At 60.2% G+C, this 51,642-nt stretch carries 54 protein-coding genes, 1 pseudogene and 1 riboswitch; of the genes and pseudogenes, 28 read left to right on the plus strand and 27 right to left on the minus strand.

Annotation, left to right across the window (positions count from 1 at the left end):
• Positions 1–160: pseudogene (locus tag AC1DSG_RS05405) on the plus strand (acyl-CoA thioesterase); the annotation flags it as partial.
• A 125-nt stretch (positions 161–285) separates the two neighbouring features.
• On the opposite strand, the gene AC1DSG_RS05410 reads toward AC1DSG_RS05405, so the two are convergent.
• A complete protein-coding gene (locus AC1DSG_RS05410; protein WP_477789940.1) occupies positions 286–690 on the minus strand; it encodes an acyl-CoA thioesterase in 405 nt (134 codons plus the stop codon).
• A 192-nt stretch (positions 691–882) separates the two neighbouring features.
• Positions 883–985, plus strand: a riboswitch (S-adenosyl-L-homocysteine riboswitch).
• Between the two features lie 23 nt (positions 986–1,008).
• Here AC1DSG_RS05410 and ahcY point away from each other — a divergent pair.
• From ahcY to AC1DSG_RS05430, 4 genes are all read left to right on the plus strand, one after another.
• Entirely contained in the window at positions 1,009–2,418 is a 1,410-nt protein-coding gene (gene ahcY, locus AC1DSG_RS05415; protein WP_477789941.1) for an adenosylhomocysteinase, read from the plus strand.
• A gap of 185 nt (positions 2,419–2,603) precedes the next feature.
• Positions 2,604–3,449 carry a methylenetetrahydrofolate reductase [NAD(P)H] gene (gene metF / locus AC1DSG_RS05420; protein ID WP_477789942.1) on the plus strand — a complete coding sequence of 282 codons (846 nt, stop codon included), beginning with the start codon at positions 2,604–2,606 and terminating at the stop codon, positions 3,447–3,449.
• Positions 3,450–3,573: 124 nt separating this feature from the next.
• Entirely contained in the window at positions 3,574–4,389 is an 816-nt protein-coding gene (locus tag AC1DSG_RS05425; protein ID WP_477789943.1) for a substrate-binding periplasmic protein, read from the plus strand.
• Between the two features lie 223 nt (positions 4,390–4,612).
• Entirely contained in the window at positions 4,613–6,487 is a 1,875-nt protein-coding gene (locus tag AC1DSG_RS05430; protein ID WP_477789944.1) for a DEAD/DEAH box helicase, read from the plus strand.
• A 65-nt stretch (positions 6,488–6,552) separates the two neighbouring features.
• Here AC1DSG_RS05430 and AC1DSG_RS05435 read toward each other — a convergent pair whose 3' ends face one another.
• The 3 genes from AC1DSG_RS05435 to AC1DSG_RS05445 form a co-directional block, all read right to left on the minus strand.
• The gene (locus AC1DSG_RS05435) at positions 6,553–7,140 is read right to left on the minus strand and encodes a YceI family protein (RefSeq protein ID WP_477789945.1); all 588 of its coding nucleotides are present in this window, start codon (positions 7,138–7,140) and stop codon (positions 6,553–6,555) included.
• A 32-nt stretch (positions 7,141–7,172) separates the two neighbouring features.
• On the minus strand, positions 7,173–7,724 hold the full coding sequence (locus tag AC1DSG_RS05440; RefSeq protein WP_477789946.1) for a cytochrome b: 552 nt from the start codon (positions 7,722–7,724) through the stop codon (positions 7,173–7,175).
• Positions 7,725–7,986: 262 nt separating this feature from the next.
• A complete protein-coding gene (locus AC1DSG_RS05445) occupies positions 7,987–9,717 on the minus strand; it encodes a flavin monoamine oxidase family protein (protein ID WP_477789947.1) in 1,731 nt (576 codons plus the stop codon).
• A gap of 223 nt (positions 9,718–9,940) precedes the next feature.
• On the opposite strand from AC1DSG_RS05445, the gene AC1DSG_RS05450 reads away from it, so the two are divergent.
• Both AC1DSG_RS05450 and AC1DSG_RS05455 read left to right on the plus strand, forming a co-directional pair.
• Positions 9,941–11,347, plus strand: a complete 1,407-nt coding sequence (locus AC1DSG_RS05450) for an adenosylmethionine--8-amino-7-oxononanoate transaminase (RefSeq protein ID WP_477789948.1) — start codon at positions 9,941–9,943, stop codon at positions 11,345–11,347.
• A 129-nt stretch (positions 11,348–11,476) separates the two neighbouring features.
• The gene (locus AC1DSG_RS05455; protein WP_477789949.1) at positions 11,477–12,196 is read left to right on the plus strand and encodes a 16S rRNA (uracil(1498)-N(3))-methyltransferase; all 720 of its coding nucleotides are present in this window, start codon (positions 11,477–11,479) and stop codon (positions 12,194–12,196) included.
• Between the two features lie 96 nt (positions 12,197–12,292).
• On the opposite strand, the gene trhA is transcribed toward AC1DSG_RS05455, so the two are convergent.
• Positions 12,293–12,910 carry a PAQR family membrane homeostasis protein TrhA gene (trhA, locus tag AC1DSG_RS05460; RefSeq protein ID WP_223518097.1) on the minus strand — a complete coding sequence of 206 codons (618 nt, stop codon included), beginning with the start codon at positions 12,908–12,910 and terminating at the stop codon, positions 12,293–12,295.
• A gap of 48 nt (positions 12,911–12,958) precedes the next feature.
• On the opposite strand from trhA, the gene AC1DSG_RS05465 reads away from it, so the two are divergent.
• On the plus strand, positions 12,959–13,888 hold the full coding sequence (locus AC1DSG_RS05465) for a LysR family transcriptional regulator (RefSeq protein WP_477789985.1): 930 nt from the start codon (positions 12,959–12,961) through the stop codon (positions 13,886–13,888).
• Between the two features lie 111 nt (positions 13,889–13,999).
• Here the strand turns inward: AC1DSG_RS05465 and madM are convergent, their stop codons facing one another.
• From madM to AC1DSG_RS05515, 10 genes are all read right to left on the minus strand, one after another.
• Complete coding sequence (madM, locus tag AC1DSG_RS05470) at positions 14,000–14,764, minus strand: malonate transporter subunit MadM (protein WP_007945463.1); 765 nt, start codon at positions 14,762–14,764, stop codon at positions 14,000–14,002.
• A 1-nt stretch (position 14,765) separates the two neighbouring features.
• Positions 14,766–15,182: a malonate transporter subunit MadL gene (gene madL, locus AC1DSG_RS05475; RefSeq protein WP_007945464.1), complete on the minus strand. Its 417-nt coding sequence runs from the start codon at positions 15,180–15,182 to the stop codon at positions 14,766–14,768.
• Between the two features lie 64 nt (positions 15,183–15,246).
• On the minus strand, positions 15,247–16,158 hold the full coding sequence (gene mdcH / locus AC1DSG_RS05480) for a malonate decarboxylase subunit epsilon (protein WP_477789950.1): 912 nt from the start codon (positions 16,156–16,158) through the stop codon (positions 15,247–15,249).
• Positions 16,155–16,775, minus strand: a complete 621-nt coding sequence (locus AC1DSG_RS05485; protein WP_477789951.1) for a malonate decarboxylase holo-ACP synthase — start codon at positions 16,773–16,775, stop codon at positions 16,155–16,157. Before AC1DSG_RS05485 ends, mdcH begins: the two co-directional genes overlap by 4 nt.
• Positions 16,769–17,572: a biotin-independent malonate decarboxylase subunit gamma gene (gene mdcE, locus AC1DSG_RS05490; RefSeq protein ID WP_477789952.1), complete on the minus strand. Its 804-nt coding sequence runs from the start codon at positions 17,570–17,572 to the stop codon at positions 16,769–16,771. The genes AC1DSG_RS05485 and mdcE overlap by 7 nt, the downstream gene beginning before the upstream one ends.
• A complete protein-coding gene (locus AC1DSG_RS05495) occupies positions 17,569–18,432 on the minus strand; it encodes a biotin-independent malonate decarboxylase subunit beta (RefSeq protein ID WP_477789953.1) in 864 nt (287 codons plus the stop codon). The genes mdcE and AC1DSG_RS05495 overlap by 4 nt, the downstream gene beginning before the upstream one ends.
• Positions 18,425–18,724 carry a malonate decarboxylase subunit delta gene (locus AC1DSG_RS05500; RefSeq protein WP_477789954.1) on the minus strand — a complete coding sequence of 100 codons (300 nt, stop codon included), beginning with the start codon at positions 18,722–18,724 and terminating at the stop codon, positions 18,425–18,427. The genes AC1DSG_RS05495 and AC1DSG_RS05500 overlap by 8 nt, the downstream gene beginning before the upstream one ends.
• On the minus strand, positions 18,724–19,587 hold the full coding sequence (locus AC1DSG_RS05505; protein ID WP_477789955.1) for a triphosphoribosyl-dephospho-CoA synthase: 864 nt from the start codon (positions 19,585–19,587) through the stop codon (positions 18,724–18,726). The genes AC1DSG_RS05500 and AC1DSG_RS05505 overlap by 1 nt, the downstream gene beginning before the upstream one ends.
• Entirely contained in the window at positions 19,587–21,257 is a 1,671-nt protein-coding gene (gene mdcA, locus AC1DSG_RS05510; RefSeq protein ID WP_477789956.1) for a malonate decarboxylase subunit alpha, read from the minus strand. Before mdcA ends, AC1DSG_RS05505 begins: the two co-directional genes overlap by 1 nt.
• Positions 21,258–21,583: 326 nt before the next feature.
• Positions 21,584–22,168 carry a nucleotidyltransferase domain-containing protein gene (locus AC1DSG_RS05515; RefSeq protein WP_477789957.1) on the minus strand — a complete coding sequence of 195 codons (585 nt, stop codon included), beginning with the start codon at positions 22,166–22,168 and terminating at the stop codon, positions 21,584–21,586.
• Between the two features lie 433 nt (positions 22,169–22,601).
• On the opposite strand from AC1DSG_RS05515, the gene AC1DSG_RS05520 reads away from it, so the two are divergent.
• The gene (locus AC1DSG_RS05520; protein ID WP_477789958.1) at positions 22,602–22,988 is read left to right on the plus strand and encodes a DUF6124 family protein; all 387 of its coding nucleotides are present in this window, start codon (positions 22,602–22,604) and stop codon (positions 22,986–22,988) included.
• A 112-nt stretch (positions 22,989–23,100) separates the two neighbouring features.
• On the opposite strand, the gene AC1DSG_RS05525 is transcribed toward AC1DSG_RS05520, so the two are convergent.
• From AC1DSG_RS05525 to pilG, 6 genes are all read right to left on the minus strand, one after another.
• Positions 23,101–23,556, minus strand: coding sequence for a chemotaxis protein CheW (locus AC1DSG_RS05525; RefSeq protein WP_477789959.1), 456 nt, complete (start codon positions 23,554–23,556; stop codon positions 23,101–23,103).
• Positions 23,549–29,446 (minus strand): Hpt domain-containing protein, encoded by a 5,898-nt coding sequence (locus AC1DSG_RS05530; RefSeq protein ID WP_477789960.1) that lies wholly within the window; start codon positions 29,444–29,446, stop codon positions 23,549–23,551. The genes AC1DSG_RS05525 and AC1DSG_RS05530 overlap by 8 nt, the downstream gene beginning before the upstream one ends.
• A gap of 49 nt (positions 29,447–29,495) precedes the next feature.
• Positions 29,496–31,553 (minus strand): methyl-accepting chemotaxis protein, encoded by a 2,058-nt coding sequence (locus AC1DSG_RS05535; RefSeq protein WP_477789961.1) that lies wholly within the window; start codon positions 31,551–31,553, stop codon positions 29,496–29,498.
• 147 nt (positions 31,554–31,700) lie between these two features.
• Positions 31,701–32,234 carry a chemotaxis protein CheW gene (locus AC1DSG_RS05540; protein WP_477789962.1) on the minus strand — a complete coding sequence of 178 codons (534 nt, stop codon included), beginning with the start codon at positions 32,232–32,234 and terminating at the stop codon, positions 31,701–31,703.
• 10 nt (positions 32,235–32,244) lie between these two features.
• Positions 32,245–32,610: a twitching motility response regulator PilH gene (gene pilH, locus AC1DSG_RS05545; RefSeq protein WP_060542929.1), complete on the minus strand. Its 366-nt coding sequence runs from the start codon at positions 32,608–32,610 to the stop codon at positions 32,245–32,247.
• A 57-nt stretch (positions 32,611–32,667) separates the two neighbouring features.
• Positions 32,668–33,072 carry a twitching motility response regulator PilG gene (gene pilG, locus AC1DSG_RS05550; protein WP_477789963.1) on the minus strand — a complete coding sequence of 135 codons (405 nt, stop codon included), beginning with the start codon at positions 33,070–33,072 and terminating at the stop codon, positions 32,668–32,670.
• 235 nt (positions 33,073–33,307) lie between these two features.
• Between pilG and gshB the strand changes: the two genes are divergently transcribed.
• The 7 genes from gshB to AC1DSG_RS05585 all read left to right on the plus strand — a co-directional run bounded on the left by gshB (position 33,308) and on the right by AC1DSG_RS05585 (position 39,442).
• Positions 33,308–34,279 carry a glutathione synthase gene (gene gshB / locus AC1DSG_RS05555; protein ID WP_477789964.1) on the plus strand — a complete coding sequence of 324 codons (972 nt, stop codon included), beginning with the start codon at positions 33,308–33,310 and terminating at the stop codon, positions 34,277–34,279.
• Between the two features lie 105 nt (positions 34,280–34,384).
• Complete coding sequence (locus AC1DSG_RS05560) at positions 34,385–35,284, plus strand: TonB family protein (protein ID WP_477789965.1); 900 nt, start codon at positions 34,385–34,387, stop codon at positions 35,282–35,284.
• A 232-nt stretch (positions 35,285–35,516) separates the two neighbouring features.
• Positions 35,517–36,089 (plus strand): YqgE/AlgH family protein, encoded by a 573-nt coding sequence (locus tag AC1DSG_RS05565; RefSeq protein ID WP_477789966.1) that lies wholly within the window; start codon positions 35,517–35,519, stop codon positions 36,087–36,089.
• Complete coding sequence (gene ruvX / locus AC1DSG_RS05570; RefSeq protein ID WP_003195067.1) at positions 36,089–36,526, plus strand: Holliday junction resolvase RuvX; 438 nt, start codon at positions 36,089–36,091, stop codon at positions 36,524–36,526. Before AC1DSG_RS05565 ends, ruvX begins: the two co-directional genes overlap by 1 nt.
• A 98-nt stretch (positions 36,527–36,624) precedes the next feature.
• A complete protein-coding gene (gene pyrR / locus AC1DSG_RS05575; protein ID WP_477789967.1) occupies positions 36,625–37,128 on the plus strand; it encodes a bifunctional pyr operon transcriptional regulator/uracil phosphoribosyltransferase PyrR in 504 nt (167 codons plus the stop codon).
• Positions 37,129–37,154: 26 nt separating this feature from the next.
• Positions 37,155–38,174, plus strand: a complete 1,020-nt coding sequence (locus tag AC1DSG_RS05580; protein WP_477789968.1) for an aspartate carbamoyltransferase catalytic subunit — start codon at positions 37,155–37,157, stop codon at positions 38,172–38,174.
• A complete protein-coding gene (locus tag AC1DSG_RS05585; protein ID WP_477789969.1) occupies positions 38,171–39,442 on the plus strand; it encodes a dihydroorotase in 1,272 nt (423 codons plus the stop codon). The genes AC1DSG_RS05580 and AC1DSG_RS05585 overlap by 4 nt, the downstream gene beginning before the upstream one ends.
• Positions 39,443–39,483: 41 nt before the next feature.
• Here the strand turns inward: AC1DSG_RS05585 and AC1DSG_RS05590 are convergent, their stop codons facing one another.
• The gene (locus tag AC1DSG_RS05590) at positions 39,484–39,903 is read right to left on the minus strand and encodes an NINE protein (RefSeq protein ID WP_477789970.1); all 420 of its coding nucleotides are present in this window, start codon (positions 39,901–39,903) and stop codon (positions 39,484–39,486) included.
• Between the two features lie 250 nt (positions 39,904–40,153).
• On the opposite strand from AC1DSG_RS05590, the gene AC1DSG_RS05595 reads away from it, so the two are divergent.
• Entirely contained in the window at positions 40,154–40,771 is a 618-nt protein-coding gene (locus AC1DSG_RS05595; protein ID WP_477789986.1) for a C40 family peptidase, read from the plus strand.
• Between the two features lie 49 nt (positions 40,772–40,820).
• Here AC1DSG_RS05595 and AC1DSG_RS05600 read toward each other — a convergent pair whose 3' ends face one another.
• Entirely contained in the window at positions 40,821–41,855 is a 1,035-nt protein-coding gene (locus AC1DSG_RS05600; protein ID WP_477789971.1) for a type IV pilus twitching motility protein PilT, read from the minus strand.
• A 57-nt stretch (positions 41,856–41,912) separates the two neighbouring features.
• On the opposite strand from AC1DSG_RS05600, the gene AC1DSG_RS05605 reads away from it, so the two are divergent.
• From AC1DSG_RS05605 to AC1DSG_RS05650, 10 genes are all read left to right on the plus strand, one after another.
• A complete protein-coding gene (locus AC1DSG_RS05605; RefSeq protein ID WP_477789972.1) occupies positions 41,913–42,599 on the plus strand; it encodes a YggS family pyridoxal phosphate-dependent enzyme in 687 nt (228 codons plus the stop codon).
• 24 nt (positions 42,600–42,623) lie between these two features.
• A complete protein-coding gene (proC, locus tag AC1DSG_RS05610; protein WP_477789973.1) occupies positions 42,624–43,442 on the plus strand; it encodes a pyrroline-5-carboxylate reductase in 819 nt (272 codons plus the stop codon).
• A gap of 24 nt (positions 43,443–43,466) precedes the next feature.
• Positions 43,467–44,054: a YggT family protein gene (locus AC1DSG_RS05615; protein WP_477789974.1), complete on the plus strand. Its 588-nt coding sequence runs from the start codon at positions 43,467–43,469 to the stop codon at positions 44,052–44,054.
• Positions 44,054–44,344 (plus strand): DUF167 domain-containing protein, encoded by a 291-nt coding sequence (locus AC1DSG_RS05620; protein WP_477789975.1) that lies wholly within the window; start codon positions 44,054–44,056, stop codon positions 44,342–44,344. Before AC1DSG_RS05615 ends, AC1DSG_RS05620 begins: the two co-directional genes overlap by 1 nt.
• A gap of 178 nt (positions 44,345–44,522) precedes the next feature.
• Positions 44,523–45,665 carry a homoserine O-succinyltransferase MetX gene (metX, locus tag AC1DSG_RS05625; RefSeq protein ID WP_477789976.1) on the plus strand — a complete coding sequence of 381 codons (1,143 nt, stop codon included), beginning with the start codon at positions 44,523–44,525 and terminating at the stop codon, positions 45,663–45,665.
• Between the two features lie 7 nt (positions 45,666–45,672).
• Positions 45,673–46,293, plus strand: a complete 621-nt coding sequence (gene metW, locus AC1DSG_RS05630) for a methionine biosynthesis protein MetW (protein WP_477789977.1) — start codon at positions 45,673–45,675, stop codon at positions 46,291–46,293.
• Between the two features lie 26 nt (positions 46,294–46,319).
• A complete protein-coding gene (locus AC1DSG_RS05635) occupies positions 46,320–46,754 on the plus strand; it encodes a DUF4426 domain-containing protein (RefSeq protein ID WP_477789978.1) in 435 nt (144 codons plus the stop codon).
• Complete coding sequence (gene rdgB, locus AC1DSG_RS05640; RefSeq protein WP_477789979.1) at positions 46,751–47,347, plus strand: RdgB/HAM1 family non-canonical purine NTP pyrophosphatase; 597 nt, start codon at positions 46,751–46,753, stop codon at positions 47,345–47,347. Before AC1DSG_RS05635 ends, rdgB begins: the two co-directional genes overlap by 4 nt.
• Positions 47,344–48,549, plus strand: coding sequence for a radical SAM family heme chaperone HemW (gene hemW / locus AC1DSG_RS05645; protein ID WP_477789980.1), 1,206 nt, complete (start codon positions 47,344–47,346; stop codon positions 48,547–48,549). The genes rdgB and hemW overlap by 4 nt, the downstream gene beginning before the upstream one ends.
• Positions 48,550–48,571: 22 nt before the next feature.
• The gene (locus tag AC1DSG_RS05650) at positions 48,572–48,895 is read left to right on the plus strand and encodes a DUF3392 domain-containing protein (RefSeq protein WP_477789981.1); all 324 of its coding nucleotides are present in this window, start codon (positions 48,572–48,574) and stop codon (positions 48,893–48,895) included.
• 132 nt (positions 48,896–49,027) lie between these two features.
• On the opposite strand, the gene trmB is transcribed toward AC1DSG_RS05650, so the two are convergent.
• From trmB to AC1DSG_RS05670, 4 genes are all read right to left on the minus strand, one after another.
• Positions 49,028–49,753 (minus strand): tRNA (guanosine(46)-N7)-methyltransferase TrmB, encoded by a 726-nt coding sequence (gene trmB / locus AC1DSG_RS05655; RefSeq protein ID WP_007945510.1) that lies wholly within the window; start codon positions 49,751–49,753, stop codon positions 49,028–49,030.
• 9 nt (positions 49,754–49,762) lie between these two features.
• Positions 49,763–50,557 (minus strand): thiazole synthase, encoded by a 795-nt coding sequence (locus AC1DSG_RS05660; protein WP_477789982.1) that lies wholly within the window; start codon positions 50,555–50,557, stop codon positions 49,763–49,765.
• Between the two features lie 60 nt (positions 50,558–50,617).
• Entirely contained in the window at positions 50,618–50,818 is a 201-nt protein-coding gene (gene thiS, locus AC1DSG_RS05665) for a sulfur carrier protein ThiS (protein WP_008026157.1), read from the minus strand.
• 90 nt (positions 50,819–50,908) lie between these two features.
• Positions 50,909–51,280 (minus strand): DUF423 domain-containing protein, encoded by a 372-nt coding sequence (locus AC1DSG_RS05670; RefSeq protein ID WP_477789983.1) that lies wholly within the window; start codon positions 51,278–51,280, stop codon positions 50,909–50,911.
• A 74-nt stretch (positions 51,281–51,354) separates the two neighbouring features.
• On the opposite strand from AC1DSG_RS05670, the gene AC1DSG_RS05675 reads away from it, so the two are divergent.
• A partial coding sequence (locus AC1DSG_RS05675) for a transglycosylase domain-containing protein (RefSeq protein ID WP_477789984.1) occupies positions 51,355–51,642 on the plus strand: 288 nt, incomplete at its 3' end.

Raw genomic sequence — 51,642 nt, forward strand, 5'->3', positions numbered from 1 at the left:
GACCTGCGAAGTACGTAACAAGATCACCCGCAAAAGCATCCTCACAGTGGAAAAGATGGTGTTCGTCAACCTGGGTGAAGACGGCTTGCCGGCGCCCCATGGCCGCACCGAGATCAGATACGTCAAAGACCAGTTTCAGGATGATGTCGCCGGCGAGTGAGATCGGCGGCGCGCCCATCGCGAGCAGGCTCGCTCCCACATTGGATCTTCAGCGAACACAGCTTTTGTGCTCGACAGCGATTAAGTGTGGGAGCGAGCCTGCTCGCGATGGGCGCGCCGCCGATCTCACTCGCCGGCGACATCATCCTGAAACTGGTCTTTGACGTATCTGATCTCGGTGCGGCCATGGGGCGCCGGCAAGCCGTCTTCACCCAGGTTGACGAACACCATCTTTTCCACTGTGAGGATGCTTTTGCGGGTGATCTTGTTACGTACTTCGCAGGTCAGGGTGATCGAGGTGCGACCGAACTCGGTAGCGGTGATACCCAACTCGATGATGTCGCCCTGACGCGAAGCGCTGACGAAGTTGATTTCGGAAATGTACTTGGTGACAACGCGCTGGTTGCCCAGTTGAACGATGGCATAGATCGCCGCTTCTTCATCGATCCAGCGCAACAGGCTGCCACCGAACAGCGTTCCATTGGGATTGAGGTCTTCAGGTTTTACCCATTTGCGGGTGTGGAAGTTCATGGGGGGCTCCGGGGTGTTTGAGCGATTGCGGTAGGTGTGCCCCCCAGCTTCAAGTTTCAAGCTACAAGCTTCAAGTAAAAAGCGGTCCGCTTGCAACTTGTCGCTTGCAGCTTGCAACTTAAAGCTCAAAGAAAGCTATAATCGCCACCGTTTCAAAACGGTCATCYTCGGTTGATACCGTTTTCCCGCCACCTGTCCGAGGGGCGCTGCAGCAGGTTCGACCTGTCAGGCTCGGATGGGGCGTTGCTTGGCTGTGATCAGCCAGACACTAAACGCACAACGGCGCCCATTCGCATACATTACGAATGGAGGCTCTTCATGAGCGCTGTTATCACGCCTGCAGATTTTAACGATTACAAAGTGGCCGACATGTCCCTGGCTGCCTGGGGCCGTCGCGAAACCATTATCGCCGAATCCGAAATGCCTGCCCTGATGGGTCTGCGCCGCAAATACGCTGGTGAGCAGCCGCTCAAAGGCGCGAAAATCCTCGGCTGCATCCACATGACCATTCAGACTGCCGTGCTGATCGAAACCCTGGTTGCCCTGGGTGCCGAAGTGCGCTGGTCGTCCTGCAACATTTTCTCGACTCAAGACCAGGCCGCTGCCGCTATCGCTGCTGCCGGCATCGCGGTTTTCGCCTGGAAAGGCGAGACTGAACAAGAGTACGAGTGGTGCCTGGAGCAAACCATCCTGAAGGATGGCGCGCCTTGGGATGCCAACATGATCCTCGACGACGGCGGCGACCTGACCGAGCTGCTGCACAAGAAATACCCGGCGATCCTGGACCGCGTCCACGGCGTCACCGAAGAAACCACCACTGGCGTTCACCGCCTGCTGGACATGCTGGCCAAGGGCGAGCTGAAAATCCCGGCCATCAACGTCAACGACTCGGTGACCAAGAGCAAGAACGACAACAAGTACGGCTGCCGTCACAGCCTGAACGACGCGATCAAGCGCGGTACCGACCACCTGCTGTCCGGCAAGCAAGCGCTGGTCATCGGTTACGGTGACGTGGGCAAGGGCTCCGCTCAGTCCCTGCGTCAGGAAGGCATGATCGTTAAAGTCTCCGAAGTTGACCCGATCTGCGCCATGCAAGCCTGCATGGACGGCTACGAGCTGGTTTCGCCGTTCATCGACGGCATCAACGACGGCACCGAAGCGAGCATCGACAAAGCACTGCTGGGCAAGATCGACCTGATCGTGACCACCACCGGCAACGTCAATGTTTGCGACTCGAACATGCTCAAAGCCCTGAAGAAGCGCGCTGTTGTCTGCAACATCGGCCACTTCGACAACGAAATCGACACCGCTTTCATGCGCAAAAACTGGGCGTGGGAAGAAGTGAAGCCACAGGTTCACAAAATCCACCGTACCGGCCCGGGCGCTTTCGACGCTCAGAACGACGACTACCTGATCCTGCTGGCCGAAGGCCGCCTGGTTAACCTGGGTAACGCCACCGGTCACCCAAGCCGCATCATGGACGGCTCGTTCGCCAACCAGGTGCTGGCACAGATCTTCCTGTTCGGCCAGAAATACGCCGACCTGTCTCCAGCCCAGAAAGCCGAGCGCCTGACGGTTGAAGTACTGCCGAAGAAACTCGATGAAGAAGTGGCCCTGGAAATGGTCCGCGGTTTCGGCGGCGTTGTGACCCAACTGACCAAGACCCAGGCCGACTACATCGGCGTGACCGTCGAAGGTCCGTTCAAGCCGCACGCTTACCGGTACTGACAGCAGCTGCGAGCTACAAGCTTCAAGCGGCAAGTAAAAGCAGTTCGTTTACTTGAGATTTGAGGCTTTCTGCTTGCTTCTTCATCGCTATTACGCAGCCGTGAGTTGCACGCTTCAACTACAAGAGTCGGCGCTACGCCCTCTTACAGCTTGAAGCTTGCAGCTTGTAGCTGGAGGCCCCCTCCATGTCCCAAGACCGTCGCTACAGCTTCGAGTTCTTCCCTACGAAGACCGATGCTGGGCATGAAAAGCTGCTCGCCACTGCCCGTCAGCTGGCCACGTATAACCCCGACTTCTTCTCCTGCACCTATGGCGCTGGCGGTTCGACTCGTGATCGCACCCTCAACACCGTGTTGCAGCTAGAAAGCGAAGTGAAAATCCCTGCCGCACCGCATCTGTCTTGCGTGGGCGACAGCAAGGACGACTTGCGCGGCCTGCTGGCCCAGTACAAGGCTGCCGGCATCAAGCGTATCGTAGCCCTTCGCGGTGACCTGCCTTCGGGCATGGGCATGGCCAGCGGTGAAATGCGCCACGCCAACGACCTGGTCGAATTCATTCGTGAAGAAACCGGCGATCATTTCCACATCGAAGTCGCCGCTTACCCGGAAATGCATCCGCAAGCGCGCAATTTCGAAGACGATATCGCCAATTTCGTGCGCAAAGCCAAAGCTGGCGCCGACAGTGCGATCACCCAGTACTTCTTCAACGCCGACAGCTACTTCTACTTCGTCGAGCGTGTACGGGCGACGGGCGTAAATATCCCGATCGTGCCGGGGATCATGCCGATCACCAACTACAGCAAACTGGCGCGCTTCTCTGACGCCTGCGGCGCGGAAATTCCACGCTGGATCCGCAAACAGCTGGAAGCCTACGGCGACGACACCCAAAGCATTCAACGCTTTGGTGAACAGGTCATCACCGAGATGTGCGAACGCCTGTTGCAAGGTGGTGCACCTGGACTGCACTTCTACACACTGAATCAGGCCGAAGCGAGCCTGGCGGTGTGGAACAACCTGAAGCTGCCGCGCTGAAACAGTGCAAAACCATAAAAAGGCTCTGGCGAAATCCAGGGCCTTTTTTATGCAATGTGCCTGGTGTCAGAGCTTCTGGATCGGGTTTCTGGCTCTTTATGATTTCTCGTCGTAATCTCAGGCCATGCCCTTGATTTCACAGTTTATGACAGTGCTGTTTTTTACTTGCCTGAGCTTCGCCGCTCATGGCGAGAGGCTGCGCATTGTCACTGAGCCCTGGGCGCCTTACGTCTACGAGGAAAATGGCAAAGCCTTGGGGCTGGATTACGAAACCACGGCCATCGTCTTCAAACGCCTGGGGATCGAAGTGGACTGGCAGTTCCTGCCGTGGAAACGCTGCCTGTCGATGCTCGAATCAGGTCAAGCAGATGGCGCGCTGGATATTTTTCACAGCAATGAGCGTGACGTGATCCTGCTCTATCCCGCTGAACCGCTCTCGGAAGTCGAATTTGTGATGTTCTACGCCGATGACCGGCCGTATCCGTTTCGCACCCTGTACGACCTGAAAGGCCTGACCATCGGCACCTCGCCGGGCTACCTCTACAGCAAGGACTTCAGCGAATCGCCGCTGTTCACCCGTGAACCGGCGCCGACCCATGAAGCCAATTTCGGCAAGCTGGTGCGAGGGCGGATCGACCTGTTGATCACTGATCGCCGGGTCGGCCAGCACTTGCTCGATCAGTTGGGCATCCGCGACAAGATTACTGAAAACCCGACTGTCATCAGCCACCAGAGTCAGTATTTGGCGGTACGTAAAAATGCCGGCATGGATTTACTGGTGCAGCGTTTCGGTGCCGAGCTCAAGCGTTTCAAGCGCGAACCTGCCTACGCGCAATTGAGCGCCCGTTACGGGGCGCAACCCGATGCCGCCATCGACATAAACAATCCCACCGCAACCACTGCAAAAACCGTTGAGCAGCAGGAAAGCGGCGCGCAGTGATTGCTCTGTTATACTCCGGCCTTCCCGCCAGGCTCACGCCCGGACGCTCGGACTTGTTAAAGGCATCTTGACCCCGCTACAGCGCAGCTCTTCAGCCCGCGCGAGCACTCCAGACGAGCTTTCAAGGCCCAGCAGGACCGGACGGGATTGCGTTCTTCTTAAACGCCATTCGCGCCAGGCAAGACTCCCATTGGGCCAAGCCCTAACTAAAACAGGATTACTCATGTCCTTTGCTTCCCTCGGTCTCTCCGAGGCTTTAGTCCGCGCCATCGAGGCAGCGGGCTATACCGAGCCTACTCCGGTGCAACAGCGGGCCATTCCCGCCGTGTTGCAAGGTCGCGACCTCATGGTTGCGGCTCAGACAGGTACTGGTAAAACCGGTGGCTTCGCCCTTCCGATCCTGGAGCGGTTGTTCCCTAACGGTCACCCGGACAAATCCCAGCGTCATGGCCCGCGCCAACCGCGCGTACTGGTCCTGACCCCGACCCGCGAACTCGCGGCTCAAGTCCACGAGAGCTTCAAGGTCTATGCCCGTGACCTGAAGTTCGTCAGCGCCTGCATCTTCGGCGGCGTCGGCATGAACCCACAGGTTCAGGCCATGTCCCGTGGTGTTGACGTGCTGGTGGCCTGCCCTGGTCGCCTGCTCGACCTCGCCGGCCAAGGCAGCGTCGATTTGTCCCACGTGGAAATCCTCGTGCTGGACGAAGCCGACCGCATGCTCGACATGGGCTTTGTCCATGACGTGAAAAAGGTGTTGGCCCGCCTGCCAGCCAAACGGCAAAACCTGCTGTTCTCGGCGACGTTCTCCAAGGACATCACCGACCTCGCGGGCAAGCTGCTGCACAACCCGGAACGCATCGAAGTCACGCCACCGAACACCACGGTCGAGCGTATCGAACAGCGCGTGTTCCGTCTGCCAGCCAACCACAAGCGTTCGCTGCTGGCCCACCTGATCACCGCTGGCGCCTGGGAACAGGTGCTGGTGTTCACCCGCACCAAGCACGGCGCCAACCGCCTGGCCGAGTACCTGGACAAACACGGCCTCAGCGCCGTCGCGATCCACGGCAACAAGAGCCAGAACGCCCGCACCAAAGCCCTGGCCGATTTCAAGGCCGGTGAAGTGCGCATTCTGGTGGCCACCGACATCGCCGCTCGCGGTCTGGACATCGACCAGTTGCCACACGTGGTCAACTTCGAACTGCCAAACGTCGACGAAGACTATGTTCACCGTATCGGCCGTACTGGCCGTGCCGGTCGTTCGGGCGAGGCGATCTCGCTGGTCGCGCCGGACGAAGAAAAGCTGCTGAAAAGCATTGAGCGCATGACCAAGCAGAAAATTGCCGACGGCAACCTGATGGGCTTCGACTCCAGTGCTGTAGAAGCCGAGAAACCAGAAGTGCGCGAGCGTCCGGATGTGCGTAACCCGCGCAATCCACGTGGCCCACGCGGCGACGGCCCGAACGGCACCGGTGGTGGCGGCGGTCGCAAGGACAAAGGCAAGGACAAGGGCGGCAAGGAAAAACCTGCCGCCACTGGCCGTGGTGATCGTCCGGCACGTGAACACAAGCCACGCGAAGGCACCCCGGCTCGCGAGCAACAGCGCCCGGCCCCTCGCGCCGCTGCTGACCGTGCCCCGGACGAGTTCCTGGACGACGATATCGATAACTTCGGTAACCGCGTTGATTACGTCCCACAAGCCAAACCGGCTCAGGGCCGTGGTCGCCGTCCGGGTGCTCCGGCACAAGGCACGGCCGCTGGCGCAGGTGCTCCACGCACCGGCGGCAAGCCTCAGGGTCGCCAAAGCGGTCCGCGCAGCAGCGACGGCGCCACCACCGGCACGCCGCCGGCCAAGCGCAGTGGCCCACGCAGCGGTGCGCCACGTGACGGTCAGGCCCGTCGCGAAGAAGGCCGCAACCGTCGCCCTGCTCGTGACGATCAGCCACGTTCGGAACCGGCCGTACAAAACCCGCGCAGTCCAGCGCCGAAGATCATTCACAAGGAGTCAAAAACAGATCGTTTCCCGACTCCTGAACAACTTGATCAACTGCCAGGCCGCCCGCGTGGCGAAAAACCAGCGTTGCTGACTCGCAATCGCTAAGTTTTTCCAGCCATAAAAAATGCCCCTGATCTCGCGATCAGGGGCATTTTTGTTTCTGCGAAAAATTACTTCGCTTTCACACCTTCAAAGCTCACGTACATTTCAACCGCGTCGGACGATGGGCCGAGGTCTTTCTGCTTGCCGAAATCGGAACGTTTGAGGGCGAAGGTGCCCTCGAAACCGGCACGGTAGCCGCCCCATGGATCCTTGCCTTCACCCAGGAAAGTGGCCTTGACCACGATTGGCTTGGTCACGCCAAGGATCGTCAGGTCGCCAGCCACGTCGGCAGTGTCTTTGCCCGCGGCGTTTTTGCCGGTGGGTTTGACGCTGGTGGAAACAAACGTGGCTTTGCTCCCGTTCAGGAAGTCTTTGCTGGAGATGTGCTTGTCACGCTCAGCGTTGTTGGTGAAAACGCTCGCAGTGTTCACATTGAACTCGATCTTGCTGTCTTCTGGCTTGGCAGCATCAAAGCTGAACTTGCCGTCGATGTCCTTGAAGGTACCAGTGATGAAGCTGTAGCCAAGGTGGCTGATCTTGAAGTCAACGAAGGCGTGCTGGCCTTCCTTGTCGACGATGTAGTCAGCAGCCATTACGTTACCGGCGGACAGCAGAGCGGAACCGATTGCCAGAGCAGCGAGTGTTTTTTTCAACATGCTTTCTATTCCTTTGGAGTCGAGGTTGAACATCAGGCTTTGCGGCCCAGCATTCGTTTCAGGGTCGCATCACGATCGATAAAGTGGTGCTTCAGTGCTGCCAATGCATGGAGACCGGAAAAAATGACCAGCGCCCAAGCCAGGTACAAATGAATCACACCGGCGGTGTCTGCCTGGTCCGGTAGTCCGGACACCAGTGCAGGAACTTCAAACAAGCCAAACACCGGAATCCCGACACCCTCTGCGGTGGAAATCAGGTAACCGGCAATCATCACAGCAAACAAACCGAAATACAGGAACAAATGACCGAATTTCGCACCCTGGCGCGTCATGCGGCTATAGCTTTCCAGTGCCGGTGGCGGCGGGCTGATGAAGCGCCACAGCAGCCGTATAACCATGACGGCCAGCAGCACAAGCCCAATGCTCTTGTGCAATTCCGGCGCTTCTTTGCGCCAAGTGCTGTAGTAGTCGAGATCGACCATCCACAATCCCAATGCAAACAGACCGAAGACTGCCAGCGCCACGCCCCAGTGCATGAAGATGCTGACCCAGCCGTAGCGAGAGGTAGAGTTTCGTAATTGCATTGCCGAGTCCCTGTAAGTGCTGGCCCAAGACTAACGAGTTATCTATCGAATTAAAGCGGAAAATTTTGCTTTGAAATATCGAGAAATACGATCAAGAGCTTGAAATAAGCGTGTTAAGGAAAGATTAAAGACCACTGTGTGAAAAAAAATGAAAATCCAACTCGATAACACCTGCGCCCCAGGGTTTATTCGGTTCCTGATATTGGTTTTCTTCAGGCATAAAAAAACGCGGCATCTCTGCCGCGTTTTTTAAGCCCAACGCTTACTGCGCCTTGGTAACCGTTGTCGCTGTCGCAGCGGGTTTAGTCGCTGGTTTCTTCACCGGAGCCTTTTTGGCTTCGGTTTTGGCTGCCGGCTTCTTCGCCGGGGCTTTGGCCGGTGCCTTTTTGGCAGGCTCGGCTTTAACTGGCGTTGCAGGCTTTGGTGCTTCAACCGGTGCCGGCGCAGCTACCGGGGCTGGAGCCGGTGCGGGTGCGGGTGGAGTGACAGGCTCGGGTGCCTTGACTGGCTCTGGCTTCTTGGCGTCATCCGAACCACCAAACAGGTTGCTGAAGAAGTTACCTTTCTTCGCCGCCACTGCGCCGGCCGCCGCGGCGGTCGCCACTTTCGCCGGTTCAAACGACTTGCCCGCCGCCAGGTCTTCAACCTGACTGGCCGCACGTTGACCGGTGCGCAATGCACCTTCCAGGGTGCCTGGATACAAGGTATCGGTGTGTTCGCCGGCAAAGGTAACACGCTGAATCGGACGTTCCCACAGGCGCCAGTACTTGCTGAGCTGGCCCGGACCGTAGGCCAGGTAAGCGCCGCCCATCGAAGGGTCGGTGCTGTAGCGGCGCAGTTCATAGCCGGTGAACGAACCACGCGCCTGCGGATAAAAGGCGTGCAGGCGAATCAGCACTTGATCGACGACTTGTTTGTCACCGAACGCCTGCATCACGCGCGCGTTGTCGCCGGCCAGGTTGATCACCACATTGGCGCCGCCCTTCGGCGCCGGCTCGATCCACAACATGCCAAGGCCGGTGTTGCTGAAGATCTCGCCGGACATGCGTGCTTTGGATTCCCACACCGGCGTCTTGAATTTCAACATGATCTGGTCGCGCCAACCGTAGTTGGTGCCTTTGATGGCACCCATGTGCTGGGCATCCAGCGACGGGGTCATCTGGATCTTGCCCAGTGCGCGCAACGGCACAGCCAAGACCACGTAGTCAGCTTGATAGCCGACGCTACCGACTTTGACGGTCACGCCGTCCTTGTCCTGAGTGATCGACGAGACCGGGGAGTTGGTCTTGATGGTTTTCAGCTGTTTGACGAACGCGTCGGCCAGCATCGGGCTGCCGCCCACCAGTCGCGAAGCACGCAGATCACGATCGGAGGTGCCACGGTAGACACGGCTCTGTTGTGCGAAGTACAGCAACGACAGACGCGAAGGTTCGTCATAGCGGGTACGAATTTGCTGATTCACCAACTGACGGGCCGTGGCGGGCAAGTTCAGGCGATCGAGCCAGTTGGCGACGTTGATCTGGTCCAGCGCGAACAGTGTGTTGTTGGCGGCCGGGTTTTGCGGGTCGTCAATCGAGCGCGCCAGATCATCCAAGGTTTTTTCGTAGCGCTTGAGCGCTTCGGCAGTGGCCGGTTGCTTGGTCGCAAGATCGGCGGCGGTGAAATATTCACCGTCGATCAGGTAGCTCGGCGTGCGCACGAATTCAGGCGCTGGCGTAGTATTCAGCTTGAAGGTCGACACGTATTTGTTCAGCACCGGCTGAGTCTTGTCGTTGCCGATCCACTCGCTGGTGGCCATACCGGAGCGACCACCCAGGCTCGGCTTGGCTTCCAGCAGCGTGACCTGCCAGCCTTTGTTCTGCAGCTCGTAAGCCGCGGTCAGGCCAGACAGCCCGCCACCGATCACGATCACGGTTTTATCCTTGGCCAGCGCAGACACGCTGAACAGCCCCAACATCACCAGCGCACAGGCGCGCAGCCAACCGACAGACATTCAGCGAACTCCGGAAATACATGTGGAAAAAAGCAGTTTTACGAGTCAGTCGACTCCAGGAACCGCGCAGGATACGTCAGGCTTCAGACGCCCGCCAGCAACGTCTATCGCCCCATACAAAGTAGCTCAATCGACACAATGGGTTGTCCCCACGCCACGCATTGCATAGGCTTGCGCGATTGTTTGCCCGCCTACGTCGCGGGTAGCCTCGAGGAGACAGAAAATGGGCCTGAATAAACAGTGGATGGAACGCGATCTCGCGGTGTTGTGGCATCCCTGCACCCAGATGAAAGACCACGAACAGCTGCCGCTGATCCCGATCAAACGCGGTGAAGGTGTGTGGCTGGAAGACTTCGAAGGCAAGCGCTACCTCGACGCTGTCAGCTCCTGGTGGGTCAACGTGTTCGGCCACGCCAACCCGCGCATCAACCAGCGCATCAAGGATCAGGTCGATCAACTGGAGCACGTGATCCTCGCCGGCTTCAGCCATCAGCCTGTAATCGAGCTGTCCGAGCGGCTGGTAAAGATGACCCCGGAAGGCCTGACCCGGTGCTTCTACGCCGATAACGGTTCGTCCTGCATCGAAGTCGCGCTGAAAATGAGCTTCCATTACTGGCTCAACCGCGGCCAGCCGAACAAGAAGCGCTTTGTCACCCTGACCAACAGCTACCACGGTGAGACCATGGCGGCGATGTCGGTGGGCGACGTGCCGCTGTTCACCGAAACCTACAAGGCGCTGCTGCTGGACACCATCAAGGTGCCGAGCCCCGATTGCTACCTGCGCCCCGAAGGCATGAGCTGGGAAGAACACTCGCGCAACATGTTCGCCGCCATGGAACAGACCCTGGCGCAGAACCATGACAGCGTCGCGGCAGTGATCGTCGAGCCGCTGATCCAGGGCGCCGGCGGCATGCGCATGTACCACCCGGTTTACCTCAAACTGCTGCGCGAAGCCTGCGACCGCTACGGCGTGCACCTGATCCACGACGAAATCGCCGTCGGCTTTGGCCGCACCGGCACCATGTTCGCCTGCGAACAGGCCGGCATCCGCCCGGATTTCCTTTGCCTGTCCAAGGCCCTGACCGGCGGTTATCTGCCGCTGGCGGCCTGCGTAACGACCGAGGACGTCTACAGCGCCTTCTACGACGACTACCCGACCCTGCGCGCCTTCCTGCATTCGCACAGCTACACCGGCAACCCGTTGGCGTGCGCTGCTGCACTGGCGACGCTGGATATCTTCGAAGAAGACAACGTCATCGAGAACAACAAGGTCCTGGCCCAGCGCATGGCCTCCTCCACCGCGCACCTGGCTGATCATCCGAACGTCTCTGAAGTGCGCCAGACCGGCATGGTGCTGGCCATCGAGATGGTCAAGGACAAGGCTACGAAAGAAGCCTATCCATGGCAGGAGCGTCGCGGCTTGAAGGTGTTCCAGCACGCACTGGAACGGGGTGCTTTACTTCGTCCTTTGGGCAGCGTGGTGTATTTCCTGCCGCCGTACGTGATTACGCCGGAGCAGATCGACTTTCTGGCCGAAGTGGCCAGCGAAGGCATCGACATCGCGACGCGCGACAGCGTCAGCGTGGCGGTGCCGAAAGACTTCCATCCGGGCTTCCGTGATCCGGGCTAACACTTCTCGTTCCCACGCTCTGCGTGGGAATGCAGCCGGGGACGCTCCGCGTCCCAAAAGCGGACGCGAAGCGTCCGGTGAGGCATTCCCACGCAGAGCGTGGGAACGATCAAATTAAAGAGACCCAGCATGAGACTGTCCCGCTTCTTTATCGACGCCCCCCTGAGCACCGGCGAACACGAGTTGCCCGAAGCCCAGGCCCATTACATCAGCCGCGTGCTGCGCATGGCCGAGGGCGATGCGTTGCAGCTGTTCGACGGTTCGGGCCACGAGTTTCGCGCCACGCTGGTGGAAGTCGGCAAAAAGCGCGTTGTGGTGCAGATCGATGAAAGCTTCGCCGGCCAGGTCGAGTCGCCACTGGCGATCCATCTGGGCCAGGGCCTGTCCCGTGGTGAGCGCATGGACTGGGCAATTCAGAAAGCCACCGAATTGGGCGTCACTGAAATCACCCCGATCTTCAGCGACCGCTGCGAAGTCCGGTTGAAGGACGAACGCGCCGACAAGCGCCTGATGCACTGGCGTCAGGTGGCGATCAGTGCCTGCGAGCAATGTGGGCGGTCACGAGTGCCGGTGATTCATCCACCGCTGCTGTTGGCGGACTGGTTGAAGCAGACTGAAGCGCAGTTGAAGCTGGTTCTGCATCCGGTGGCGGAGCCGTTGGTGAGTCATGCGAAACCGGGGACATTGGCGTTTCTGATTGGCCCGGAAGGTGGATTGTCCGATGCTGAAGTCGATCAGGCCAAGTCGGCTGGTTTTCATGCTGCCCGACTGGGTCCGCGGGTTTTGCGCACAGAGACTGCGCCCGTTGTTGCGCTAGCGGTCGCCCAACAGCTTTGGGGGGACTTCTAGGGCCTCATCGCGGGCAAGCCCGCTCCCACAGGGATTTTTGGTGATTCGCCGATTCAATGTGGGAGCGGGCTTGCCCGCGATGGCCGCGACGCGGTCTTAAAGGACATAAAAGAAAATCGCCACAAAATGCAGCAAGCTCCCGGCAATCACGAACAAATGCCAAATCCCGTGGGCATGCCGCAGCCGGTGATCGAGGGCAAAGAAGATAATGCCCACGGTGTACAAAATCCCGCCCGCCGCCAGCCACGCAAACCCCGCCGTGCCCAACGCCGCCAGCAATGGCTTGACCGCCACCAGCACGATCCAGCCCATCACCGCGTAAATCACGATCGACAGAATCCGCGCTTCCGAGCGCGGCTTGATCTCTTGCAGGATGCCGATCAGCGCCAGCCCCCAGACAATCCCGAACAACGTCCAGCCCCACGGCCCGCGCAGGGTCACCAGGCAGAATGGCGTGTAACTGCCGGCAATCAGCAGGTAGATCGAAAAGTGATCAACCTTCTGCATAATCGCTTTCTTGCGCCCGCGCACGCTGTGGTAAACCGTCGAGGCGCTGTACAGCACCATCAAGGTAAAACCGTAAATCGCCACGCTGACAATCTTCCACGGACTGCCGTCCATGCTGGCGATGACCAGCATCCACACCACCCCGACCGTTGCCGCCACGGCCCCGACCAAATGCGTCCAGGCGTTCAATCGTTCCCCGTGATACATGCAGTGCTCACCTCAAAATTCACTGCAACATCGCGCAAACTGTAGGAGCTGTCGAGTGAAAAGAGGCGGCTCGACGAAGAATTGACCCTGAAAAAACTCGAGGTGTTCCTGGCCTTCATGCGCACCGGCAATCTGGCCCGTGCCGCCGCCGAGTTGCAAACCAGCAACGTCAGCGTGCACCGAGCGATCCACTCCCTGGAAAGCGCCCTGCGCTGCCCGCTGTTCAAACACGAAGGACGCAACCTGACGCCACTGGAAAGCGCTTACGTGCTCGAAGAACGAGCACAGAAGCTGATTCAGGACGTGGTCGAAACCGTGCGCCTGACCCGCGAAGCCGCAGGCTTTTCCGCTGAACGCTTCAAGCTCGGTTCGCTGTATTCACTGACGGTGAAGACCGTGCCGCAGCTGATCATGGGCCTGAAAATCCGCCGCAGCGAACTTAACATCGACTTGATCCTCGGTTCGAACTTCGACCTGCTGTACAAGCTCAAGAACATGGAAGTAGACGCAATCCTGGTATCGCTGGACGAGAGCGTCAACGACCCGGACTGTGAGCAGATACCACTGTTTTCGGATGACATTTTTCTCGCCACGCCAGCGGATTCGAAGTTTGCCCAACGAACCGAAGTCGACCTGGCCGAAGTGCGTGATGAGACGTTTATTACCCTGACGCAGGGCTTTGCCACGCACCAGGACGGTAATCGGGTGTTCAAGCAGGCGGGGTTTGAGCCGAAAGTGGCGATGCAGGTCAACGACATCTTCACCCTGCTGAGCATGGTCAGCTCAGGGGTGGGTTATGCGTTGCTGCCGGGAAGGATTGCGGCGGTGTATGAGAACCGGGTGAAGCTGATTCCGTTGCAGGAACGCTATCGGTTGCAGCAGCACATTGGCGTGGTGTTCTTGAAGGCCAAGGAGCGCGATCCGAACATGCTGGCGTTGTTGGCAGAGTGCCGGATGTACGCCAATCGCCAGGCCTGAAATCGTGTCGCCCCCTTCGCGAGCAAGCCCGCTCCCACATTGGAATGCGTTCCCCTGTGGGAGCGGGCTTGCTCGCGAAGGCGGCCGATCACTCAATAGAGAAATCAGCCCCTAGCCGACAATCCCGCGAACAATGAAGTACAACAACGAAGGCCCCAGCAAGCAGCCAAGCCCGGTGTGGAACGTCGCCGTCAACGCGCCATATGGCACCAACCGCCGATCCGTCGCCGCCAGCCCGGCCGTCACGCCGCTGACCGTACCGGCCAACCCGCCAAACACCATCGCCGAACGCGGATTATCCAGGCCCATCCAGCGCGCCGCCATCGGCGTGCCGACCATCACCAGAATCGCCTTGATCAACCCGGTGGCAATCGACAACGCCATCACATCGGAACTGGCGCCAATCGCTGCCCCGGTCACTGGCCCGACGATGTAGGTCACCGCTCCCGCGCCGATGGTAGTCATGCTGATCGCATCACGATAACCAAACGCCCAAGCCATGCTCGCGCCGACAATGAACGGCAAAATGGTGCCCAGCAAAAGCGCAATCACACCAATCAACCCGGCCTTTTTCGCTTCGGTGGCCTGAACTTCGAATGCAGTGGCGACAATGGCAAAGTCGCGCAGCATTGCGCCGCCCATCAAACCAATGCCCGAGAACAATGTCAGGTCCGCAAGGCCTTTTTGCCCGCCGGTCATGGTTCCGCCAACCCACGCCAGGACCAGCCCGATAACAATGGCAATCGCCGAGCCGTGAATCCTCCCGAATGTCAGCCGCTTCGACAAGACAACCGATACCCACATGATTACGCCAACAAATGCGAACGCGGTGACCAGACTGTTCGTGGTCAGGCCTTTCTCGATGGATTCCCACATATCAACGACCTCCTACAGGTGTGCCGACCGGGGTAATGTCCACCGGTTCATCGGGCAAGGGTTCGCCTTTATGCGTCCGGCTGATCAAGGCGATGGTGCAGCCACAGAGCACCACCGAGCCGATCGCCGCGAGCACCGCCACTGGCCCGCCATGCAAGGCCGTCACCACGTTTTGTTGCGCGGCCATCGCGACCACTACCGGAATGTACATGGCGCCCCAGAAACCGACGCCCATCTCGCAGTCCTTGGTCATGCCGCCGCGCTTTTGCATCCACAACCGCGCGCAGATCAGCAGGATCATCGCGATCCCGACCCCGCCAACGTTGGATTTAACGCCCAGCAACATGCCAAGCGCATCGCCCATGATCACTCCCGCCAGCGTACAGATCGCCAACAGCGCCACACCGTAAATAATCATTGTTGTAGTCCTCAAAGTGCATCGTCGAATGTTGTTTTTTTTGTTCGAAGGCCTGAGTCGGGATCTAAGGTTGGCGGCTTCCCTCCTCACGCAACAGCGCCTGCAAGGTATCGAGCCGCGCACCGTCGAAGGCAATCACGGTGCCCTGCTCGAACAACCGGCGCGCCAGCCCGGTCAGCACCGCACCGGGCGGCAGTTCGATCTGTAGACGTACACCGCGCTCGTAAGCGCTTTGCACGGTGCCGCGCCAATCAACGACGCGGCACATGTTGAAAGCCAGGTCGTCGCGCAAGGCTTCAATGTTGATGACGGGCCGGGCGCGGCTGCCGCTGAGGTAACCCAACGACGGCGTTTTCAGCGGCACCTTGGCAAAAGCTTCGGCCAGGGTTTTAGCCGGCGCATCCAGCAGCGGACAATGGGACGGCACACTGACCGCCAGCCGTTTGGCCAGACCTGCACCGCTACGTTTCGCCAGCACCGCCACCGCGTTCATTGCCCCGTCGCTGCCGGCAATCACTATCTGGTTATCGGCATTGATATTGGCCAGGTACACCGGCGTGTCGACGCTATGAACCTGTGCCAGCAAGCCTTCCACTGTGGACAACTCCAGGCCGATGATCGCGGTCATGCCGTAGCCCTGTGGATAAGCCTGCTGCATCAACTCACCGCGCAGGCTGACCAGGTGCAGCGCATCGCTGAAACTCAAGGCACCCGCCACCACCGCCGCCGGGTAAGCGCCGATGGACAATCCGGCCACGTAATCCGGCGCCATGGCTAATTGGCGTGATGCCGCCACACCGGCGATCAACAGACACAGCTGGACCGCACGGGTCGACTTCAAGGCCTCGGCGCCATCCAGCAACAAAGCGTCTTCGCCGAGCACTTCACTCGCCTCGTTCACCGTCTCGCGCGGCAAACGCTGGAGCATGCCTGGCTGCTGCGCGCCCTGGCCGGGGAACACCAGCAAACTGCTCATGCGGCTTGCTCCTGCGGATTCCACGGATCGCTCACCAGACAGGCTTCACTGACATTTTTCAACAACACACGACGTGCCGAACCGGCCCATTCGCGCAGGGCCACAGCGCCAAACGGCGTCTGCAACTGCATGTCCACCGGGCACACAGCCGCATCAAGAACCTTAACCAGTGCCTGCGCCTGAGAACGCTCCAGCGCTTGCGGCGTGCGCAGAATCAAGTCGAGATCACTGCCCTCGTGCAACGCAACAAAGCCGCTGGCCAATTCAAACCCGGCGCTGCCGCTGACACCCCACACCCAACCACAGTCATCGAGTATCGGCCGCAATTGATTGAGGGCGCGCAGTGCAGGCAAGTCCCGATCCGTCGAAACGTGACAAAGGTCTTCCGGTTTGACCCGCCGCTGAATCCCATCGGCCGACATCACCGTCGCATAACGCTGTTCACGCAAGCGCCCACGCACGCCGACCGCGACCAGACCCGGCGCGCTCACCGCACGCCGAACCACCACGGGCTGCCCCGCGCTTAGCGATTCGCTCACCCACGCAGGCGCGTCCGCAGGCAACTGTTCCAGGGTCATCCCCCAGAGCAGATCGTGGGCCATAAGCGTGTTCACCACTGCGCTCTCAACAGTTGGCGAACCTTGCTCGACGCCCCGCGATTGCTCGCACCCAAGCGGCTGCTCAGATCGCAACCGTGGGCAGCTACATCGCCAATCGCCTGATTCAGGCATTCAGCCACCCGCGCCAGATCGGCTGCCGTCGGCTGCTCAATCTGTTCCACCGACAGGGTTTCCCACAACAAACCGAGACTGGCGTAGCTGTCGATGTCATAGGCCATCGGCGGTACGCTCGCGGCCAGCGCTTCAAGTTCTTCAACGCTGCGCAAGGTCACCCGCGCCACCGAGGCCTTGCCCATCGCATGCACCATCACACCCGGATCACGTAGCGCGATCAGTCGATTGGCCTGATAACCATGGGCCAGAAATGCGCCTGACATTGCCTTGCCCACCAGCAAACCAATCACCGCATGACCGGCCAAACGGGCGCGGGCATAACTGTCTGCCGCTCCGGCCAATGCCTGGTGAATGCCGAGGGCTTCTTCACGTCGACCATAAGCCTGGCTCGGCACATCGACGATGGCGATCAAGGCACGCTTGTGCGGTTTATCCACGTCAGCGGCGATCACTTCATCCACAGCCTTGGCCAAACCCCAGCCTTCCAGCAAACCAACTTCACCATTGCGAGCGCGGACGAAACGGTTGTCGGGGTCGGCAACCACTGCAATAAACCGCACCGGTTGGTCGCCCAATACTCCGTCGGCCACCTTCAAAGAAGCAGGCAAACCATCAATCGGGTTCGCACCGGTACTCAAGGCGTTGAACCAGTTCAAACCTCTCAGCGAGTAAGTGCTCATGAGCGCTCTCCTTGATACAGATCGCGAACCACTGACGGCTCGATTTGCGGTTCAGCGTCCAGCCGCGCCAAACGTTGCAGGAACAACCCGGCCTGTTGGCTACGGTGCTGCGCCGGCAAACCTTGCTTGAGCAATTCGCACACCTGCTGCTGAATCTGCGCCACATCATCGGCGCTATAACGATCCACCAAACCGCTGGCGAAACGCTGCTCGCCGCCGGTCAGGCTCCAGATGAAAGGACGGTCGCGGGAGTCGTATTCCTCAAGCCCGGCTTCCTGTTCGATGACTTGCGGGCCGTTCAGGCCGAGGCGCGCTTCCTGGGTCACCAGCAAATAACTGCACAACCCGGCGGCAATCGACATCCCGCCAAAGCAGCCGACACTGCCGGCCACCACACCAATCACCGGTTGGTATTGGCGCAGATCGACAATTGCTGCATGGATATCGGCGATCGCCGCCAGCCCGAGGTTGGCTTCCTGTAAGCGCACACCACCGGTTTCCAGYAGCAGCACGGCGCGGGTTGGAATGCCGTTGCGGTTGTCTTCAGCGGCCAGTTCCAGCGCACCGGCAATCTTCGCCCCGCCGACTTCACCGAGGCTGCCGCCCTGAAACGCACCTTCGATGGCGGCGATGACCACCGGCAATCCACCGATGCTGCCCTTGGCGATCACTACGCCGTCATCGGCTTGCGGCACCACGCCCTGGCGCTCCAGCCATGGCGACATGACCCGCTGAAACGGGTCGAGCAACTCGCGGAACGTGCCGCTGTCGAGCAAGGCCTTCGCCCGTTGCCGAGCACCGAGTTCGACGAAGCTGCGTCTTTGCAGGTATGGCTGCGAGAGTTCTGCGCTGTCAGTCATGGCTGATCTCCTCAAAGCCTTGCTCCAGACGCAAGCGCACCACGCCCGGTGTCGCGCCGAAATCGTGGATATCAATCGCCATCGCCGGCGGTGTCTGACCGTCGAACATACGCGCGAACAGATGTTGCCAGCGCTGCTGCGCGCCGTTGACCGAGGTCTGCACATTAATGGTCAGCTTGCCGGCCTGACCCGGTTCGATCAGCACTTCCAGATCGCCCGAGCCGACACAGCCCACCAATGTGCGACCGCGTGGCGGCTGCCCGGCGGGGAATTCAAAAGATAAGGTTTCCATCAAAAAACTCCCTGGATAAGGCTGTCAGCCGACTCTATGCGGTCGATGAACAGGCAGGCTGCGAGCAAGTCGGCAGCACCACCGGGCGAGGCATTCAACGCGATTAATTGTTCATCCAACTCATGCAAACGGCGGCGACCGGCGAGGCTGGCGCTGCCACCCGCGTCGAGTACGGCCTGGGCGCCAAGTTGCATGGTTTGCAGGCCCTCTTCACCCGCTCGGTAGAGCACGCAGGTATCGGCCAGTCGGGTCATGATCGCCAGCAAGGCATCGAGCCGGGCGTTCTGTTCACCGTGGCCGGCGGCGCGGCTGTGTTTGAGCTGCGGCAATGCCCGTTGAACCACAGAAGGGAAACCGAGTTGTGCTTCTTCACGGGCACCGCGGGCGCCGTAACGCTGGGCGACTTGGGCGCCGTGGCTTAGAGGTCGTGGTGCGTAACGGTCTTCGAGTAACGCCAGGCGTGCGGCGCGCAGGTTGATGGAACCGGCCGGCTCAAGCGCCGCAGCAGTGACCAACAGGCCCAGAGCCCAGATCGCCCCGCGATGGGTATTCACACCGCCCGTGGTGGCGAGCATCGCTTGCTCCCCTTCCCGGCCAATCCGTCCCACCGCTTCGCGCAGCGGCAAACCGATTTCGCCAAATTCGATAGCGGCTTCGGCCATTTCCTTGAACGCGGGCCAGAGTGACAACGCCGAGGCGTGCATCAGCCCCAGGTGCAAATCGGTGTGCGCGCCGTTGCCACGACGGTCGACCAGCGCCGGTTTCGGCGACAGGTCCGCTTCGTCTATCAGCGCATCCACGGCCAGGTCCGCCAAACGCTCGGCCAGAGTCAAGGTTTTCGGTTGCAGGTTAAGTGCGTGCATTACCAGCTCCTGAACTTGGCGGGCGGGTTGTAAAGGCCACCGGACCACTCGACCAGATCCGCCACGCTTTTCGCTGCGAGCAGTTCGCGGGTGGCGTCGGTGCGGCGGATGCCGAGGTCTTCTGGCAAGGCAATCAACCCTTCGCGGCGCATGCGCGCGGTGTCTTTCGGGTTGTGGCGCAGGCCGATGGCGGTCACCCCGGCGACGGCGGCAATCATCGCCTGGCGTTCTTCCAGCGAACGCGCCTTGTACAGATACGCGATGCCTTCTTCGGTCAGCAGGTGGGTGACGTCATCGCCGTAAATCATGATCGGCGCCAGCGGCATACCACTTTTCTTTGCCACTTCCACCGCGTCGAGGGTTTCGACGAAGGTCGGTTTTCCGCCCTCCTGAAAGGTCTCGACCATTTGCACCACGAGCTTTTTACCGCGTTCGAGCAAGGCTTCAGGCGCATCGTCATGGCGCATGTCGAGCCAGGCCGGCGTGCCATGACGGCGACCGCGCGGGTCATGGCCCATGTTCGGCGCGCCGCCAAAACCGGCGAGGCGTCCGCGGGTCACGGTGGAGGAATGACCATCGCCATCGACCTGCAGGGTCGCGCCGATGAACAGGTCCACCGCGTATTGCCCCGCCAGTTGGCAGAACATCCGGTTGGAACGCAGCGAGCCATCGCGCCCGGTGAAGAACACGTCCGGCCGGGCGGCGATGTAGTTTTCCATGCCCAGTTCGGTGCCGAAGCAATGCACGCTTTCGACCCAGCCGCTTTCAATGGCCGGGATCAAGGTCGGGTGCGGATTGAGCGTCCAGTTGCGGCAGATTTTGCCTTTGAGTCCGAGGGATTCACCGTAGGTTGGCAGGATCAATTCGATCGCGGCGGTGTTGAAACCGATGCCGTGATTCAGGGACTGCACGTTGTGTTTTTCGTAAATGCCGCGGATCGCCATCATCGCCATCAGCACGTGTACGGGCTTGATGTGCCGTGGGTCGCGGGTAAACAGCGGTTCGATGTAGAACGGCTTGTCCGCCACCACCACAAAATCGACCCAAGAGGCTGGGATGTCGACGCGAGGCAGGTCCGTTACGTCGTCCACCAATTGATTGACCTGAACGATGACGATGCCGTCGCTGAACGCAGCCGGTTCGATCAATGCGGGAGTGTCTTCGGTACTCGGCCCGGTGTAGATGTTGCCGGCGCGGTCGGCCATGAAGCCGGCGGAAAGCACGACGTTGGGAATCAGGTCGACCACCAGCCGCGCATAGAGCTCGATATAGGTGTGGATCGCGCCGACTTCCAGCAGACCGTCTTCCAGCAACTGGCTGATGCGCAGGCTTTGGGTGCCGGCGAAGGAGAAGTCGAGCTTGCGGGCGATGCCGCGTTCGAACAGGTCCAGATGCTCGGCGCGGCCGACGCTGGGCATGATCATGTGCAAATCATGCAGCTTGGCGGGATCGGCCTTGACCAGAGAGCGTGAAAGGAAATCCGCCTGCTTCTGGTTATTGCCCTCCAGCACCACGCGGTCGCCGGGCAGGATCAAGGCTTCCAGCGCCGCGACGATTTTGTCGGTGGGCAGAACCACACCGTCGGCGAGATCCTTGACCAACGCCAGACGCCGCTGCTTTTCGCTGCGCCGCCGCGTCCATCGCGAGTCGGGGGATATTGTTGTTGTCATGACCACTCCACGGGTTCGCTTTCGTGGGAGTCACCTTAGGAGTGTTGGGTGGGGGCATCAATCAAGCTGAGTGGTGGATCGTTACGGTCAGGGTAACGATAAGACAACCCCCGGTGGCGAGGGAGCTTGCTCCCGTTCGGCTGCGCAGCAGTCGTAAACCATTCCTCGCTGTGCACCTGATGCACATCGCTAACAGGATTTTGGGCCGGTTCGCGCCCCCAGCGCGAGCAGGCTCGCTCCCACAGGGGATTTGTGTGCACCGCAGATCCAATGTGGAAGTGAGCCTGCTCGCGATGGGGCCAGAACAATCACCGCAGATCTAAGTATTACGACGGATTTCCCCCCATCAGGTTGATCTTTTCCTGCTGTGCCACCCGCACGACAAAGCTGTTTTCAGCCGCCAGTTTTGCGGTCCAGTCGTCGGGGGTGTAGAGCGTCGGGTTGAGGACGCGGCCCAGTTGTTCTTCCAGTGGCATGAGCCGCTCCATCACTTCACTGTAGTGGAGGCTTTCGCCGATCAGCATGAGATCAATGTCACTGGATGCGTTTGCCGAATCCTTGGCAATTGAACCGTACACAAATGCCCAGGTGATCTGCTCGGCAAAGGGTTGCAGCGCCTGGCGTAAAGGCTCGGCAATACCAAAAGTCTTGCGGACGATGCCTGACAGTTCGGCATAGATCGGGCATTGCGGATTGGCTTGATAGTGGGTCTGGTTGCCCTGACGGCTCAGGGTCAGCACGCCGGCCTGCTGCAACCGATCCAGCTCGCGCATGAGGCTGCCTTTACCCACTTGAGCCCAGCGGGCGATTTCGTTGGCGTAAAAACTGCGGTCGGGTTTGCCGAACAACAAGCCCAGCACTTTTTGCTGAGTGGTCGTGAACAGGGCTTCGCTGAGGGAAAGGTTTTTCACAGTGGCAACCGATGAGTCCCAAAAAGGGAACGATAGGTCCCTTTTTGGGACTTTTCAACTTTCGCCGGTCGATTGGGGTTTTGTGTTTAAAAGTTTGTACGCAGGAAGGATTCGAGGCTACACAGTCCGGCGGCGCCGCCTACAGCAATGCCGGAATCCGCTGACTGGTGGGGTTTTGCGCTGAGCTTTATCGTTTGTGGGTCGCTGCCAAATCAGCGACCGGGCCTGGAATCCCGAGGTGTAGAAGGCGCAATAGCGCCCCTCATGACGTATGCTGCGCACCTTTAATGTGTGTACTCCGTTATGGCGGCTGTGCGCGGGAGACCTTCGGGTCTACCGGGTTTTCTCCACCTCGGGTTCCAGCCCGCGTACAGCTGCCACCCCTTCGGCTGGAACCGAGGGAGCAGCTGAAAATCATTACTGGAGATTCACTATGTTCAAAGCCACTCCCAATCCCCCGGAAACCGACACCGGTTCCGACGCATCCCTCGAAGCCGAAAAACTCAAGGAAGCCGCCGACCGCGCCTTCTCCTATTACTTTCCCCCTGCTCGCGACAAACCATCGAAACGCCGTAACAAATCCCAGCTCTTCACTGTATGCCCCGACATCGACGCCGAAGCCCTGCTGGCCAACGCCTCCGAAGACATGCTGTCGATCAGCGCGATTGCTGCCGATCTGGCGGACGATGTGGAAGGCTCACGCCGCTCGGTCGCCTTGGCGATCAGCCGAATGGCGGATGGCGTGCAGTTGTTGGTGGAGCGGGCGCTGGACCATTACGAGGCGTTGCAGATGCAGATGCGCGCTCAGGCCAAGGTTTAGCCGTTAGATTTGTGGTGAATTGAAGGTCGCCATCGCGAGCAAGCTCGCTCCCACATTGGATTTGCGGCGTACACAAAACCTGTGGGAGCGAGCCTGCTCGCGAAGGCGCCAGTCAGACCAACCCGGCACTCACCAGTAACTCCTCAAGCGCCAGTAAGTCCGGCACCTTGGCCACTTGCTCCCCCACCTGCACCGCCGCCTGCTCCAACGAACACAGCGGCACATCGACATAGCTCAACTGACTGTCGAGCTTGCATGACCGGGGGATTCCCTGCACCAGCAATGCAATGAACTTCAACGCGGGCCGACCGCCCAGCGCATTGAGAATCACGATCCGCGCCCGCTCGCCGATCACGACTTTATTGCCGCAGGCCGATTCAAAACTCAGCAATGGAATCTGCCGGTCGCGCCACTTCACCAACCCCAGGTACCACGGTGGCGTATCGAGATCGAACGCCCCCGGCTGATAGTCGATCAGCTCCGCCACCGCGACGTTGGGCAGGATCAGGTTGCGGTCGGCCAAGGGCAGCAACAGGCCGGTGATGTTGCTGGTGCGATGCTCAAGCATGGGTTTTGCTCCAGAGGGCAATGCTTTCGAGCAGCACCGATTCCTGGTACGGCTTGCCGAGGTAATCGTTAACGCCGATGGCCATCGCGCGGTCGCGGTGTTTCTGGCCGGTGCGTGAGGTGATCATGATGATCGGCAGGTGCTGCAAACGCTCGTCGGCACGTACTTGGGTCGCGACTTCGAAGCCGTCCATGCGCGGCATCTCGATGTCCAGCAGCATCAGGTCCGGCAGGTGCTCTTCGAGCAGCAGCATGGCGTCGATCCCGTCCTTGGCGGTCAGCACGTTCATGCCGTGGCGTTCGAGCAAACGACTGGTGACCTTGCGCACGGTCACCGAGTCATCGACCACCATCACCAGCAACGGTTTGTGTGGTTCGACCTCGGCGTCCTGAATCTGCGCCTGTTGCGGCGCAGGCGCCTGCATGGCGCGGATCAGCGCCAGCAAATCAAGAATGAGCACCACCCGGCCATCGCCCAGAATCGTCGCGCCGGACAAGCCCTGCACCGCCGCGAACTGCGGGCCGAGGCTTTTCACCACGATCTCGCGCGTTCCGGCCATGGAATCGACCTGCACGGCAATGTGCCGCTCGTTGCATTGCACCAGCAACACCGGCAACGGCAGGTTTTGGCCCAGTAGTTTCGGGCGGGTGCTGGTTTTCAGCAACTCACCGAGGTAGCACAACTCATAGTCCCGCCCGGCGTACTTGTACCTTGGAGGATCGAGTCGGTAATGCCCTTCAAGTTCGTTGGGCAGCACACGGATGATGCCGTCGATGGTGTTCAGCGGGATCGCATACTGATCTTCAAAGCACTGCACCATCAGTGCGCGGTTGACCGACACGGTGAACGGCAGGCGAATCCGGAAATGCACGCCCTGCCCCGGCACCGAGTCGATGACCATCGTGCCGCCGAGCTGGCGGACTTCTTCATGGACCACATCCATGCCGACGCCCCGTCCGGAAATCTGGGTGATCTTCTCGGCCGTGGAAAACCCCGGTTGCAGGATAAACTGCAGCACGTCGCGATCACTGATGTCGGCATCCGCGGCCAGCAAGCCGCGCTTGATCGCCTTGCGCCGCACCGCGTCCAGCGGCACGCCGGCACCGTCGTCGCGGATGTCGAAAATCATGTCGCCGCCCTCGCGGGACAAGTCGAGTGTGATCCGCCCCTGGGCCGGTTTGCCGGCCGCGATTCGCACTTCGGCCGATTCCAGACCGTGGTCCACGGCGTTGCGCAGCATGTGTTCCAGCGGCGGCGCCATACGCTCGAGCACGTTGCGGTCCATCTCGCCTTCAGCGTTGCCGACGATGAATTCCACGTCCTTGCCCAGTTCGCTGGAGACCTGCCGTACGATGCGCTTCAAACGCGGCAGCACCCGCTCGAACGGCACCATGCGCGTGCGCATCAGGCCTACTTGCAACTCGGTATTGATGCGGCCCTGCTGTAGCAGCAGGTTTTCCGCGTCCTGATTGCGTCGGTCGAGGGTTTCCTTCAGATCCAGCAAGTCAGAGGCCGATTCGAACAGCGCGCGCGACAGTTGTTGCAATTGCGAATGACGGTCCATTTCCAGCGGGTCGAATTCTTCGTAGCCCAAGCGTTCGGCGTCGACTTGCTGGCGGCTGAGTATGCGTCCCTGGGTTTCGGTATCCAGCCGGCGCAATTGGTCGCGCATCCGCTCGATGGTGGTTTCCATCTCGCTCAGGGTGACCTGCGCATCGTTGACCTGCTGCTCGATACGGCCCCGGAAAATTGACGTTTCGCCGGCCAGATTGACCAGGTCGTCGAGCAGTTCCGCCGAGACCTTGACCATGTCGGCGCCCGCTTCCGCTTGTAACGCGGGCGTCTCTGGCTTGGCGGCGGGCGTCACACCGGCCGGCTGGAGTACGGCCGGATGGCTGAAATTCTTGATCGCGTCGATCAGTCGGTCAGCGGGCGGCAATGGCTGCCCTGCGCGGGTCGCATCGAGCATCTGCGCCAATCGGTCGTGACTGTTTTGCAACAACGTGAACAGGGCCGCGCTCGGTTGCAGCGAGCCTGCCGAGAGGCTTTCGTAAAGAAACTCCAGCTCATGGGCAAGGTCGCCAATCGGCACGATTTCGACCATTCGCGCACCGCCCTTGAGCGTGTGCAGGTCACGCAACAGGGTTTCCATTTCTTGTCGGTTCGACGGTTCGGCTTGCCAGCGCACGAGCGCGGCGCCGGAGTTTTCGATGATGTCGAAACCTTCCTCGAGGAAGATCTCCAGCAACTCGGGATCATGCCCCGGCGAATCCTTGACCTGCGCGGGCTCCGCCGCTTCAGTGGCGCTGGCATGGCTCTGACGAAACTCGCGAATCGCCTCGATCAGCTCGCCCGGGTTCCCCAACGGCTGCTGATTCTGCAACTGCTCCAGCAGCACCGCGAGACGGTCATGGCTGTGCTGCAGCAACTGCGCCAGGCTTTCACTGTGGCTGTAACGGCGGTCGACCAAGCCTTCGTACAGGCTTTCCAATTCATGGGCGAGGTCACCGACCGGCTGGACTTCAGCCATCCGCGCCCCACCTTTGAGGGTGTGCAAATCCCGCTGCAAGGATAACAGCGGTGCGGCGTTGTCCGGGTCGCTCAACCAGCGTTGCATCGCGTGGCCGGCGCTTTCGAGGATATCCACCGCTTCTTCGAGGAAGATCGAAACGATTTCGTCATCCAGATCTACCTGGGTCGCCGCTTGCTCCAGTTCAGCGGTGGCGCTGCCCAGCTCGCGGATGCTCAGGGTACGGCTGCCATCACTGCGAATCAGGCCCATGGACGACGGATCAAGGCTTTCATCCAGCAAACCGCGCAAGGCCCGTATGCGTTCCGGTTGCGGGCTGATTTCCTGGCCGGCGGCCAGTTCATCCAGCATGTTGATCAACGCTTCGTGAGCCAGTTGCGCCTCATGAAAAAACCGCTCGCTGACCGCCAGGCTGCTCTCTTCCACCGCGCCGTACAGGTCGAGCAAGGCTTCGCAGAGCGCATCCACCGGATGCAAATCGGCGAGGTGCGCGCCTTCGCCGAGGGTGGTCAGATCATCGAGCAGTGCGGTCAGTTCCTGACGCTCGCCGGGACGCTGCTGCCAGCGCTGCAACAGGCTTTCGGCGTCCAGCAGGATGTCCATGCCTTGGGACAGGAAGTTGTTGATCAGCTGCGGATCGCGCTTGGCTCGCAGCGAGGTATTGGGCGTGCTCGACAGGGTTTGCAGACGCTCGGCGAGTAACGACCGGGTGCGTTCGATCAATGGGCCGGCGCCGCGTATCTGCGCCAACGGATCCGTTTTGAGCTGTCGCAACCCGAGCCGGAACAACCCTTCGGCTTCCAGCAACAACTCGACTTCGTCCAGATCCAGTGCGATCAGGTGCGCCTTGTACTCGCGGGCGAGTTGATCCAGAGCCGTCGCCAGCTCGGCAATCGGCAAGACCCCGGCCATCGAGGCACTGCCCTTGAGCGTGTGCAACGCCCGCTGCAACTCGTCGCTGGCCTGAAGTGGCACATGCTCGGCGGCCTGATCGAGAAAGCGGATGAGGCTGGCCAGATGGGTTTCGGCTTCTTTGCGGAAGATCTCCAGCAACAGCGGGTCAAGGGCTGCCACGTCCTGGGTATCTTCATCGCTGGCCGGCGCATCGCCCTTGGCAAGGGCATGTGCGCGTGCGGCTAACTGGTCGGCATCATTGCGCTGACGCTGGGCATTGTCGGCGTATTCGGCCACCAGTTCCGGCAGTAAATTCAATGTATCCGTCAACAGTTGCTGCACGGTAGCCCCTGGCGCGACGCTGTCCTCCAGCACACGGTTGAGCAAGTTTTCCATCGCCCAGGCCAGCTCGCCCAGCACCAGTGCCCGGACCATCCGGCCACTGCCTTTCAAGGTATGAAAGGATCGGCGCAATTCGCTCAGGGCCGACTTATCGTCGGGGTTGGCCGCCCAGCGCGGCAAGTATTCCTGGAGTATATCCAGGACTTCATCGGTCTCTTCGAGAAAGACTTCGCGCAGTTCATCGTCGACCGGTTCTTCACCGGCGGGGGGCGGCAACAGGCTGTCCGGTGTGGTCAATGCAGGCGGATTGACGGAAGACACGGGACTGGTCAGCACATCGGCCAGCGACTGCACGATCTCGGGGTCATCGAGCTCCTGCATTTCCTGCATGACCTGGGCTTCGCTCGGGCTGAGGACCTCGTCGAGCATTGGCACCTGCCGTTCGCTGGGGAAAAACCCAAGCGACGCCAAACTCTTCTCGGCGACGTCGAGCAGTTGTTCACCCGGCGCTTCCGGATCGTCGCCAAGGCGCTCCAGGTAATACTCGATGCTGGTGACCACGTCGGCCAGGCTGTCCAGCTCCTGCCAATCGGGTTGGTCCGGCTCCAGCAGCAAATGCTCGCGAATGAAGTGATTGCAGGTTTCGATCAGGCTCGCCGCACGGCTCAACGGGATCATCGACAAGGCGCCACGCACCTGAGTCAGCAAGGCCGGCAACGCCTGCAAATGCTGGCGATCCCAGTCGGCATCGATGTAGTCGACGATCATGTCCTTGGCCTGTTGCAGGCAGATGCGCGCCTCACGAATGACGATCTGGTGGATCTGCGTCAGGTCAGTGGTCGGCAGTCGACTTTCTTCCAGACTCTCGGGCTCTACCGTGCCCATCATGCCGGCCAGATTGGCTTCGACGTAGAGCAAGGCGCCCGCGACGTCCATGAGGATCGCGTCGTTGGGTTCGCGCTGGCCCTGAACCAGGCTCAGCACCACCGCCAGTTGATCGATGATGACTTTGCGCGGCTGGCCAAACCCCAGCACCGCCAGAGTGTCGGCGATTTGCCGCAGCGGCGCCAACAGGCTGTCGAGGTCCGAGGTGTGCTGGCGGTCGCTGCGCACGAACAGGTCCAGGCGCTCCTTGACCCGCACCAGCTCTTCACAAAGCGCAGCCAGCACCGAGCGCATGGCATCGCGGTCGGGGCCGGCCAGCCGTGCCCGTTCTTCATCGACCATCGCGCTGTCGGGCAACGCGTCGTCCAGTGAGTAGCGATCTTTCATGGTCAGCATCTGCCCGGTGGGATGATCGGCCTTGGCAATGTAGAACAGCAAACTCTTGAGCAACTCCGGCGGTGCCGGTTTATTGATTGCGTGGATGCCTTGTTCGAGCAAACGCTTGAGTTCATGGTCAGCCTCCTTGAACAGGCTGCGCAGCGCCGGGCTGTTGGCTATCACGCCGGCGCGCATACCTTCGACCAGCGCCGAGGCGACTTGCCACAGCGGACTCAGAGGCGCTTTGGCGCACAGCCCTTCAAGGCGTGAAAAAACCTTCGCCAGATAATCGAGGTGGGTGTGGTCATCCTGCTCCCGCAGCAACCCGACCAGCGCCATCTGCAGCATCTGCCGCAATTTTCCCAGCACATTGTCGAAATCCGCAGGCTCCAGCAGTGCCAGCGCTGCGTTGTCCAACGGTAGCAGCTCTACGAGTTGCGGGCTGAACAGGCTGGTTTCCGAGAGCAGGGTTTCCCCCCGGGCACTGCGCAAATCGTTGAGCAGCGGCAACACCACCAAGGGCAGGTCACGGCGCGCACCCTGCACCCGGTCGAGGTATATCGGCAGCTGCCCGAGGGCTTGCATCAACAGGTGCAGCGCCTCGTCACGGTAGCTGATGCGGTTGTGCTGCAGGGCGCGGGTCAACTGTTCCATCTCTTCGGCGAGCAGGGCCGCACCGTAGAATTCGACCATCTGCAAACTGCCGTGCACCTGATGGATATACGCCTGGCATTCGCTCAAGGCGTACAACGCCTGCGGGTCATCAAGCAGGGTTTCGATAGCTTGATGGGCCAGCTTCAGCGTTTCGGCAATCTCGCCTTTGACCCATTCGAGGGCCACATAGTCGTGCCGATCACCCATAACCACTCCAGTCCCTACGCCAATCAAAAATCATACGCCTGTGGACGGTTCACGCTTTGTCTGCCGCCTGCGCCTTGGCGGCCGGCAAGGTGAAGCCGGACACCGAACGCCGCAGCTGACTGGCCATTTTCGCCAGGTTGCCGATGCTCTCGGCGGTGGCAGTGGAGCCGGACGAGGTCTGCGAGGTGATCTGTTGAATCACGTTCATCGTCAGGGAAATCTGCCCGGCCGAAGAGGTTTGTTGCTGCGCGGCGTTGGAAATACTCTGGATCAACGCGGCGAGGGTCTTCGATACGCCTTCGATTTCTTCCAGGGCCACACCGGCATCCTGCGCCAGACGCGCACCGCGCACCACTTCGGTGGTGGTCTGCTCCATCGAAATCACCGCTTCATTGGTGTCCGTCTGGATCGCCCGCACCAGGGTTTCGATTTGCCGGGTCGCGGCGGACGAGCGTTCGGCCAGGCGCTGGACTTCATCGGCCACCACCGCAAAACCGCGCCCGGCGTCACCGGCCATCGATGCCTGGATGGCCGCGTTGAGCGCGAGGATGTTGGTCTGATCGGCAATGTCATCGATCAGGCTGACAATATCGCCGATTTCCTGAGAGGACTCACCCAGACGCTTGATGCGCTTGGCGGTGTCCTGAATCTGCTCGCGAATGTTGTCCATGCCGTGGATGGTGTTGTGCACCACCTCGTTGCCCTTGTTGGCAATTTCCACCGAGCGCTCGGCCACGGCCGAAGACTCAGCAGCGTTGGCCGACACTTGGTCGATGGACTGGGCCATGTCGTTGATAGCCGTGGAGGCTTCGCAAATCTGCTGCGCCTGATGCTCCGAGGCTTGCGCCAGGTGCATGGCGGTGGCCTGGGTTTCCTGCACGGCGGCAGCCACCTGACCGGCAGTGAGGTTGATGGTCGCGACCAAGTCGCGCAACTGATCCACGGAATAATTGATCGAGTCGGCGATGGTCCCGGTGAAGTCTTCGGTTACCGAGGCGGTAACGGTCAAGTCGCCGTCGGCCAGGTCTTCGATTTCATCCAGAAGTCGCATGATCGCGGTCTGATTGCGTTCGTTTTTCTCGGCGGTTTCCCGAAGCTGGCGGTTGGTTTCGCGAACCATCACCAGGCCGATCAGGATGATCGACATGAGCGCCAGCAGACCCAGCACGTAACCGCCGATGGTGTCGACATTGCGCCCGCCGGCGAGGTTTTCGAAACCGATGGCCAGGTGCGAGGCTTCGTCGAGCAGGGTTTGCGACAGGGTGAAAATGTTGGTGGCTGACTCGCGGACCTTGAACAGTTCGGGCGAGGTTTCGAGGATTTCATCCACCGAACCGGAGACGAATTCGAACAGTTCGGAAATCTCGCTCAACCGGGCGCGGGCATCTCGGTCTTCGACCTGGCTGATCCTCAGCCCCACGTTGCCCTGAAGCATGCCGTTGAGCACCAGGCCGAAACGCGCGGCGTCGCGACCGAAGGCATCGGCGGCCTGCTGCGAGTTTTCGTCACCGGACAGCACGGTGTTCACCGCACCCAAAATACGCTCGGCCAGCAGCGATTGACGCTGGGCCACCGCAACCTGCGCAGCCGGCGCCCCACGTTGCAGGAGGATTTCGACGACTTTCTCGTACTCGACCTGCAACTGCGGCACGGTTTCGGCCAGGGTCGCGGCGACCTGATGCAGCGACAGCACAGTCTGTTCGCTGGAGAGGATCGCGTCGGTGTTTTTCAGCAAGCGCTCCCAATCGGCCTGCACGGCGCGCATTTCCGGGCGCACCGTGGATGGCGCGGGCGGCAGGCCGGTGGCCGGGTCGCCCTTCTTCAGGTAACCCCAACGCAGCGCAAAGTCATTGCGCGCATCGCTGAGCAATTTGAACGCAGCCGCTTTGCCGGCGGCGGCTTCGGTGGCATTTTTGGCGATGCGCTGGGACAGCACGCGCAGCTCACCGGCATGGCCGATGTACTGTTTGTCGTACGTGGCTTGGGTGTTGAGGTAAGCGAAATTGGCGAACAGCAGCATGATGAACACGATGAGCGCGATAAACAGCGCGACGATCTGCGAGCGGCTGCGCGATCCTTCTGGCTTGCCTGTTTTTGCTTTTATCATCGGTCCTCGCCTGTTAACCAACACCCTTTAATGCTTGCCGAAAACCCTGTGGGAGCGAGCCTGCTCGCGATTCAGGCGCCGCGGTGTCTCAGGAACACCGCGTTATCATTCAATCGCGAGCAGGCTCGCTCCCACAAGGGGCCGGGTTTATAGCGCGACATGCATAAAGCTTTGCGACTGCGCCAACGCAAACGGGCTGAACACTTGCCAGATCTGCTCACGCTGGAATCGGCCTTTGACGTACGCCGACATTGGCCCGCCCCACTGATCTGCCGGTTCCAGGCTGTCCTGGGCAAAATGCTGCAAGCCGAAGACTTCGTCGACCAGCAACCCGGCAAACACCTCGTCATGTTCCACCACCAACACCCGCCGCTGCTTGCGCGTCGCCGAGACTTCGTGGCCAAAGAAACCGTACAAGTCCATGATCGGCAACAATCGCCCACGCAGGTTGGCCACCCCTTTGACCCAGGGTTTGACGCCCGGCAACTGGGTGAAACGCGGTTCATGCAGGACTTCGCTGACTTCGCCCATCGGTGCGACATACCAACCCTCGCCCAAGCGAAAACCAATGCCGCTCCAACTGTCCTGCCGGGTCGGCTGCGACGGCAAATCCGCCGCCAGCAGACGGCAGCGCTGGTCGATCTGCAGCAGCAGTTCGAAAGCCGTCAGCGACTCGCTCATGGTCGGACGATCAACCGGCCAACACGTTGTTCAGGGTTTTGATCAGGGTCTCTTCATCGACCGGCTTGGTCAGGTAATCCCTGGCGCCCTGGCGGGTGCCCCAGACCTTGTCGGTTTCCTGATCCTTGGTGGTGATGATGATCACCGGGATGTGCCCGGTGTCCGGGTCTTTGGTCAGCTGGCGAGTCGCCTGAAAACCGTTGAGGCCGGGCATGACGATGTCCATCAACACGGCGTCGGGTTTTTCCTGACGGGCCAGGGCCACGCCGTCGGCACCGTTTTCGGCTTTCAACACTTCGTGACCGTGCTTTTCCAGCATGCCGGTCAGTTTGTACATTTCGGTCGGCGAATCATCGACGATCAGAATACGTGCCATGGTCTTCCCCATTCTTGTCGACGCCGGGCCCGCTGGCCGAGCATCACTGTGCGTGTCCTACTGCGGCAAAACGGCGGCGAAGCCCGGAACATGGGCCTGGATCGCGTTCAGCAGTTCTTCCTTGCTGAAAGGCTTGGTCAAAAACTGATCGGAGCCGACGATGCGCCCCTTGGCCTTGTCGAACAGCCCGTCCTTGGACGACAGCATAATCACTGGCGTGGACTTGAACGCACTGTTGTTCTTGATCAAAGCGCAGGTCTGATAGCCATCCAGACGCGGCATCATGATGTCGACAAAGATAATGCCGGGATGATTATCGGCAATCTTGGCCAGCGCATCGAAACCATCGATGGCCGTAATGACTTCACAACCCACATTCTTCAACAGCGTTTCGGCGGTGCGACGAATCGTCTTCGAATCGTCGATCACCATGACCTTCAAGGCGTTGGAATGCTGATCCATAAATGCTCTACCGTCGCCTTTGCGAATCAAATTGTCCGTTTTCCGGTTACCGGTGGCTCGAAACCCTTGATGTTCAAGGGCCCGCCCGACATGGCAGCCTTTTTAGCACAGTCTCCAAATGCAATCTATCGGCCGGCCTGTGCGGTGGTTTTTCCTTGACCGGGAACACACTCAGCGCCACTCTGACGCCACTTTTTCATGTCCATTCGGACCACCCATTTTCGAGGAAAAACCCATGAGCGTTCGCGTCGGGATTGTCATGGATCCTATTGCCAATATTTCCTATAAAAAGGATAGCTCGCTGGCCATGCTGCTGGCTGCGCAGAAGCGCGGCTGGGAACTTTTCTATATGGAACAGCGCGATTTGTATCAGGGCGAAGGTGAAGCACGGGCGCGGATGCGGCCGCTGAAGGTATTCGCCAACCCGGAAAAATGGTTCGAACTGGGCGACGAAAGCGACGCGTTGCTGAGCGATCTCGACGTGATCCTGATGCGCAAGGATCCGCCGTTCGACATGGAATTCGTTTACTCCACCTACCTGCTGGAGCAAGCCGAACGCGCTGGCGTGTTGGTGGTCAACAAGCCGCAAAGCCTGCGTGACTGCAACGAAAAGCTGTTCGCCACGCTGTTCCCGCAGTGCACGCCGCCGACCGTGGTCAGCCGCCGCGCCGATGTACTGCGCGAATTCGCCGCCAGGCACGGCGACGTCATCCTCAAGCCGCTGGACGGCATGGGCGGCACCTCGATTTTCCGTCACCGTGCCGGCGACCCTAACCTGTCGGTGATTCTGGAAACCCTGACCGCGCTGGGCACCCAGCAGATCATGGGTCAGGCGTACTTGCCGGCGATCAAGGATGGCGACAAGCGCATCCTGATGATCGATGGCGAGCCGGTCGATTACTGCCTGGCGCGCATTCCCGCCGCCGGTGAAACCCGTGGCAACCTTGCTGCCGGGGGGCGTGGGGAAGCCCGTCCATTGACCGACAAGGATCGCTGGATCGCCGCGCAAGTCGGCCCGACCCTGCGTGAAAAAGGCCTGTTATTTGTAGGCCTGGACGTGATCGGCGAACACCTGACCGAAATCAACGTCACCAGCCCCACCTGCATACGTGAAATCGACAACGCCTTTGGCACCGACATTGGCGGCCTGCTGATGGAAGCCATTGAGAAGAAGCTGCAAGCTGCAAGCATCAAGCCCCAAGCTTGAAGCACGCGGCATACTGCTTGTCGCTTGAAGCTTGCGGCTTGAAGCTAAAAACCAACATTGCGCTATCATGCCGAGCCCATAAAAACGCGATGTTGGTTTTTTGCCATGACTCTTCCGTCCGATCTTCCCGCTGAACTCGCCCATCGTGGCGTGCGCCCGGCTGATCGCCTCGGATTTACCCTGTTTCTTGCAGCGTTGATTCACCTGGCTTTGCTATTGGGCGTCGGCTTTACGATGGTCGAGCCCCAACAGATCAGCAAAACCCTGGAAATCACCCTCGCCACCTTCAAAAGCGAAAAGAAGCCCGAAAAAGCCGATTTCCTTGCCCAGGAAAATCAGCAGGGCAGCGGCACCCTGGATAAAAAGGCCATCCCCAAGACCACCGAGGTCGCGCCGTTCCAGGACACCAAGGTGCAAAAGGTCACGCCACCGCCCGCCGCCAAGCCTGAAGTTCAGGAAGCCGCGCCCAAGGCTGCCGTGACCACCGTCGCCCCCAAGCCGAAAAAAGCGGCGGCCAAGAACGAAGAGGTCAAACCGCACGTCAAACCCGCGGTGGCTGCACCGACGTTCGACAGTTCCCAGCTGTCCAGCGACATCGCCAGCCTCGAAGCGGAACTGGCCAACGAACAACAGTTGTACGCCAAACGCCCGCGCATCCACCGCTTGAGCGCGGCCTCGACCATGCGCGATAAAGGTGCCTGGTATAAGGACGAATGGCGCAAGAAAGTCGAGCGCATCGGCAACCTCAATTACCCCGACGAAGCCCGACGCAAACAGATTTACGGCAATTTGCGCCTGATGGTTTCGATCAACAGCGATGGCTCACTGTATGAAGTGCTAGTGCTGGAGTCGTCCGGGCAACCGCTGCTGGATCAGGCGGCGCAGCGGATTGTCAGACTCGCGGCACCGTTTGCGCCGTTTACCGGCGATCTTTCGGACATCGACCGCCTGGAAATCATCCGCACGTGGRAGTTTGCGCGCGGGGACAGACTTTCGAGTAATTAGGGGCCACGCAGTCTGTGTAGCAGCTGGCGAAGCCTGCGTTCGAGGACGCAGTCCTCGCAAACCCGCGAAACAAGGTCATCCTGAAGAAATGATGTATGGTCATTTACGACTGCTTCGCCCGAGCGCGGACCGGCCGACGCAGGCTTCGCCAGCTGCTTACAGGGATGTACGACACCATTTCCTGTGCATCCCCGGCTTGTCAGTTCGCCCCTCCAACGCCACACTATCGCTCATGAAGAACGTCAGCCCCAGCTACCTCAAGCATCACTTCCTGATCGCCATGCCTCACATGGCCGACCCGAACTTTGCGCACACCTTGACCTACATCGTCGAGCACACGGCCAATGGTGCCATGGGGCTGGTGATCAACCGCCCGCAAGACCTGAATCTGGCCGAGATCCTCGAGCAACTGCGCCCGGACATCGAGCCGCCAGCGCTGTGCCGGCATGTGCCGATTTTCATCGGCGGCCCGGTACAGACGGATCGCGGCTTTGTTCTGCATCCCAAGGGCCAGAACTATCAGGCGACCGTTGATCTGGAAGACGAACTGTCCCTGTCCACCTCGCAGGACGTGCTGTTCGCCATCGCCGACGGTGTGGGCCCGGCGAAAAGCCTGATCGCCTTGGGTTACGCTGGCTGGGAAGCCGGACAGCTGGATGCCGAACTGGCCCAGAACGCCTGGCTGACCTGCCCGTTCGACGCCGACATCCTGTTCAACACCAGCAGCGAATTGCGCCTGGAAGCGGCGGCCAAGCATTTGGGCGTCAACCTCAGTTTGCTCACCAGCCAGGCGGGGCACGCCTGATGGCCCTGCGCTTGATATTAGGTTTCGACTACGGCACAAAACAGATCGGCGTCGCGGTCGGCCAGGTGATTACCGGCCAGGCCCGCGAGCTGTGCACCTTGAAGGCCCAGAACGGCGTTCCCGACTGGAATCAGGTCGAAGCCCTGATTAAAGAGTGGAAACCCGATGCGGTGGTGGTCGGCCTGCCCTTGAACATGGACGGCACCCCGAGCGACATGTGCCTGCGCGCGGAAAAATTCGCCCGCCGCCTGAACGGTCGCTACAACCTGCCCTTCTATACCCACGATGAACGCCTGACCACGTTTGAAGCCAAAGGCGAGCGACGTGATCGCGGCGGGCAAAAAGGCAGTTACCGCGACAACCCGGTGGACGCCATCGCTGCCGCCCTGCTGCTGCAAGGCTGGCTCGACGAAAACACCGCACTGTTCGAGTCCTGAAGCAACGAATCCTCAAGAGCCGCTGACAGCGACTCTTTATAGCGACAACCCGAGCCCCCCCTCAAGCAGCATCGGCTCGGGCCCAAGAAGGAGCAACCATGAGCCTGCCCAATCCCGCCGAACTGATCAGCCAGATGGCGATCCGGCTTGACGCCCACCTGGCCAAACGAGGCATCAGCGAACCGCGTTACATCGGTATCCGTACCGGCGGTGTCTGGGTCGCCCAGGCCTTGCTCGAAGAACTGGGCAGCGACTCGCCGCTCGGCACCCTGGACGTTTCCTTCTACCGCGACGATTTCAGCCAGAGCGGCTTGCACCCGCAGGTTCGCCCGTCTGCGCTACCGTTCGAAATCGAAGGCCAGCACCTGGTGCTGATTGACGACGTGCTCATGAGCGGCCGGACCATCCGCGCGGCCCTGAACGAACTTTTCGACTACGGCCGCCCGGCCAGCGTAACGCTGGTCTGCCTGCTGGACCTGGACGCCGGCGAGTTGCCGATCCGCCCGAACGTGGTGGGCGCGACGCTGTCGCTGGCAGCCCACGAGCGGGTGAAACTGTCCGGCCCCGAGCTCAAGCTTGAACTGCAAGACCTCGCCCTTTAATCCGCCCTATTGAGAGTCCCCTCGCGATGACGCCTCTAGATACCAAGCGCCCGCTGCAGCTCAATGATCAGGGCCAGCTGCGCCACTTCCTCTCCCTCGACGGTTTGCGCCGCGAGCTGCTGACGGAAATCCTCGACACCGCCGACTCGTTCCTCGAAGTCGGCGCCCGGGCGGTGAAGAAAGTCCCGTTGTTGCGCGGCAAGACCGTGTGCAACGTGTTCTTCGAAAACTCCACCCGCACCCGCACCACTTTCGAACTGGCGGCCCAACGGCTGTCGGCAGACGTGATCACCCTGAACGTGTCGACCTCTTCGGCCAGCAAGGGCGAAACCCTGCTCGACACCTTGCGCAACCTGGAAGCCATGGCCGCCGACATGTTCGTCGTGCGCCACGGTGACTCCGGTGCCGCGCACTTCATCGCCGAGCATGTGTGCCCGCAAGTGGCAATCATCAACGGCGGCGACGGCCGTCACGCGCACCCGACGCAGGGCATGCTCGACATGCTCACCATTCGTCGACACAAGGGCGGTTTCGAAAACCTCTCGGTGGCCATCGTCGGCGACATCTTGCATTCGCGGGTGGCGCGCTCGAACATGCTGGCGCTGAAAACCCTCGGTTGCCCGGACATCCGCGTGATCGCACCGAAAACCCTGCTGCCGATCGGCATCGAGCAATACGGCGTGAAGGTTTACACCGACATGGCCGAAGGCCTGAAAGATGTAGACGTGGTGATCATGCTGCGCCTGCAACGCGAGCGCATGGCCGGCGGCCTGCTGCCGAGCGAGGGCGAGTTCTACCGCCTGTTCGGCCTGACCACCGCCCGCCTGGCCGGGGCCAAGCCGGATTGCATCGTCATGCACCCAGGGCCGATCAACCGCGGGGTGGAGATCGAGTCGGCGGTGGCCGACGGTCCGCACTCGGTGATCCTCAACCAGGTCACCTACGGTATTGCGATTCGTATGGCCGTGCTGTCCATGGCCATGAGCGGGCAGACTGCGCAACGTCAATTCGAGCAAGGCCAATTCGAGCAGGAGAACGCCCAGTGAAGCTCAGTATTCTCGGCGCCCGCGTGATCGATCCAGCCACTGGCCTGGATAAAGTGACTGACATCCACATTGAAGCCTGCAAGATCGTCGCCCTGGGCGCCGCTCCAGCCGGTTTTGTCGCCGTCGACACCCTCGACGCCCAAGGCCTGGTGGCCGCCCCCGGGCTGGTTGACCTGAACGTCGCCCTGCGCGAGCCGGGTTACAGCCGCAAAGGCTCGATCGCCAGCGAAACCCGCGCGGCGGCGGCCGGCGGCGTGACCAGCCTGTGCTGCCCGCCGAAAACCAAACCGGTGCTGGACACCTCGGCCGTGGCCGAACTGATCCTCGACCGCGCCCGCGAAGCCGGCAACACCAAAGTCTTCCCGATTGGCGCCCTGAGCAAAGGCCTGGACGGCGAACAGCTGGCTGAACTGGTCGCGTTGCGCGATGCCGGCTGCGTGGCCTTCGGCAACGGTCTGGAGAGCTTCCGCAACACCCGCACCCTGTGCCGGGCGCTGGAATACGCGGCAACGTTCGACCTGACGGTGATTTTCAACTCGCAGGACCATGATCTGGCCGAAGGTGGTTTAGCCCACGAAGGCCCGACTGCCAGTTTCCTTGGCTTGCCGGGCATTCCCGAAACCGCTGAAACCGTGGCCCTGGCCCGAGACCTGTTGCTGGTCGAGCAGAGCGGCGTGCGCGCGCACTTCAGCCAACTCACCAGCGCTCGCGGCGTGGCCCTGATCGCCCAGGCCCAGGCCCGTGGGCTGCCGGTGACCGCCGATGTGGCGTTGTACCAGCTGATCCTGACCGATGAAGCCTTGATCGACTTCAGCAGCCTCTATCACGTACAGCCGCCGCTGCGCACCCGCGCMGACCGCGACGGCCTGCGTGCGGCGGTGAAATCAGGCGTGATTTCGGCCATTTCCAGCCATCACCAGCCGCATGAGCGTGACGCCAAACTGGCGCCGTTCGGTGCGACGGAGCCTGGCATCAGCAGTGTTGAACTGCTGCTACCGCTGGCGATGACGCTGGTGGAGGATGGTTTACTGGATCTGCCGACGTTGCTGGCGCGGTTGAGTGCAGGGCCTGCCGAGGCGCTGCGCTTGCCGGCCGGCAAGCTGGAGGTGGGTGGACCGGCGGACATCGTGCTGTTCGACACTGCCGCTTCAACCGTGGCCGGTGAGAACTGGCGGTCCAAAGGTGAGAACTGCCCGTTTATAGGACATACCCTGCCGGGTGTGGTGCGTTACACCCTGGTGGATGGGCGGATCAGCCACCAGGCTTGAGACCGCATTGATCGTTCCCACGCTCTGCGTGGGAACGATCATTAACGGCTCTGGGCGTTACGCACGGAAACCTGGTCATTCAGCGTCCAGAAGTCATACAACACCCCAACAAAGAACAACCCGCCCGTCACCAGGTACAGCAACCCGCTGATCCACTTCCCCTGATACATTCGGTGTACGCCGAATACCCCGAGAAACGTCAGCAGAATCCACGCCACGTTGTACTCGATAGGCCCTGCGGTGAACCGAAAGTCAGCTTCACGGTCCATAGCCGGGATCAGAAACAGGTCGATCAGCCAGCCAATCCCCAACAAACCGAAGGTGAAGAACCAGATCGTCCCGGTCACCGGCTTGCCGTAATAGAAGCGGTGAGCACCGGTAAAACCGAAAATCCACAGCAGATAACCAATCACTTTGCTGTGCGTATCGTGATGTGCGGCGGACTGTTGATAGCTGTTCATTAAGGACCTCGACTCACACGATAGATAAATATTCTTTAAATCTTTGTGACTTTTTTACAGGCTGCCGACGTATGGCAAATGCCACCGTCCCTCCCGTCAAAGCCTTATAGCACCTGACTTCTGTCCGACAATTGCGGCAATCTGCCGCTTGTTTGGTTCCATTGGCCACCATGTTGAATCGACCAACGGCCTCGGAAGGGCTAAAAAAGCTGTTATAAAGTTGCGCGTTCATACATACGAGCCCTGCCTAATGCGTCCATTTTTCAAGACATGGCTAACCATTTGCCTTTTGATGCCACTGGCCGCCCACGCCACCAATCGTGAGCAACGTCTTCCAAACGTTAATGGTTACACCCCGAAATCCCATGTTTCTGCTCCTTCGAGCAAAAACAAACAAACTGCTAAAAAATCGATCCAGCTGAGCGACAACAGCAAACTTGTTCCGCCAATGGCGAGCAAGGAAAGCAGCAACGTGTTGAGTCGCGCCGTAAACGTCCTCGGTACTCCGTATCGTTGGGGCGGCAGTAGCCCAAGTAAAGGGTTCGACTGCAGTGGCCTGGTGAAATACGCGTTTAACGACGCCACGTTTGACCTGCCGCGCACCTCCAACGCCATGGCCCAAGGTCATGGCGAGGAAGTGGATCGCGAGGACCTGAAGCCGGGCGACCTGATTTTCTTCAAGCTCAAGAGCCGTCGAGTCAATCACGTTGCCATCTACATGGGCAACGACCGCTTCATCCACGCACCACGCCGTGGCAAGTCGGTGAGCATCGATACGCTGAAGAAACCGTATTGGGAAAAGCACTACGTGGTTGCCAAGCGCGTTCTGCCTAAAGAGCAGAACCAGATGCGCGTCGTTCAGCGTTGATGCGACACCGATCGTTCCCACGCTCCGCGTGGGAACGATCAACTTCCTCTCAGAAGTTATCCGGCGACCGCGCCTTCTCCCGCGCATGCTCGCGACTGATCAAGCCCTTGGTCACCAACTCCTTCAAGCACATATCCAGCGTCTGCATTCCCAGGTTCCCGCCGGTCTGAATCGACGAGTACATCTGCGCGACCTTGTCTTCGCGGATCAGGTTACGAATCGCTGATGTCCCGAGCATGATCTCGTGCGCTGCAATCCGACCGCCGCCGATCTTCTTCACCAGTGTCTGCGACACCACCGCCAGTAACGACTCGGACAGCATCGAACGCACCATCGACTTCTCATCCCCCGGAAACACATCCACCACCCTGTCGATGGTTTTCGCCGCTGACGTGGTGTGCAGCGTGCCGAACACCAGGTGCCCGGTCTCGGCGGCGGTCAGCGCCAGGCGAATGGTCTCCAGGTCACGCATCTCCCCCACCAGGATCACGTCCGGGTCCTCGCGCAGCGCCGAGCGCAAGGCAGTCGCAAAGCTGCGTGTATCACGATGCACTTCGCGCTGGTTGATCAGGCATTTGCGCGATTCGTGGACGAACTCGATCGGGTCTTCAATGGTGAGGATGTGGTGATGGCGATGGTTGTTCAGGTAATCGATCATTGCTGCCAGGGTGGTGGACTTGCCGGAACCGGTCGGGCCGGTCACCAGCACCAGCCCGCGTGGCGCGTCGGTAATCTTGCGAAACACCTCGCCCATGCCGAGGTCGTCCATGCTCAGGACCTTCGATGGAATGGTGCGGAACACGGCGCCTGCGCCACGATTCTGGTTAAAGGCGTTAACCCGGAAACGCGCCACACCGGGCACTTCAAAGGAGAAGTCGGTTTCCAGGTGTTTCTCGAAGTCCACCCGCTGGGTGTCGTTCATGATGTCGTAGATCAGCGCTTGCACCTGTTTGTGGTCCAGAGCCGGCACGTTGATGCGTCGCACATCGCCGTCGACGCGGATCATCGGGGGCAGGCCGGCGGACAAGTGCAAGTCGGACGCGCCCTGTTTAGCGCTGAATGCCAGCAGCTCAGTGATATCCATAGCGCCCCTCAATTCCAGTAGAATGCCGCGAACCTTCAGACCGCTGGCGCACATTGAATGTCCACGATAGCAGACAACATTGCTCAGGTAAGTTCACGCATCCGTGCCGCCGCCCTGGCCGCTCAGCGCGATGAGCACAGCGTTCAGCTGCTGGCCGTGAGCAAGACCAAACCCGCCGAGGCCCTGCGTGAAGCGTACGCCGCCGGCTTGCGTGACTTTGGCGAGAACTACCTGCAGGAGGCCTTGGGCAAACAACTCGAATTGGCCGACCTGCCCTTGATCTGGCACTTCATTGGCCCCATTCAATCGAACAAGACTCGCGCTATCGCCGAGCACTTCGCCTGGGTGCATTCCGTGGATCGTTTGAAAATCGCACAACGCCTGTCCGAACAACGACCAGTCGATTTGCCGCCCCTGAACATCTGCATCCAGGTCAACGTCAGCGGTGAAGCCAGCAAATCCGGCTGCACCCCGGCCGACCTGCCGGCCCTGGCCAAGGCCATCAGCGAATTGCCGCGCCTTGAGTTGCGTGGCCTGATGGCGATTCCCGAGCCAACGGATGATCGCGCCGAACAGGATGCCGCTTTTGCTGCCGTGCAAAGCCTGCAAGCCAGCCTGAACCTGCCGCTAGACACACTTTCCATGGGCATGAGCCATGACCTTGAGTCGGCTATTGCTCAAGGTGCCACTTGGGTCCGTATTGGTACGGCCTTGTTTGGTGCCCGTGATTACGGACAGCCTTGACCACTTTTTTTCTAAGGACCTGACATGAGCAAAACTCGTATTGCCTTTATCGGTGCCGGCAACATGGCCGCCAGCCTGATCGGCGGCCTGCGCGCCAAAGGTCTGGACGCTTCGCAAATCCGCGCCAGCGATCCGGGTGTTGAAACCCGCACCAAGGTGGCTGCCGAACACGGCATCGAAGTCTTCGCCGACAACGCCGACGCCATCCAGGATGCCGACGTCGTCGTATTGGCGGTCAAACCCCAGGCGATGAAAGCCGTGTGCGAAGCGATTCGCCCGAGCCTGAAGCCGCATCAACTGGTGGTCTCGATTGCCGCCGGCATCACCTGCGCCAGCATGAACAACTGGCTCGGCGCCCAGCCGATCGTGCGCTGCATGCCCAACACCCCAGCGCTGCTGCGTCAGGGCGTAAGCGGCCTGTTCGCCACCGCTGAAGTGAACGCCGAGCAGCGCCAACAGGCGCAAGAACTGCTGTCCGCCGTGGGCCTCGCATTTTGGCTGACAGAAGAGCAGCAACTGGACGCTGTCACCGCCGTTTCGGGCAGCGGCCCGGCATACTTCTTCCTGCTGATCGAAGCCATGACCGCCGCTGGCGTGAAACTTGGCCTGCCGGCGGACATCGCCGCACAACTGACCCTGCAAACCGCACTGGGCGCCGCGCACATGGCGGTCGCCAGCGATGTCGATGCCGCCGAACTGCGTCGTCGTGTAACTTCGCCTGCGGGCACCACGGAAGCCGCGATCAAGTCGTTCCAGGCCGGAGGCTTCGAAGCCCTGGTCGAAACAGCACTCGGCGCCGCCGCGCATCGCTCGGCCGAGATGGCTGAGCAACTCGGTCGCTAATCAGCTTTTACAAAGGAATCAAAGATGCTCGGACTCAATGACGCTGCCGTTTTCATCATTAAAACCCTTGGCAGCCTGTACCTGCTGATCGTACTGATGCGTTTCATCCTGCAACTGGTTCGGGCAAATTTTTACAACCCGCTCTGCCAGTTCATCGTCAAAGCTACACAACCACTGCTCAAGCCACTGCGCCGGGTCATCCCGAGCATGTTCGGGCTGGACATGTCGTCGCTGGTACTGGCGCTGATCGTGCAGATGGTACTGATCGCCGTGATCCTGGCGCTCAAAGGCTTCATGGTCGACTGGCTACTGTTGGTGCCTTGGGCCCTGATCGCGCTGTTCTCGCTGTTTTTGAACATTCTGTTCTACGCAATGATCATCAGCGTGATTCTGTCCTGGGTCGCCCCGGGCAGCCACAACCCGGGCGCCGAGCTTGTCGCGCAGATTACTGAACCGGTTCTCGCGCCGTTCCGCCGGATCATCCCGAATGTGGGCGGTCTCGACATTTCGCCGATCTTCGCATTCATCGTGATCCAGTTGCTGCAAAGCTGGCTGATCCCGCGCCTTGCGTACTTCGCCTTCATGCCGCAAGGGCTGCTCGGCCTGATCTGATGAGTTACTTTCGCTGGGACGGTGACGACCTGATTCTGGAGTGTCACCTGCAACCGGCGGCCCGCAACGATGATTTCTGCGGGCTGCACGGGGATCGCCTGAAGATCCGCCTGACCGCGCCGCCGGTTGAAGGCAAGGCCAATGCGTATCTGATGGCATTCCTGGCCAAGGCCTTTGGGGTATCCAAGAGCCAGGTCAGTTTGATCAGCGGTGAGTTGAACCGGCAGAAACGGGTGCGGATCTGTTCGCCGAAGAAGCTGCCTGAATTACCCGGATTGACCCTACCTTGATCGTTCCCACGCTCCGCGTGGGAATGCAGTCTGTGACGCTCCGCGTCACTGCCGAAGCAGACGCGGAGCGTCAATTGAGGCATTCCCACGCAGAGCGTGGGAACGATCATGGGTAGTCGCTTGCTGCTAGGGGCAGCGGTCTTTAGACTTACGCCTCATTTCAACGAGAGCAGGGTCGATGCCAACTGCCTTTCCCCCCGATTCTGTTGGTCTGGTGACGCCGCAAGTGGCGCACTTCAGCGAACCCCTGGCCTTGGCCTGCGGGCGTTCGCTTCCAGCGTATGACTTGATCTACGAAACCTACGGCACGCTGAACACCACGGCGAACAACGCCGTGCTGATTTGCCACGCGCTGTCCGGCCACCATCACGCTGCCGGTTTTCACAGCCCCGACGACCGTAAACCCGGTTGGTGGGACAGCTGCATCGGTCCCGGCAAACCGATCGACACCAACAAGTTCTTCGTGGTCAGCCTGAACAACCTTGGCGGTTGCAACGGTTCTACTGGCCCGAGCAGCATCAATCCGGAGACCGGCAAGCCGTTTGGCGCCGACTTCCCGGTGCTGACCGTGGAAGACTGGGTGCACAGCCAGGCGCGTCTGGCCGAGCGCATCGGCATCAGCCAATGGGCAGCGGTTATCGGCGGCAGTCTCGGCGGCATGCAGGCGATGCAATGGAGCATCACCTACCCGGAGCGCATTCGGCATTGTTTGGCCATTGCCTCGGCACCCAAGCTGTCGGCGCAGAACATCGCCTTCAACGAAGTGGCACGTCAAGCCATCCTCACCGACCCCGAGTTCCACAGCGGTTCGTTCCAGGAAGCGGGTGTAATCCCCAAGCGCGGCTTGATGCTGGCGCGGATGGTCGGGCACATCACCTACCTGTCCGATGACTCCATGGGCGAGAAATTCGGCCGGGGCCTCATCAAGAGGGAAAAGCTCAACTACGACTTCCACAGCGTCGAATTCCAGGTCGAAAGCTACCTGCGTTATCAGGGCGAAGAGTTCTCCGGGCGGTTCGACGCCAACACTTATTTGCTGATGACCAAAGCGCTGGACTACTTCGACCCGGCAGCGAATTTCGACGATGACCTGGCAAAAACCTTCGCCCACGTGAAGGCCAAGTTCTGCGTGATGTCTTTCACCACGGACTGGCGCTTCTCCCCTGCCCGTTCGCGGGAATTGGTGGACGCGTTGATGGCCGCCAAGAAAGACGTCTGCTACCTCGAGATCGATGCTCCGCAAGGACACGACGCCTTCCTGATGCCGATCCCGCGTTACTTGCAGGCATTCAGCAGTTACATGAACCGCATTACGTTGTGAGAAAGCCATGAGAGCTGATCTGGAAATCATCCAGGAATGGATCCCCGCGGGCAGCCGTGTGCTCGACCTCGGCTGCGGTGATGGCGAACTGCTGACCTGGCTGCGCGATAACAAGCAAGTGACCGGCTATGGCCTGGAAAACGACCCGAACAACATTGCCGAATGCGTGGCCAAGGGCATCAACGTCATCGAACAGGACCTGGACAAGGGCCTGGGCAACTTTGCCAGCAACAGCTTCGACGTCGTGGTCATGACCCAGGCACTGCAAGCGGTGCACTACCCGGACAAGATCCTCGATGAAATGCTGCGGGTCGGCCGTCAATGCATCATCACCTTCCCCAACTTCGGTCACTGGCGCTGCCGCTGGTACCTGGCGAGCAAGGGCCGGATGCCGGTTTCCGATTTTCTGCCGTACACCTGGTACAACACGCCGAACATCCACTTCTGCACTTTTGCGGACTTTGAAGCCTTGTGCCGCGAACGTGAGGCCAGGGTCATTGATCGGCTGGCCGTGGATCAACAGCATCGGCACGGGTGGGCCAGCAAGCTATGGCCTAATCTGTTAGGCGAGATCGGTATTTATCGCGTCAGCAGCCCAGGACTTGCAGACCATAAGGTCGCGGTCTGACCCGCCCCATTCCGAGGAGAACGATCATGGTTCGTCTAGCACTGTTTCTACTCACTGCCTGCCTGAGCGTCACCGCTTTTGCCGCTGACACGATCAATCCCAAGCGCGAGCAAACATTTGGTGACGTGACGGTGTACTACAACACCTTCAACTCAACGTTCCTGACACCGGACATCGCCAAATCCGTCGAGCAGGCGCGTAGCAAGAATCTGGGTATGATCAACGTTTCGGTGATCAAGGACGGCAAACCCCTGATGGCGCAGGTCACTGGCACAGTCAAGAATCTGACCAGCCAGAGCGAGACGCTGAACTTCAGACAAATTACCGAAAAGGGCGCCATCTACTACATCGCTCAGTACTCGGTGCCCCAGACGGAAAACCGCACCTTCGACATCAAGGTGCAGATCGGTGACAAAATCAACACCATCAATTTCAACCAAGAGATTTTCCCCGGCGAATGATCAACTTCACACAGCTCGTACTGGCCAGCCACAACGCCGGCAAACTCAAAGAGCTCCAAGCGATGCTCGGCAACTCGGTGCAACTGCGCTCGATCGGCGAGTTCAGCACTGTCGAGCCTGAAGAAACCGGCCTGTCATTCGTCGAAAACGCCATCCTCAAGGCTCGCAATGCCGCGCGCATTTCCGGCTTGCCGGCGCTGGCTGACGATTCCGGGCTGTCGGTGGATTTCCTCGGTGGCGCGCCGGGCATCTATTCGGCTCGTTATGCGGATGGTCAGGGCGATGCGGCGAACAACGCCAAGCTGCTCGACGCGTTGAAAGACGTGCCAGAAGCCGAGCGCGGTGCGCAGTTCGTCTGCGTCCTGGCACTGGTGCGTCACGCCGACGATCCGCTGCCGATCCTCTGTGAAGGCCTGTGGCACGGGCGTATCCTGCCGGCCGCCAGCGGCGAGCACGGGTTTGGTTACGATCCGCTGTTTTGGGTGCCAGAGCGCGATTGCTCCAGCGCAGAGCTGAGCCCGAGCGACAAGAACCTCATCAGCCACCGCGCCCGTGCAATGGATCTGCTGCGCCAGCGTCTGGGCCTGAAATGACCCACGACTCATCCGCGTCACCGCTGATCTTCGGCGGCGACGCCCAATCGCCACGGGCGGCGCTGCCCGTGCTGCCGCCCCTGGCGCTGTACATCCACATTCCGTGGTGTGTGCGCAAATGCCCTTATTGCGACTTCAACTCCCATACCGCCAGCCCGGTGTTGCCGGAAGAAGAGTATGTGGACGCGCTGCTGGCTGACCTCGATCAGGATCTGCACGCGGTGTATGGCCGTGAACTGAGCTCGATTTTCTTCGGTGGCGGCACGCCAAGCTTGTTCAGTGCCGAAGCCTTGGGCCGTCTACTCAAAGGTGTTGAAAAACGCATTCCGTTTGCCAGCGACATCGAAATCACTCTGGAAGCCAATCCGGGGACGTTCGAGCAAGAGAAGTTTGTCGCTTATCGCGCCTTGGGCATCAATCGCCTGTCGATCGGCATCCAGAGTTTTCAGGAAGAGAAACTCAAGGCATTGGGGCGAATTCACAACGGTGACGAAGCAGTGCGTGCCGCTGGCATGGCGCGTCAGGCCGGCTTCGATAACTTCAACCTGGACTTGATGCACGGTTTGCCCGACCAGTCGCTGGACGATGCGTTGAGCGACCTGCGCCAGGCCATCGCCTTGAAGCCGACCCATCTGTCCTGGTATCAGCTGACGCTGGAGCCGAACACGGTGTTCTGGAACCAGCCGCCGACGCTACCAGAAGACGACACGTTGTGGGACATTCAGGAAGCGGGTCAGGCGCTGCTCGCCGAACACGGTTACGCGCAATACGAAGTCTCGGCTTACGCCCAGCCCGGTCGCCCGGCGCGGCATAACCTCAATTATTGGAGCTTCGGCGACTTCATCGGCATTGGCGCGGGTGCACACGGCAAGCTCAGCCATCCGGACGGGCGCATCGTGCGCACCTGGAAGACGCGCTTGCCGAAGGATTACCTCAACCCGGCCAAAAGCTTCAAGGCGGGCGAGAAAGCGCTGACCAACGATGAAATGCCGTTCGAGTTCCTGATGAACGCGCTGCGCCTGACCGATGGCGTCGAATCGCGGCTGTATCCGCAGCGCACCGGGATGACCCTGGAAAGCCTCGCCGAACACCGCCGCGACGCCGAACAAAGTGGCTTGTTGCAGGTCGAACCGTCACGTCTGGCGGCCACCGAGCGCGGACAGTTGTTTCTCAATGACTTGCTGCAAAAATTTCTGAGCTGATTTCAGCCCTAAGGGAAAACGAATGGATTTGATACTCGACCTGCTCGCCACGGTGTCCCGCTGGAGCCGCAGCAACTTATCGGAAATCGCCCTGGCCTTGGTGGGCTGTCTGCTGGTGCTGTTCGGTTCGGATTTCAAAGGCTGGGTCGAGCAACGCCTGGGCAGCATTGCCGGCGCCTTGCGCGTCCCGCTGATGGCCCTGCTGTGCATGATCGGCAGCGGCGCCGCGCTGATCTACGCCACGCCGTGGATCGTCAAAGGCCTGGGCCAGTTCAACAACTACAGCCTGGCGCCGGTGTTGTTGGTGGTGCTAGTGCTCATCGGCGTCGTCGCCGACCGCCGCTGATCCAAAACCCAACGCAAAACAACTGTGGGAGCGAGCCTGCTCGCGAAGAGGCCATAACATTCAAAATCTTCTTTGAATGTCAGACCGCTTTCGCGAGCAGGCTCGCTCCCACAGTGGGAATTGCGTAGGGCTTTAGGACTGCTTTTCGAACTTCAAGTCCCACACGCCATGCCCAAGGCGTTCGCCGCGGCGTTCGAACTTGGTGATCGGGCGTTCAGTCGGACGCGGCACGCACTTGCCATCTTCGGCCAGGTTACGATAGCCCGGGGCGACATTCATCACTTCCAGCATGTACTCGGCGTACGGTTCCCAGTCGGTGGCCATGTGCAGCACACCGCCGACCTTCAACTTGCTGCGCACCAGTTCGGCGAATGACGCCTGAACGATACGGCGCTTGTGGTGACGGCTCTTGTGCCACGGGTCCGGAAAAAACAGCATCAGGCGATCGAGGCTGTTGTCGGCGATGCAGCGATTGAGCACTTCAATCGCGTCGCAATCGTAAACCCGCAGGTTAGTCAGGCCCTGAGTCAGCACGCCATTGAGCAGCGCGCCGACACCTGGACGGTGAACTTCTACGCCAATGAAATCCTGTTCCGGCGAGGCTGCGGCCATTTCCAGCAGCGAATGGCCCATGCCGAAACCGATTTCCAGCGAGCGCGGCGCCGAACGGCCGAACACCTGATCGAAGTCCACCGGCGCGTCGGCCAGCGGCAGCACGAACAGCGGTGTGCCCTGTTCCAGACCCTTTTGCTGGCCTTCAGTCATACGTCCGGCGCGCATCACAAAACTCTTGATGCGGCGGTGTTGGCGCTCTTCGCCTTCTTCCGTCTGGATTGGCGTGTCGTTTGATTCAGTCATCAATGGCTCTTACTTGATCAGACCATCCAGCGGCGAGGAGGCGCTGGCATAGAGTTTTTTCGGCATGCGGCCGGCGAGGTAGGCCAAGCGGCCCGCGACAATGGCGTGCTGCATGGCTTCAGCCATCATGATCGGCTGCTGGGCGTGGGCGATGGCCGAGTTCATCAGCACTGCGTCACAACCCAGTTCCATGGCGATGGTGGCGTCGGAAGCGGTACCGACACCGGCATCCACGAGCACCGGGATCTTGGCTTCTTCGAGGATGATCTGCAGGTTGTATGGGTTGCAGATCCCCAGGCCCGAACCGATCAGCCCCGCCAGCGGCATGACCGCGATGCAGCCGATTTCCGCCAGTTGGCGAGCAATGATCGGGTCGTCGCTGGTGTACACCATCACGTCGAAGCCTTCCTTGACCAGCGATTCAGCGGCCTTGAGGGTTTCGATTACATTGGGGAACAGGGTTTTCTGATCCGCCAACACTTCCAGCTTCACCAGGTTGTGACCATCGAGCAGCTCACGGGCCAGACGGCAGGTGCGCACGGCTTCGATCGCGTCGTAGCAACCGGCGGTGTTCGGCAGGAAGGTGTAGCGATCCGGCGACAGGAAATCCAGCAGGTTCGGTTCGCCCTGGTTCTGGCCCAGATTGGTGCGGCGCACGGCGAAGGTGACAATTTCGGCACCCGAGGCTTCGATGGCCAGACGGGTTTCTTCCATGTCACGGTACTTGCCGGTGCCTACCAGCAAACGCGACTGGTAAGTACGACCGGCCAGAACGAAAGGCTTGTCGCTACGAACGATGCTCATGGGAAATCCTCTGTAGGGGTGAGGTTCTTGCAGAATTCTGTGCCCTCGCGGGCTGCACGGCTAGCCGCCGCCGATGGCGTGGACGACTTCGACGCTGTCGCCGTCGTTCAGCGTGGTGTCGGCATGCTGACTGCGCGGGACGATATCCAGATTGAGTTCAACCGCCACCCGGCGTCCGGTCAGTTCCAGACGGGTCAGCAGGGCCGCAACGGTTTCACCGTCGGGCAGTTCAAGGGATTCGCCGTTCAACTGAATGCGCATGCCGGATGCCGCCATCATTTTTAGGGGCTGGCATTCTAGCCCGATCAGTCTTGGCGACCCAAGCCATTCGTCATGAAATGGACCCTTAAGTCAGCCCAGGCGCCAAGCGGCAAGTCCCAGGCAAATCCAGCCTGCAAGGAATGCGAGACCACCAAAAGGCGTGACGATGCCAAGCTTGCTGATACCGGTCAGGGTCAGCAGGTACAAGCTGCCGGAAAACAGCAGGATGCCCAGCGCAAACGAGGCGCCGGCCCAGGTGATCAAACGCCCCGGAATCTGCGTGGCCAGCAGCGCGACGCCCAGCAACGCCAGGGTGTGCACCAGTTGGTAGGTGACGCCGGTGTGGAATATCGCCAGGTACTCGGGGGTCAGACGGTTTTTCAGGCCATGTGCGGCGAACGCGCCAAGGCCAACGCCGGTGAAACCGAAGAAAGCGGCTAGCATCAAAAAGCCACGCAGCATGAAGAACTCCAGTCAGACTCGATCAACAGGGTCTGTATAATGGCCCGCTCAACGGGTTCGGCCAAGCCATCTCTATGCTGCGTATATTTTTGCGACGATTCACAAAGACCGTGCTCTGGTTCGCGGGTGGCAGCGTATTGCTGGTGCTGATCTTTCGCGTGGTGCCGCCACCGGGAACGACACTCATGGTCGAACGCAAGATCGAATCCTGGTTCGACGGCGAGCCGATTGATCTGCAGCGCACCTGGAAGCCTTGGGATGAAATCTCCGATGAGCTGAAAGTCGCGGTGATTGCCGGTGAGGATCAAAAATTCCCGGAGCATTGGGGTTTTGATTTTGGTGCGATTCAGGCGGCATTGGCT

This window comes from Pseudomonas sp. P5_A12 (assembly GCF_056400685.1).

Excerpts from the sequence above, each read along its gene's own strand:
- ruvX (WP_003195067.1), top strand. The coding sequence starts at position 36,089 with ATGGCCCTGCGCTTGATATTAGGTTTCGACTACGGCACAAAACAGATC.
- AC1DSG_RS05505 (WP_477789955.1), bottom strand. The coding sequence starts at position 19,587 with ATGCACGCACTTAACCTGCAACCGAAAACCTTGACTCTGGCCGAGCGT.
- AC1DSG_RS05590 (WP_477789970.1), bottom strand. The coding sequence starts at position 39,903 with ATGAACAGCTATCAACAGTCCGCCGCACATCACGATACGCACAGCAAA.
- pilG (WP_477789963.1), bottom strand. The coding sequence starts at position 33,072 with ATGGATCAGCATTCCAACGCCTTGAAGGTCATGGTGATCGACGATTCG.
- proC (WP_477789973.1), top strand. The coding sequence starts at position 42,624 with ATGAGCAAAACTCGTATTGCCTTTATCGGTGCCGGCAACATGGCCGCC.
- rdgB (WP_477789979.1), top strand. The coding sequence starts at position 46,751 with ATGATCAACTTCACACAGCTCGTACTGGCCAGCCACAACGCCGGCAAA.
- AC1DSG_RS05530 (WP_477789960.1), bottom strand. The coding sequence starts at position 29,446 with ATGGGTGATCGGCACGACTATGTGGCCCTCGAATGGGTCAAAGGCGAG.
- AC1DSG_RS05410 (WP_477789940.1), bottom strand. The coding sequence starts at position 690 with ATGAACTTCCACACCCGCAAATGGGTAAAACCTGAAGACCTCAATCCC.
- AC1DSG_RS05450 (WP_477789948.1), top strand. The coding sequence starts at position 9,941 with ATGGGCCTGAATAAACAGTGGATGGAACGCGATCTCGCGGTGTTGTGG.
- metX (WP_477789976.1), top strand. The coding sequence starts at position 44,523 with ATGCCAACTGCCTTTCCCCCCGATTCTGTTGGTCTGGTGACGCCGCAA.
- AC1DSG_RS05565 (WP_477789966.1), top strand. The coding sequence starts at position 35,517 with ATGAAGAACGTCAGCCCCAGCTACCTCAAGCATCACTTCCTGATCGCC.
- thiS (WP_008026157.1), bottom strand. The coding sequence starts at position 50,818 with ATGCGCATTCAGTTGAACGGCGAATCCCTTGAACTGCCCGACGGTGAA.
- AC1DSG_RS05540 (WP_477789962.1), bottom strand. The coding sequence starts at position 32,234 with ATGAGCGAGTCGCTGACGGCTTTCGAACTGCTGCTGCAGATCGACCAG.
- pyrR (WP_477789967.1), top strand. The coding sequence starts at position 36,625 with ATGAGCCTGCCCAATCCCGCCGAACTGATCAGCCAGATGGCGATCCGG.
- mdcE (WP_477789952.1), bottom strand. The coding sequence starts at position 17,572 with ATGAGCACTTACTCGCTGAGAGGTTTGAACTGGTTCAACGCCTTGAGT.
- AC1DSG_RS05615 (WP_477789974.1), top strand. The coding sequence starts at position 43,467 with ATGCTCGGACTCAATGACGCTGCCGTTTTCATCATTAAAACCCTTGGC.
- AC1DSG_RS05425 (WP_477789943.1), top strand. The coding sequence starts at position 3,574 with ATGCCCTTGATTTCACAGTTTATGACAGTGCTGTTTTTTACTTGCCTG.
- AC1DSG_RS05535 (WP_477789961.1), bottom strand. The coding sequence starts at position 31,553 with ATGATAAAAGCAAAAACAGGCAAGCCAGAAGGATCGCGCAGCCGCTCG.
- AC1DSG_RS05445 (WP_477789947.1), bottom strand. The coding sequence starts at position 9,717 with ATGTCTGTCGGTTGGCTGCGCGCCTGTGCGCTGGTGATGTTGGGGCTG.
- mdcA (WP_477789956.1), bottom strand. The coding sequence starts at position 21,257 with ATGACAACAACAATATCCCCCGACTCGCGATGGACGCGGCGGCGCAGC.
- AC1DSG_RS05600 (WP_477789971.1), bottom strand. The coding sequence starts at position 41,855 with ATGGATATCACTGAGCTGCTGGCATTCAGCGCTAAACAGGGCGCGTCC.
- AC1DSG_RS05580 (WP_477789968.1), top strand. The coding sequence starts at position 37,155 with ATGACGCCTCTAGATACCAAGCGCCCGCTGCAGCTCAATGATCAGGGC.
- mdcH (WP_477789950.1), bottom strand. The coding sequence starts at position 16,158 with ATGAGCAGTTTGCTGGTGTTCCCCGGCCAGGGCGCGCAGCAGCCAGGC.
- pilH (WP_060542929.1), bottom strand. The coding sequence starts at position 32,610 with ATGGCACGTATTCTGATCGTCGATGATTCGCCGACCGAAATGTACAAA.
- ahcY (WP_477789941.1), top strand. The coding sequence starts at position 1,009 with ATGAGCGCTGTTATCACGCCTGCAGATTTTAACGATTACAAAGTGGCC.
- AC1DSG_RS05435 (WP_477789945.1), bottom strand. The coding sequence starts at position 7,140 with ATGTTGAAAAAAACACTCGCTGCTCTGGCAATCGGTTCCGCTCTGCTG.
- AC1DSG_RS05525 (WP_477789959.1), bottom strand. The coding sequence starts at position 23,556 with ATGCTTGAGCATCGCACCAGCAACATCACCGGCCTGTTGCTGCCCTTG.
- AC1DSG_RS05670 (WP_477789983.1), bottom strand. The coding sequence starts at position 51,280 with ATGCTGCGTGGCTTTTTGATGCTAGCCGCTTTCTTCGGTTTCACCGGC.
- AC1DSG_RS05650 (WP_477789981.1), top strand. The coding sequence starts at position 48,572 with ATGGATTTGATACTCGACCTGCTCGCCACGGTGTCCCGCTGGAGCCGC.
- AC1DSG_RS05635 (WP_477789978.1), top strand. The coding sequence starts at position 46,320 with ATGGTTCGTCTAGCACTGTTTCTACTCACTGCCTGCCTGAGCGTCACC.
- trhA (WP_223518097.1), bottom strand. The coding sequence starts at position 12,910 with ATGTATCACGGGGAACGATTGAACGCCTGGACGCATTTGGTCGGGGCC.
- AC1DSG_RS05440 (WP_477789946.1), bottom strand. The coding sequence starts at position 7,724 with ATGCAATTACGAAACTCTACCTCTCGCTACGGCTGGGTCAGCATCTTC.
- madM (WP_007945463.1), bottom strand. The coding sequence starts at position 14,764 with ATGTGGGAATCCATCGAGAAAGGCCTGACCACGAACAGTCTGGTCACC.
- gshB (WP_477789964.1), top strand. The coding sequence starts at position 33,308 with ATGAGCGTTCGCGTCGGGATTGTCATGGATCCTATTGCCAATATTTCC.
- metW (WP_477789977.1), top strand. The coding sequence starts at position 45,673 with ATGAGAGCTGATCTGGAAATCATCCAGGAATGGATCCCCGCGGGCAGC.
- AC1DSG_RS05605 (WP_477789972.1), top strand. The coding sequence starts at position 41,913 with ATGTCCACGATAGCAGACAACATTGCTCAGGTAAGTTCACGCATCCGT.
- AC1DSG_RS05430 (WP_477789944.1), top strand. The coding sequence starts at position 4,613 with ATGTCCTTTGCTTCCCTCGGTCTCTCCGAGGCTTTAGTCCGCGCCATC.
- madL (WP_007945464.1), bottom strand. The coding sequence starts at position 15,182 with ATGATTATTTACGGTGTGGCGCTGTTGGCGATCTGTACGCTGGCGGGA.
- AC1DSG_RS05595 (WP_477789986.1), top strand. The coding sequence starts at position 40,154 with ATGCGTCCATTTTTCAAGACATGGCTAACCATTTGCCTTTTGATGCCA.
- trmB (WP_007945510.1), bottom strand. The coding sequence starts at position 49,753 with ATGACTGAATCAAACGACACGCCAATCCAGACGGAAGAAGGCGAAGAG.
- AC1DSG_RS05455 (WP_477789949.1), top strand. The coding sequence starts at position 11,477 with ATGAGACTGTCCCGCTTCTTTATCGACGCCCCCCTGAGCACCGGCGAA.
- metF (WP_477789942.1), top strand. The coding sequence starts at position 2,604 with ATGTCCCAAGACCGTCGCTACAGCTTCGAGTTCTTCCCTACGAAGACC.
- AC1DSG_RS05520 (WP_477789958.1), top strand. The coding sequence starts at position 22,602 with ATGTTCAAAGCCACTCCCAATCCCCCGGAAACCGACACCGGTTCCGAC.
- AC1DSG_RS05660 (WP_477789982.1), bottom strand. The coding sequence starts at position 50,557 with ATGAGCATCGTTCGTAGCGACAAGCCTTTCGTTCTGGCCGGTCGTACT.
- hemW (WP_477789980.1), top strand. The coding sequence starts at position 47,344 with ATGACCCACGACTCATCCGCGTCACCGCTGATCTTCGGCGGCGACGCC.
- AC1DSG_RS05500 (WP_477789954.1), bottom strand. The coding sequence starts at position 18,724 with ATGGAAACCTTATCTTTTGAATTCCCCGCCGGGCAGCCGCCACGCGGT.
- AC1DSG_RS05620 (WP_477789975.1), top strand. The coding sequence starts at position 44,054 with ATGAGTTACTTTCGCTGGGACGGTGACGACCTGATTCTGGAGTGTCAC.